49 protein-coding genes and 3 pseudogenes (2 of these 52 only partly in view) are annotated in these 56,133 nt (G+C 63.3%); 26 read left to right on the top strand and 26 right to left on the bottom strand.

Features of this window, described 5'->3' with window-relative positions; translation table 11 throughout:
* From tsaE to XANALMUS060_RS09475, 5 genes are all read left to right on the top strand, one after another.
* Positions 1-332: the 3' portion of a tRNA (adenosine(37)-N6)-threonylcarbamoyltransferase complex ATPase subunit type 1 TsaE gene (tsaE, locus tag XANALMUS060_RS09495; RefSeq protein WP_045738186.1), read on the top strand. 154 nt of this gene lie to the left of the window's left edge; only the last 332 of its 486 coding nucleotides appear in the window; the start codon falls outside the window, past its left edge; it ends in the stop codon at positions 330-332.
* Positions 333-413: 81 nt separating this feature from the next.
* Positions 414-2,003 carry an N-acetylmuramoyl-L-alanine amidase gene (locus tag XANALMUS060_RS09490; protein WP_045738185.1) on the top strand — a complete coding sequence of 530 codons (1,590 nt, stop codon included), beginning with the start codon at positions 414-416 and terminating at the stop codon, positions 2,001-2,003.
* 139 nt (positions 2,004-2,142) lie between these two features.
* Positions 2,143-4,011, top strand: a complete 1,869-nt coding sequence (gene mutL, locus XANALMUS060_RS09485; RefSeq protein WP_045738184.1) for a DNA mismatch repair endonuclease MutL — start codon at positions 2,143-2,145, stop codon at positions 4,009-4,011.
* Positions 4,011-4,940, top strand: coding sequence for a DUF1684 domain-containing protein (locus XANALMUS060_RS09480; RefSeq protein ID WP_045738183.1), 930 nt, complete (start codon positions 4,011-4,013; stop codon positions 4,938-4,940). The genes mutL and XANALMUS060_RS09480 overlap by 1 nt, the downstream gene beginning before the upstream one ends.
* A 13-nt stretch (positions 4,941-4,953) precedes the next feature.
* Positions 4,954-5,907 (top strand): TraB/GumN family protein, encoded by a 954-nt coding sequence (locus XANALMUS060_RS09475; protein ID WP_082064996.1) that lies wholly within the window; start codon positions 4,954-4,956, stop codon positions 5,905-5,907.
* Between the two features lie 208 nt (positions 5,908-6,115).
* Here the strand turns inward: XANALMUS060_RS09475 and phaR are convergent, their stop codons facing one another.
* From phaR to gluQRS, 3 genes are all read right to left on the bottom strand, one after another.
* Positions 6,116-6,631 carry a polyhydroxyalkanoate synthesis repressor PhaR gene (gene phaR, locus XANALMUS060_RS09470; RefSeq protein ID WP_045727242.1) on the bottom strand — a complete coding sequence of 172 codons (516 nt, stop codon included), beginning with the start codon at positions 6,629-6,631 and terminating at the stop codon, positions 6,116-6,118.
* A 202-nt stretch (positions 6,632-6,833) separates the two neighbouring features.
* Entirely contained in the window at positions 6,834-7,574 is a 741-nt protein-coding gene (locus XANALMUS060_RS09465) for a beta-ketoacyl-ACP reductase (protein WP_045738182.1), read from the bottom strand.
* A gap of 61 nt (positions 7,575-7,635) precedes the next feature.
* Entirely contained in the window at positions 7,636-8,550 is a 915-nt protein-coding gene (gluQRS, locus tag XANALMUS060_RS09460) for a tRNA glutamyl-Q(34) synthetase GluQRS (RefSeq protein WP_045738181.1), read from the bottom strand.
* Between the two features lie 104 nt (positions 8,551-8,654).
* On the opposite strand from gluQRS, the gene htpX reads away from it, so the two are divergent.
* A complete protein-coding gene (htpX, locus tag XANALMUS060_RS09455) occupies positions 8,655-9,539 on the top strand; it encodes a protease HtpX (RefSeq protein WP_045738180.1) in 885 nt (294 codons plus the stop codon).
* A 50-nt stretch (positions 9,540-9,589) separates the two neighbouring features.
* Here htpX and XANALMUS060_RS09450 read toward each other — a convergent pair whose 3' ends face one another.
* From XANALMUS060_RS09450 to XANALMUS060_RS09440, 3 genes are all read right to left on the bottom strand, one after another.
* Entirely contained in the window at positions 9,590-11,662 is a 2,073-nt protein-coding gene (locus tag XANALMUS060_RS09450) for an EAL domain-containing protein (RefSeq protein ID WP_045738179.1), read from the bottom strand.
* A gap of 493 nt (positions 11,663-12,155) precedes the next feature.
* A complete protein-coding gene (locus tag XANALMUS060_RS09445) occupies positions 12,156-13,352 on the bottom strand; it encodes an NAD(P)/FAD-dependent oxidoreductase (RefSeq protein WP_045738178.1) in 1,197 nt (398 codons plus the stop codon).
* Positions 13,349-13,894 (bottom strand): YaeQ family protein, encoded by a 546-nt coding sequence (locus tag XANALMUS060_RS09440; protein ID WP_045738177.1) that lies wholly within the window; start codon positions 13,892-13,894, stop codon positions 13,349-13,351. The genes XANALMUS060_RS09445 and XANALMUS060_RS09440 overlap by 4 nt, the downstream gene beginning before the upstream one ends.
* A 391-nt stretch (positions 13,895-14,285) precedes the next feature.
* Here XANALMUS060_RS09440 and XANALMUS060_RS09435 point away from each other — a divergent pair, with 391 nt between their 5' ends.
* Positions 14,286-14,522: a cold-shock protein gene (locus XANALMUS060_RS09435; RefSeq protein WP_045738176.1), complete on the top strand. Its 237-nt coding sequence runs from the start codon at positions 14,286-14,288 to the stop codon at positions 14,520-14,522.
* A gap of 191 nt (positions 14,523-14,713) precedes the next feature.
* A complete protein-coding gene (locus XANALMUS060_RS09430; protein ID WP_045738175.1) occupies positions 14,714-15,409 on the top strand; it encodes a glutathione S-transferase in 696 nt (231 codons plus the stop codon).
* A gap of 41 nt (positions 15,410-15,450) precedes the next feature.
* Here XANALMUS060_RS09430 and XANALMUS060_RS09425 read toward each other — a convergent pair whose 3' ends face one another.
* Complete coding sequence (locus tag XANALMUS060_RS09425) at positions 15,451-16,344, bottom strand: alpha/beta hydrolase (RefSeq protein WP_045738174.1); 894 nt, start codon at positions 16,342-16,344, stop codon at positions 15,451-15,453.
* A 295-nt stretch (positions 16,345-16,639) separates the two neighbouring features.
* Between XANALMUS060_RS09425 and XANALMUS060_RS09420 the strand changes: the two genes are divergently transcribed.
* Complete coding sequence (locus XANALMUS060_RS09420) at positions 16,640-18,211, top strand: YdiU family protein (protein WP_045738173.1); 1,572 nt, start codon at positions 16,640-16,642, stop codon at positions 18,209-18,211.
* Between the two features lie 121 nt (positions 18,212-18,332).
* Here XANALMUS060_RS09420 and dbpA read toward each other — a convergent pair whose 3' ends face one another.
* Positions 18,333-19,709 carry an ATP-dependent RNA helicase DbpA gene (dbpA, locus tag XANALMUS060_RS09415; RefSeq protein WP_045738172.1) on the bottom strand — a complete coding sequence of 459 codons (1,377 nt, stop codon included), beginning with the start codon at positions 19,707-19,709 and terminating at the stop codon, positions 18,333-18,335.
* A 276-nt stretch (positions 19,710-19,985) separates the two neighbouring features.
* Between dbpA and XANALMUS060_RS09410 the strand changes: the two genes are divergently transcribed.
* Positions 19,986-21,878, top strand: coding sequence for an ATP-binding cassette domain-containing protein (locus tag XANALMUS060_RS09410; protein ID WP_045738171.1), 1,893 nt, complete (start codon positions 19,986-19,988; stop codon positions 21,876-21,878).
* 160 nt (positions 21,879-22,038) lie between these two features.
* Here XANALMUS060_RS09410 and XANALMUS060_RS09405 read toward each other — a convergent pair whose 3' ends face one another.
* Entirely contained in the window at positions 22,039-22,461 is a 423-nt protein-coding gene (locus tag XANALMUS060_RS09405) for a barstar family protein (protein ID WP_045738170.1), read from the bottom strand.
* Entirely contained in the window at positions 22,458-22,928 is a 471-nt protein-coding gene (locus tag XANALMUS060_RS09400) for a ribonuclease domain-containing protein (RefSeq protein WP_045738169.1), read from the bottom strand. Before XANALMUS060_RS09400 ends, XANALMUS060_RS09405 begins: the two co-directional genes overlap by 4 nt.
* A gap of 373 nt (positions 22,929-23,301) precedes the next feature.
* On the opposite strand from XANALMUS060_RS09400, the gene XANALMUS060_RS09395 reads away from it, so the two are divergent.
* Positions 23,302-23,913 carry a superoxide dismutase gene (locus tag XANALMUS060_RS09395; protein WP_045738168.1) on the top strand — a complete coding sequence of 204 codons (612 nt, stop codon included), beginning with the start codon at positions 23,302-23,304 and terminating at the stop codon, positions 23,911-23,913.
* Between the two features lie 116 nt (positions 23,914-24,029).
* Here the strand turns inward: XANALMUS060_RS09395 and XANALMUS060_RS09390 are convergent, their stop codons facing one another.
* The 3 genes and pseudogenes from XANALMUS060_RS09390 to XANALMUS060_RS21955 all read right to left on the bottom strand — a co-directional run.
* Positions 24,030-24,911 carry an endonuclease/exonuclease/phosphatase family protein gene (locus tag XANALMUS060_RS09390; RefSeq protein WP_045738167.1) on the bottom strand — a complete coding sequence of 294 codons (882 nt, stop codon included), beginning with the start codon at positions 24,909-24,911 and terminating at the stop codon, positions 24,030-24,032.
* Positions 24,912-25,043: 132 nt separating this feature from the next.
* On the bottom strand, positions 25,044-27,212 hold the full coding sequence (locus tag XANALMUS060_RS09385; RefSeq protein WP_045738210.1) for a glycoside hydrolase family 3 C-terminal domain-containing protein: 2,169 nt from the start codon (positions 27,210-27,212) through the stop codon (positions 25,044-25,046).
* Positions 27,213-27,389: 177 nt separating this feature from the next.
* A pseudogene (locus XANALMUS060_RS21955) lies at positions 27,390-28,007 on the bottom strand (endonuclease/exonuclease/phosphatase family protein); the annotation flags it as partial.
* Positions 28,008-28,696: 689 nt separating this feature from the next.
* On the opposite strand from XANALMUS060_RS21955, the gene XANALMUS060_RS20540 reads away from it, so the two are divergent.
* Together XANALMUS060_RS20540 and XANALMUS060_RS09380 are read left to right on the top strand one after the other, a co-directional pair.
* Positions 28,697-28,861 carry a hypothetical protein gene (locus XANALMUS060_RS20540; RefSeq protein WP_161795399.1) on the top strand — a complete coding sequence of 55 codons (165 nt, stop codon included), beginning with the start codon at positions 28,697-28,699 and terminating at the stop codon, positions 28,859-28,861.
* Between the two features lie 8 nt (positions 28,862-28,869).
* Positions 28,870-29,505: a rhomboid family intramembrane serine protease gene (locus XANALMUS060_RS09380; protein ID WP_045727259.1), complete on the top strand. Its 636-nt coding sequence runs from the start codon at positions 28,870-28,872 to the stop codon at positions 29,503-29,505.
* A gap of 112 nt (positions 29,506-29,617) precedes the next feature.
* Here the strand turns inward: XANALMUS060_RS09380 and XANALMUS060_RS09375 are convergent, their stop codons facing one another.
* Positions 29,618-29,818, bottom strand: coding sequence for a hypothetical protein (locus XANALMUS060_RS09375; RefSeq protein WP_045738166.1), 201 nt, complete (start codon positions 29,816-29,818; stop codon positions 29,618-29,620).
* A 189-nt stretch (positions 29,819-30,007) separates the two neighbouring features.
* On the opposite strand from XANALMUS060_RS09375, the gene XANALMUS060_RS09370 reads away from it, so the two are divergent.
* The 5 genes from XANALMUS060_RS09370 to XANALMUS060_RS09350 all read left to right on the top strand — a co-directional run bounded on the left by XANALMUS060_RS09370 (position 30,008) and on the right by XANALMUS060_RS09350 (position 33,647).
* Positions 30,008-30,283 carry a GNAT family N-acetyltransferase gene (locus XANALMUS060_RS09370; RefSeq protein WP_045738165.1) on the top strand — a complete coding sequence of 92 codons (276 nt, stop codon included), beginning with the start codon at positions 30,008-30,010 and terminating at the stop codon, positions 30,281-30,283.
* A 206-nt stretch (positions 30,284-30,489) separates the two neighbouring features.
* Entirely contained in the window at positions 30,490-31,218 is a 729-nt protein-coding gene (locus XANALMUS060_RS09365) for a DUF3298 and DUF4163 domain-containing protein (protein WP_235430435.1), read from the top strand.
* 182 nt (positions 31,219-31,400) lie between these two features.
* Positions 31,401-31,907, top strand: a complete 507-nt coding sequence (locus XANALMUS060_RS09360) for a MarR family transcriptional regulator (protein WP_045738164.1) — start codon at positions 31,401-31,403, stop codon at positions 31,905-31,907.
* A gap of 415 nt (positions 31,908-32,322) precedes the next feature.
* Positions 32,323-32,916, top strand: coding sequence for a hypothetical protein (locus XANALMUS060_RS09355; protein WP_045738163.1), 594 nt, complete (start codon positions 32,323-32,325; stop codon positions 32,914-32,916).
* A gap of 239 nt (positions 32,917-33,155) precedes the next feature.
* On the top strand, positions 33,156-33,647 hold the full coding sequence (locus XANALMUS060_RS09350) for a glutathione peroxidase (RefSeq protein ID WP_045738162.1): 492 nt from the start codon (positions 33,156-33,158) through the stop codon (positions 33,645-33,647).
* Between the two features lie 58 nt (positions 33,648-33,705).
* On the opposite strand, the pseudogene XANALMUS060_RS09345 reads toward XANALMUS060_RS09350, so the two are convergent.
* The 4 genes and pseudogenes from XANALMUS060_RS09345 to XANALMUS060_RS09330 form a co-directional block, all read right to left on the bottom strand.
* Positions 33,706-34,293: pseudogene (locus XANALMUS060_RS09345) on the bottom strand (ferredoxin--NADP reductase); the annotation flags it as partial.
* Between the two features lie 73 nt (positions 34,294-34,366).
* Positions 34,367-35,146: a ferredoxin--NADP reductase gene (locus XANALMUS060_RS09340; RefSeq protein ID WP_045727265.1), complete on the bottom strand. Its 780-nt coding sequence runs from the start codon at positions 35,144-35,146 to the stop codon at positions 34,367-34,369.
* A 112-nt stretch (positions 35,147-35,258) separates the two neighbouring features.
* Complete coding sequence (locus XANALMUS060_RS21245; RefSeq protein WP_045738160.1) at positions 35,259-35,657, bottom strand: hypothetical protein; 399 nt, start codon at positions 35,655-35,657, stop codon at positions 35,259-35,261.
* 32 nt (positions 35,658-35,689) lie between these two features.
* The gene (locus XANALMUS060_RS09330; RefSeq protein ID WP_045738159.1) at positions 35,690-37,573 is read right to left on the bottom strand and encodes an ABC transporter ATP-binding protein; all 1,884 of its coding nucleotides are present in this window, start codon (positions 37,571-37,573) and stop codon (positions 35,690-35,692) included.
* Between the two features lie 154 nt (positions 37,574-37,727).
* On the opposite strand from XANALMUS060_RS09330, the gene XANALMUS060_RS09325 reads away from it, so the two are divergent.
* The gene (locus XANALMUS060_RS09325) at positions 37,728-39,251 is read left to right on the top strand and encodes a fumarate hydratase (protein ID WP_045738158.1); all 1,524 of its coding nucleotides are present in this window, start codon (positions 37,728-37,730) and stop codon (positions 39,249-39,251) included.
* Between the two features lie 39 nt (positions 39,252-39,290).
* Here the strand turns inward: XANALMUS060_RS09325 and XANALMUS060_RS09320 are convergent, their stop codons facing one another.
* Both XANALMUS060_RS09320 and XANALMUS060_RS09315 read right to left on the bottom strand, forming a co-directional pair.
* Positions 39,291-40,442 (bottom strand): phospholipase A, encoded by a 1,152-nt coding sequence (locus XANALMUS060_RS09320; RefSeq protein ID WP_045738157.1) that lies wholly within the window; start codon positions 40,440-40,442, stop codon positions 39,291-39,293.
* Positions 40,443-40,575: 133 nt separating this feature from the next.
* On the bottom strand, positions 40,576-41,061 hold the full coding sequence (locus tag XANALMUS060_RS09315; RefSeq protein ID WP_045738156.1) for a DUF456 domain-containing protein: 486 nt from the start codon (positions 41,059-41,061) through the stop codon (positions 40,576-40,578).
* 237 nt (positions 41,062-41,298) lie between these two features.
* On the opposite strand from XANALMUS060_RS09315, the gene XANALMUS060_RS09310 reads away from it, so the two are divergent.
* A complete protein-coding gene (locus XANALMUS060_RS09310; RefSeq protein WP_045727271.1) occupies positions 41,299-41,514 on the top strand; it encodes a cold-shock protein in 216 nt (71 codons plus the stop codon).
* An 87-nt stretch (positions 41,515-41,601) separates the two neighbouring features.
* On the opposite strand, the gene XANALMUS060_RS09305 is transcribed toward XANALMUS060_RS09310, so the two are convergent.
* Both XANALMUS060_RS09305 and XANALMUS060_RS09300 read right to left on the bottom strand, forming a co-directional pair.
* On the bottom strand, positions 41,602-42,069 hold the full coding sequence (locus tag XANALMUS060_RS09305) for a glycine zipper 2TM domain-containing protein (RefSeq protein ID WP_045727272.1): 468 nt from the start codon (positions 42,067-42,069) through the stop codon (positions 41,602-41,604).
* A gap of 134 nt (positions 42,070-42,203) precedes the next feature.
* Entirely contained in the window at positions 42,204-42,632 is a 429-nt protein-coding gene (locus XANALMUS060_RS09300) for a cytochrome c (protein WP_045738155.1), read from the bottom strand.
* Positions 42,633-42,732: 100 nt separating this feature from the next.
* On the opposite strand from XANALMUS060_RS09300, the gene XANALMUS060_RS09295 reads away from it, so the two are divergent.
* Entirely contained in the window at positions 42,733-43,590 is an 858-nt protein-coding gene (locus XANALMUS060_RS09295; RefSeq protein ID WP_045738154.1) for a tRNA threonylcarbamoyladenosine dehydratase, read from the top strand.
* On the opposite strand, the gene XANALMUS060_RS09290 is transcribed toward XANALMUS060_RS09295, so the two are convergent.
* Both XANALMUS060_RS09290 and XANALMUS060_RS09285 read right to left on the bottom strand, forming a co-directional pair.
* On the bottom strand, positions 43,556-45,115 hold the full coding sequence (locus XANALMUS060_RS09290) for an EAL domain-containing protein (RefSeq protein WP_235430433.1): 1,560 nt from the start codon (positions 45,113-45,115) through the stop codon (positions 43,556-43,558). The genes XANALMUS060_RS09295 and XANALMUS060_RS09290 overlap by 35 nt on opposite strands.
* Positions 45,116-45,604: 489 nt before the next feature.
* Complete coding sequence (locus XANALMUS060_RS09285) at positions 45,605-46,390, bottom strand: TatD family hydrolase (protein ID WP_045738153.1); 786 nt, start codon at positions 46,388-46,390, stop codon at positions 45,605-45,607.
* A 440-nt stretch (positions 46,391-46,830) separates the two neighbouring features.
* On the opposite strand from XANALMUS060_RS09285, the gene XANALMUS060_RS09280 reads away from it, so the two are divergent.
* The 5 genes and pseudogenes from XANALMUS060_RS09280 (at position 46,831) to XANALMUS060_RS09255 (ending at position 53,378) form a co-directional block, all read left to right on the top strand.
* Positions 46,831-47,649 carry a glycine zipper 2TM domain-containing protein gene (locus XANALMUS060_RS09280; protein WP_045727275.1) on the top strand — a complete coding sequence of 273 codons (819 nt, stop codon included), beginning with the start codon at positions 46,831-46,833 and terminating at the stop codon, positions 47,647-47,649.
* Between the two features lie 384 nt (positions 47,650-48,033).
* The gene (locus tag XANALMUS060_RS09270) at positions 48,034-49,452 is read left to right on the top strand and encodes a replicative DNA helicase (protein ID WP_045738151.1); all 1,419 of its coding nucleotides are present in this window, start codon (positions 48,034-48,036) and stop codon (positions 49,450-49,452) included.
* 160 nt (positions 49,453-49,612) lie between these two features.
* Positions 49,613-51,035: pseudogene (locus XANALMUS060_RS09265) on the top strand (deoxyribodipyrimidine photo-lyase).
* Between the two features lie 95 nt (positions 51,036-51,130).
* Complete coding sequence (locus XANALMUS060_RS09260) at positions 51,131-52,588, top strand: wax ester/triacylglycerol synthase family O-acyltransferase (protein WP_045738150.1); 1,458 nt, start codon at positions 51,131-51,133, stop codon at positions 52,586-52,588.
* A gap of 94 nt (positions 52,589-52,682) precedes the next feature.
* Positions 52,683-53,378 carry an OmpA family protein gene (locus XANALMUS060_RS09255; protein ID WP_045738149.1) on the top strand — a complete coding sequence of 232 codons (696 nt, stop codon included), beginning with the start codon at positions 52,683-52,685 and terminating at the stop codon, positions 53,376-53,378.
* 63 nt (positions 53,379-53,441) lie between these two features.
* Here XANALMUS060_RS09255 and XANALMUS060_RS09250 read toward each other — a convergent pair whose 3' ends face one another.
* Positions 53,442-54,419 carry a GGDEF domain-containing protein gene (locus tag XANALMUS060_RS09250; protein ID WP_235430431.1) on the bottom strand — a complete coding sequence of 326 codons (978 nt, stop codon included), beginning with the start codon at positions 54,417-54,419 and terminating at the stop codon, positions 53,442-53,444.
* Between the two features lie 543 nt (positions 54,420-54,962).
* Positions 54,963-56,133, bottom strand: partial view of a S10 family peptidase gene (locus XANALMUS060_RS09245; protein ID WP_235430439.1) — the 3' portion only. It continues 308 nt past the right edge of the window; the window shows 1,171 of its 1,479 coding nt (coding positions 309-1,479); the start codon falls outside the window, past its right edge — the gene reads right to left on this strand; it ends in the stop codon at positions 54,963-54,965.

The raw sequence follows: 56,133 nt of genomic DNA, 5'->3' as shown, positions 1-56,133 counted from the left end.
TGGGCGTCCAGGGTGCGATCCGCAGCCCCACCTACACCTTGTTGGAGCGTTATCCACTCGCCGACGGCGAGGCATGGCATCTGGATCTGTACCGTATAGGAACCTCTGGCGAGTTGGATTTTCTGGGCCTGGACGAAGCAAGCGCCAATCTGTGGCTGGTGGAATGGCCCGAGCGCGGCGGTGACGTGCTGGCCCCGGCGGATCTGCATGTCCTGCTGGCCTTGCACGATGGTGGGCGCATGGCGCAGGTGCGGGCCGGCACTGCGGCAGGGAAAGTGTGGCTGACCCGGATCGTCGAGCAAGGTGACTTGCGCCAACTTTTTCTGAGCTGACGCTAAAAAGTGGAAGCAGGTTATGGATTATTAAGGGAAAATTGCTTGCATTTGTGTCGTTACGATGCTTGAATCGATGGTATGCGCCAGGGGATCCGAGTTTTTGCCTGTTCCGCCATCGCCGCAGGCTGGTGCCTGGCGGCGCAGTTGGCGTTTGCGGGCGAGGTTCAGTCGGTATCGCTGGATAACGGCGCAACCGGCACCCGCGCAGAGATCCGTTTGCAGGGCAACGGCGGCTTCAGCACCATCTCCTTGGCTCACCCTGATCGGTTGGTGGTGGATTTTGCCGACTCTTCCGCCGTCAAGGGTTTGAAGCTACCCGCCGGCAGCGGTGTGGTCAGTGCCGTGCGCACGGGCCATCCGGTGCCGGGTACCTTGCGTATCGTGTTCGACCTCAGCAATTCGGTGGTCGCGTTCAAACCGCAGATGCAGACCATTGGCGGTAGTTCGGTGTTGGTGATCGAGTGGCCGGGCGATGCCGCGATGGGTAAGTCCGTTGCGGCTAGCGCCGCGCCGCCCTCGGTGTCCGCAGTACCTGTATTGCCGCCGCCTGTTGCCAAGCCTGTCCTGGATCCACGTGCGGAAGCGGCGCGCGCGACGGCCGCATTGACCGCCTCTGTCGTGCAGCATTCGACCCAGCCACAGCCGGTCGCCGTGGCGATCCCTCCGCCGGTAAGCGATAACGCCGCCGTCCCTGCGCCGACGGAATCGGCGCGCGTACCGCTTGCCAAGTCTGGCGCTGGCGTTGCCACGGTGACGCAGAAAAGCGCCAGTCAGCCCCAGATAGTGCCGCCGCAGGCCATCGAGCCGGCCAACAACGACCAAGACGAGATGGCCGTGGCCGCGGCGTCTGAAGCGCGGCCGGTGATGCCCAGTGCGCCGTCGCGGGTGCGAATGAGGCCGGGCATGCGCCCGTTGATCGTGGCCATCGACCCTGGTCATGGCGGTCAGGATCCCGGAGCCAGCGGCCCTACCGGCAAGCACGAGAAGGATGTGACTCTGGCGATCGGTCGCGAACTGGCCCGCCAGATCAACGCCACGCCTGGCATGAAGGCATACATGACGCGTAGCACCGACGTGTTCATTCCGTTGCCGATGCGCGCGCAGAAAGCCCGCGCCGCCAAGGCCGACATCTTCATCTCGATCCACGCCGATGCCGCAGAGAATCGCAGTGCAAGCGGTTCCTCGGTGTACGTACTATCGACCAAGGGTGCTTCGTCGCAGCGCGCGCGCTGGCTGGCGGACAAGGAGAATGCGGCTGATCTGGTCGGCGGCGTGCGTTTGCAGAGAACCGATAGCACCTTGGCGAGCGTGTTGCTCGACTTGGCCCAGAGCGGACACATGAAAGCGTCCGAGGATGCGGCCGAGCATGTATTGGGCGGGCTGAAGGAAATCGGCAACAACCACAAGCCAGAGATCGAGCGCGCCAATTTTGCCGTGCTGCGGACCTCCGACATGCCGGCGATGCTGGTCGAGACCGCTTATATTTCCAATCCGGAAGAAGAGCGTCGTTTGACCGAGCCCGCGTATCAGCGCCGTATCGCCAGCGCTGTGCTTGATGGTGTGAACACCTTCTTTACCCAGCAACCGCCTCCCGGCACGCTGTTCGCCGCGCGCGCGCAGGCAGAAGCGGATGCGGCGGCTGGGACGGTCGCTGGCGGCAACCGCTGACGCGCTCGGCTATCATGGCCGGCCAATCCTCGATGATGGCGTCCGCGCCGTGCGCCGTGCCGATGTTCGTTTTTTGCTGGTGTTCTTGCTCTACCGTTGAGATCAGCGCGCCGAGACGGGCGCGTGCTGCGAGGTCGGTATGAGCATCCGTCAATTGCCCGAGATCCTCATCAACCAGATCGCTGCGGGCGAAGTGGTGGAGCGTCCGGCTTCGGTGGTCAAGGAACTGGTGGAGAACGCGCTGGATGCGGGCGCGCACCGCGTGGACATCGACCTGGAAGAGGGCGGCGTGCGCCTCATTCGCATCCGCGACGATGGTGGTGGCATCCCCGCCGAAGAGTTGCCATTGGCGGTGTCGCGGCACGCAACCAGCAAAATCGCCTCGTTGGACGATTTGGAAACCGTCGGCACGCTTGGGTTTCGTGGCGAGGCCTTGCCCTCGATTGCGTCGGTCAGTCGCTTCACCCTGGCCTCGCGCCGCGCCGACGACGCGCATGGCGCCATGTTGCAGGTGGAAGGGGGCAAAGTCGGTACGGTGCAGCCGCACGCGCAGTCGCCGGGTACCACGGTGGAAGTGCGCGAACTGTTCTACAACGTGCCGGCGCGGCGCAAATTCCTGCGCGCCGAACGCACCGAATTGGGCCACATCGAGGAATGGCTGCGTTCGCTGGCGCTGGCGCGCCCGGATGTGGAACTACGGGTTTCTCACAACGGCAAACCGTCGCGGCGCTACAAGCCCGGCGATCTGTATTCGGATGCCCGCCTGGGCGAAACGCTGGGCGAGGATTTCGCCCGGCAGGCGTTGCGGGTGGATCACAGTGGCGCTGGCCTGCGCCTGCATGGCTGGATCGCACAACCGCATTATTCGCGTGCCAGTGCCGACCAGCAGTACCTGTACGTCAATGGCCGTTCGGTGCGCGACCGCAGTGTCGCCCACGCGGTGAAGATGGCCTATGGCGACGTGCTGTTTCATGGTCGTCAGCCGGCCTATGTGTTGTTCCTGGAGTTGGATCCGTCGCGTGTGGACGTCAATGTCCATCCGGCCAAGCACGAGGTGCGTTTCCGCGATGCGCGGCTGATCCACGATTTCGTTTACCGCACCTTGCAGGACGCGTTGGCGCAGACCCGTGCCGGTAGCCTGCCCGGCACGGCGGCCGACGCGCCCGTGCAGGCATTGCCGACGCATGGCTCCGGAGCGGGCGCATGGCCACCGTCACGCGCATCGGTAGCCGGTAGCGGGAAGGGAGATGGTGCGCAATGGCGGTCGGCGCAGTCGCCGCTCGGCTTGCGGGTGCAGGAGGCACCTGCGGCGTATGCGGCGTTGTACGCGGGGTCGGCCGATTCGGCAAGCGCGGCGACTCACCTGCCGCGCCAGGCACAGGACGCGGCAGGCGGGTTGCCGCCCACTGCGCCCGACAGCGGTGGGCCGCCGCTCGGCTACGCGATCGCGCAATTGCATGGCATCTATATCCTGGCCGAAAACGCAGAAGGTCTGATCGTGGTCGACATGCATGCCGCGCACGAGCGTATCGGCTACGAGCGGCTCAAGAGCGCGCACGATGGGATTGGCCTGCATACGCAACCACTGCTGGTGCCGATCACCCTGGCGGTTGGCGAGCGTGACGCCGATACCGCCGAGCGCGAAGCGCAGACATTGGCCGCGCTTGGATTCGAGATTACCCGCAGTGGACCGCAGTCCTTGCACGTGCGCAGCATCCCGGCCTTGCTGGCGCAGGCCGAACCGGAGGCTTTACTGCGCGATGTACTCACCGATTTGCGCGAGCATGGCCACAGCGGTCGTGTCGCTGGCGCGCGCGACGCGCTGCTTTCGACCATGGCCTGTCACGGCGCGGTGCGTGCCAACCGGCGTCTCACGTTGCCGGAAATGAATGCCTTGCTGCGTGATATGGAGGCGACCGAGCGCTCCGGACAATGCAACCATGGACGTCCGACCTGGGCACGCTTTACCTTGGCTGAAATCGATCGTTGGTTCTTACGAGGACGTTGATGCACAAGTGGACGAAGCCGCTGTCTCTGCTGCTGATACTGCTGGCCATGAGCGGGTGTGGTAGACAGGCATCGGCACCGATCGCGCCAAAGGCCATGGACGCGCATTTTCTCGCCGACGAACAGGCCTGGCGCGCGAAACGTCTGCGCGAACTGCAGGCGGCCGACGGCTGGACCAGCTTGGTCGGCCTGCACTGGCTGGAACTGAAAGAACACGACATCGGGAGCGGCCCAGGCAGTGGCATCCGGTTGGCGTTTGGTCCGCCGCGGATGGCACTGGTATCGCAGATGCAGGGACAGGTGTATCTGACCCCCGAGCCCGGTGCCGCGCTCCGCGTGGACGGCACGCCGCTGCAGGGGCGCATTCGTCTTTACAGCGACCACGATCCGCAGCCGACGGTGATCGATTTTGATGATGGCAAGGGCAAGCTCAGTCTGATCGAACGCGGTGGCCGCTATGCGCTGCGGGTCAAGCACGCCGATGCGCCGAGCAGGCTGGGTTTCGCTGGATTGCAGGATTGGCCGCTGAGCGAATCTTGGCGCGTGCGTGGGCGTTTCGTGCCCAATCCGCCGGGCACGACGCTGCAAATCGTGGACATCATCGGCGTCAGTACCGCATCGCCGAATGCCGGCGTGTTGGAGTTCGAGCGTGGTGGGAGACGCTTTCGGTTGCAGGCGATCGGTTCGCCTGGACAGCCATTGTTCGTGGTGTTCGCCGACCGCACCAGCGGGCGCGGCAGCTACCCGGCAGGGCGTTTCTTGGATGTGCCTGCACCGGCGGCCGACGGCAGCGTGGTGCTGGACTTCAACCGTGCCTACAACCCCCCATGTGCCTTCACCCCGTTTGCGACCTGTCCGCTGCCGCCGCCGGAAAATCGTCTCGATCTGGCAATCGATGCTGGCGAGAAGGTCTACGTCGCTCACCATTGAGGCAAGGCTTTCGATGAATCCATTACCGCGTTGGTTGCGCAGCGTGCTGCTGGGAATGTTGGTATCCCTGGCGCTGCCGCTTCTGGCAAGTCCAAGTCCTGCGTCATCGGCGCTTGCGCCGCCCACACCCTTGCTGTGGAAGGTCAGTGGCCCGCATGGCACGCTGTATCTGCTGGGTTCGTTTCATCTGCTCAAGCCGCAGGACTACCCACTTGCGCACGAAGTCGATGCCGCATACGCGGCATCGCCGCGACTGTTGTTCGAACTGGCCCCGCAGGATGTGGATTCGCCCCAGTTGGGCGCGCAGATGCTGCAGGCGGCGCAGCGCCACGACGGCAAGCGCTTGCAAGACGATCTGGATCCGGCGACGTGGCAACGCTTGCGCCGTTACGCGGCTGGGCACGGGTTGCCGCTCGCGCAGATGAGTGGCTTGGAACCGTGGTTCGTCGGTCTGAGCATCAGCATCGCCGACATGAAGACGCAGGGGCTGCAGGCCGATGCCGGTCTGGACCGGCATTTTATGGAGATGGCGCTGCAGGGCGGCAAGTCGGTGGAAGGATTGGAGAGCGCATCGGCACAGATCGCCTTGCTACAGGGCATGGACCCGGTGGAGCAGCGGCAGATGCTGACCGAGGCACTGGACGATGCCGAGCAGGGCGCGACCCAGACACTGCGCTTGCACGACGCCTGGCGTGGTGGCGACGAGCGCCAGTTATGGCAGGAGCTCGGCGTACAGATGAAACGCGACTATCCGCGTCTGTATCAGCGCATCGACGTGGAGCGTAACCGAGCTTGGTTGCCGCGACTGGAGCAACGCCTGCAGGATGGGCAGGGCGACACGTTGGTGGTGGTCGGCGCGCTGCATCTGCTTGGCCCGGACGGGGTGGTCGAGGGACTGCGCGCACGGGGTTACAAGGTCGAGCGGCTGTGTGCCGGTTGCCGTACAGCGCCAGCGCGACAACGCTAAGTGCCGTGCCATGCCTGGCACACTGGGCAATAGACAGCGCTGGATGCGGATTGCAACCGGCGTTCCTTGCCGGAGTTCCTTGAACGATAGTCCGACGTGGTGTTGGTAGGGCGTCGTCCTTTGGAGTGCCGCTGTCCCGGCTGTTCGGTCTACCCATGGGACGACACGCCACGCGCCTTGGCGCGTGCGCGTTCTTCCAGGTATGCGCTCAGCGTGGTCGCGACTTCGTCGACGTGGTGCCGGTTGGCGGTTCGCTGGGTTTGCTTGCACCAGCGGCGGGGCGGCCGAAACCGCTGCCGAGGTTGCGCTGGAACTCTTGCCACAACTCCAGGTTGCGCTCGGTCAGCTGGTTCATCATTGTCCATGGCGTTTGCCCCAGCAAGTTACCCATCTGTTGACGGAACTGTTGCTGCTGATCCAGGAACACCTGCATGCTGCGCTCCAAATAGTTGCCCATGAAGCCCTGCAGCGAGTCGCCGTAGAAACGGATGATCTGGCTGAGCAACTGGGTGGACAGCATCGGTTCGCCGTCCTGTTCCTGGTCAGCGATGATTTGCAACAGGACCGCGCGACTGAGGTCTTCACCGGTCTTGGCGTCGCGCACCTCGAACTCCTCGCCGTCGATGATCAACTGGCGGACGTCTTCGATGGTGATGTAACTGGAAATTTCGGTGTCGTAGAGGCGGCGATTGGGATACTTCTTGATGATGCGGATATCAGCCATGAAGCGATCGCTCTTTGACGGTAGGCGCGCAGCATGGCGCAGCGCACCAGTGCTTGCAACTGTCGCAGTGCCTGGGATGTTTTAGATCTCATCTGAAAAATGCTGCGCAGCATGCCAGGCACACGTTGCGCAGCATCGGTTGTGGGCAGCGCGCTGTGGCGTTATCGCGTTGCCACCGATCGCATGCCGGGTGGTTCGTGTATCACCAGCCCATGTGGTGGCCGCCGTTGATGTCCAGATTCGAGCCGGTGATCCAGGCCCCTTCTTCCGCCACCAGGAATGCCACCGCGTAGGCGATTTCCTCCGGTTTGCCGAGGCGTCCGGTGGGGATGTCGGCGATGATCTTGGCGCGAACTTCCTCCGGCACCGCCATGACCATGTCGGTGGCGACGTAGCCGGGCGAGACGGTGTTGACGGTGATGCCGTAGCTGGCATTCTCTCGTGCCAGGGAGATTGTGAATCCATGCATGCCGGCCTTGGCAGCGGCGTAATTGGCCTGGCCGTACTGGCCCTTGAGGCCGTTGATCGAACTGATCTGGATGACCCGGCCCCAGCGCTGCCGACGCATGCCTTCGATCACCGGGCGGGTGACGTTGAACACCGAATTGAGATTGGTGTTGATGACCTCGTGCCACTGCTCTGCGGTCATTTTGTGGAAAGTGGTGTCACGGGTGATGCCGGCGTTGTTGACCAGCACCTCGATCGGGCCGAGTTGGCGCTCGACCTCCTGCACCAGTGCCTGCGCATGCTCGGGCGAGGCGACGTCGCCGGCGATGATGGCAACATCGTGGCCGCGCTCGCGCATGCGTTGTTGCCAGGCCTGTGCCTTGGCCGCGTCGCGATAATTACTGGCGACGCGGTGGCCTTGCGCGGCCAGCCGTTCGCAGATCGCGGTTCCAATTCCGCCGGTACCGCCGGTCACCAGCGCAACGCGTGAAGTCATGAATTTTGCTCCGAAGCAATTGGGGGAAGGGGGCCGCAGCGCGACTGACCTGCGATTCTAGTCAGCCTTTGGGGCGCTGTGGATGCTTAAAGTACATCTGGCGCGTTAAAAACTCCTGCGTCGGCAACTGCGCTGGATCGAACGCGCGTTGCGCCGCCGTCAGCAGTGTCGATACCGAGCCGACGCCGGCCAGTGCCGCTGGGGTCTGCCCCAGCGCCGCCCAGACCAGGCGCAGCGCTGGCAGTGGGTCGGCATCGTCCAGCGGCAGTGCCGCGTCCGATTTGGACAGTTTGCGTCCGTCGGCCCCGAGCAGCAGCGGCAGGTGCAGATAGCGCGGCGTCGGTAGACCCAGTGCCCGTTGCAGCAGGATTTGCCGTGGAGTGGAATCGAGCAGGTCGGCGCCACGCACGACGTCGGTAATGCCTTGCGCGGCATCGTCGACCACCACGGCCAGTTGGTAGGCCCAGCAGCCGTCGGCGCGCAGCAGCACGACGTCGCCGACCTCGGCGTGGACGTCCTGAGTCAGGGTGCCGCGCAGGCCATCGTCGAACGCGACCACGCTGGCTGTGCCGGGTGCGACCCGTAGGCGCAGCGCTGGCTTCGGCCGTGTCTGCGTCGTGACGCAGCGATGATGTACTCCACCCTGCGCGGCCAGGTCGCTGCGACTGCAACTGCAGGCGAACGCTTGCCCGGATCGCAGCAGTTGCTGTAGTACGTCCTGGTAGGCCGCCTCGCGCTCGCTCTGGCGCAGGACCGGTCCGTCGGCTTCCAGCCCGCAGGCGCGCAGGCTGGCGAGCTGGCGCTCGGCGGCGCCGGGGATGCTGCGCGGCCGGTCCACGTCCTCGATGCGCACCAACCATTCGCCGCCGGCATGGCGTGCCAGCAGCCAACTGCCGAAAGCGGCCAGCAGCGAGCCTAGATGCAGCGGGCCGCTGGGCGAGGGCGCGAAACGGCCACGGTAGAGAGACGAGGACATGGATAAGCTGAATCGTCGTGCAGGTAGGTGCTTGAATTCAAGCGGCCCGCACCGCAGATTCGACTCAACGACCTTCACTCTCGCCTTGCGGAGCGCACGCGCACATGTTCAATCGCCTCGTCCTGTTCCTCATCACCAACTTGGCGGTGCTCGTGCTGGCCGGCATTGTCATGGCGGTGTTCGGCATCAACCCGAGCCGGATGGGGGGCTTGTTGGTGATGGCCGCGGTGTTCGGCTTCGGTGGGTCGCTGGTGTCGCTGTTGCTGTCCAAGTTCATGGCCAAGCGCGCCACCGGCGCGCAGGTGATTACTGAGCCACGCAACCAAACCGAGCGTTGGTTACTGCAGACGGTGCGGCGTCAGGCGCAGGCCGCTGGCATCGGCATGCCCGAGGTGGCAGTTTACGATGGCCCGGAAATCAACGCCTTTGCCACGGGCGCCAATCGCAACAATGCGCTGGTGGCGGTGTCCACCGGTTTGCTGCACAACATGACCGAAGACGAGGCCGAAGCGGTGATCGGCCACGAAATCAGCCACATCGCCAATGGCGACATGGTGACGATGGCCTTGCTGCAAGGCGTGCTCAACACCTTCGTGATCGTGCTGGCGCGGGTGGTCGGCGGTGTGCTGGACAGTTATCTCGGGGGTAACCGCGATGACCGTCGTGGTCTGGCGTACTACGCGATCGTGATGGTGCTGGAGTTGGTGTTCGGCCTGTTCGCGACGATGATCGCGATGTGGTTCTCGCGCTACCGCGAGTTTCGCGCCGATGCTGGTGGCGCCAGTCTCGCCGGTCGCGCCAAGATGATCGCGGCGCTGCAGCGGCTGGAGCTCAACCATGGGCAAAGCACGCTGCCGTCGCAGGTTCAGGCGTTCGGGATTGCCGGTGGGTTGGGTCAGGGATTGCGCCGATTGTTCATGAGCCATCCGCCGTTGAGCGAGCGCATCGCTGCTTTGCGCGCTTGGCAGGTCAATGCGACGGTGCGCTGATCGGGGCGTCTTGGCGTTTTCGCAGGCATCGCGTCCCAAGCGAAAGGGTGTCAGTTGAAGTCGAAGTTCATTTCCCCGGTTGCCAAGCCGACGAACTCGCCTTGCATGTAGTTCACGCCGGCATTGAACAGCAGGCTCATCGACGTGGCGTCTGAGACGAATTCGGCGATGGTGCCGATACCAGTCGATTGCGCACGTGCGGTGATCTCATGGATCTTGTCCTGGTGTTCGCGGGTCTGGGTCAGGTCTCTTGTGAATTCGCGGTCGAGTTTCAGGAATGCGGGCTGAAAATGTGCCAGCAACTGGAACGAGTCCAGGCCGGAGCCGAACTGTTCCAGGCCGACCTTGCACCCCAGCGCGGTGGCGTCGGCGAGAAACTGTTGCGCATTACGCAGGTGGGTGAACACTCTGGCCTCCGGTGTCTGCAGCCACAGCCGCTCGCCGGGTACGCCGTGTTTCGCCAGTTCGCGTTGAATCAGTTGCACCATCTGCGCGTCGGCGAATGAATCCGTGGTGATCTTGACCAGCACGCTGGTGGTATGGCCAGCGCGTTGACGCTCGCCGATCACAGTGATCGCGCGGGAGACCACCCAACGGTCGATCTCCGCCATCATGCCGTACTCTGCGGCGATGCCGAGGAAGGTGGCCGGGCTGATCAGTTCATTGTTGAGTTCCAGACGCAAATACGCCCCGTACAGTTCGTGCGGCTCGCCCTGTAGGTTCACCAATGGCTGGTAGTACAGCAGGAAGCCGCCATCGGCCAGTGCTGCGTGCAGATGCTGCACCCAGCGCTGGATGCGCTCTTCTTCCAGACGGTCGGCGGCGCCGGGGTCGAAGATCTTGCAAGCGTTGCCGCCCAGCTCGATGTTGGTTTGCACGTTTTCGCTGGCACGGGTCAGGACCTGGCCGACGCTGGCGATCTTCTCGCCGATCTGCACGCCGCCGATGCTGACCGTCACCGTCGCCGAGCGTTCGCCTACGCTAAGCACCTGACTGGCGTAGGTGTGCAGTAGACGTTGTGCCAGTGCCGATGTGCGCGCGTAGTCGCCTTTGAGCAGAAGTGCAAAATTGTGTTCGCCGAAACGCGCCGCCTGCACGTCGCTGTCGATTGCTGCGGCCAACTGCTTGGCCAGTGCGGCGATCAGGACGTCGGCCGAGTCCAGGCCGATATCGGTTACCAGCCGTTTGTAGTGATCCGGTTCGATGAGCAGAAAGCCGAATTGGCCATCGCCGCGGCCGACTTGGGCGACCGCGTTTTCCAGCGCCAGCATGAAGGTTGGCCGGTTGAGCAGGCCGGTGACCTGATCGCGCTGGCGCAGGCCCTCGACTTCACGCGCCAGTTCCGGGTCGAACTCCTCGCGGCGCCGGAACACCACCTGCACGCAGGCTTCGCCTTCGTAGCTGGCAGTGGCGAACTCCATCGTCGCCGGAAAGCTCTCGCCTTCCAGTGTGCGTGCGTCGACCTGATACTGTGCTGGAGGCGGCTCTCCCTTGCTTAGCGATTTGAGGAGTTGCTTGAAGTCCTCCACGTGCTGCGGAGCGAGCATGTCCAGCAGCGAGATGCCTTCGACCTCGTCGAAAGAGACGAACCCGAACATCTCCAGGTACGCGTCATTGGCACGGATATGCATGCCTTCGTGGATGTAGGCAATCGGATCGCGCGAGGACGCGATCAGTGCGTCGCAGCGCCGTTCGGTCTCGCGCATTTGCGCTTCGATCCGGCGCAACCCGCGGCGTGCCTGCAGATCGGCCCAGGTGGTCCGCACCACCGTCAGCAGTTGCTCCGGACGTTGCCGCAGTGCGATCGCGCGCGCGCCGCTGGAGAGTGCGTCGCTCCAGACGTTCTCGTCGATATGTTCGGTCAGCATGATGACGGGAATGTCCTTGCCGCTGGCTGCCACACGTTGCAGCACCTGTGTCAGCGGGATCGCCTGTGCGTGTGCGCTGAGTACCAGGTCGATCTGCTGTGCGGCGAGCATGGCGTCCAGTTCGTCGGCGTGTTGCGGTCGCGAGGGGCGCACGGCGATGCCGCTATTGCGCAGGCTGCTGACGATCGCCTCGGCATCTTCGCCGCTGTCGTCGACGATCATCAGGCGCAGGGTGGTGTCTTTGCCGTTGTGCATTCGGAACTCCAAGATTGGAATCTTAATACACGAGGGCCGCCGTGGCGTCCATGCGTCAGCTCAGAGAATCTGCATCTCGCCCGGCCGGTACGCTAGCGTTGTCGCCGACGTGCCGATTGAGTCGGTGAGCACATATTCGAGCGGAGTGGCTAAACCGATTCACACATAGCACCTGGGACATCACGCGCAGCCTGAATTGCAGGCGATGCGCCTGCATGAAGGCGTATGTTGTCTTTACTCCTTGGTAAAGTAATCGGTGGCCTTTCACTGCGCCACGCAAGTTGAATCGGCGACCAGGTTGCATGGTGGGCCGCTTTTATCTTGAATTCGTCCTTATCTCGTTTGTGGCGCATGTCAGCCTTCGAGCTTTCCATGCTCCATGGCTGCCAGGTGCCTGGAAAACACTGGACGATTCATGGCTTGCGTCGTGTGTGCCATCGCGTGCACCTGCGTGTGGGCAGTGTGCGCCGGCATCTCCTCCAGCAGGACCGATTCAGACCGCGCTACCGGCGGCGTGGCCCGAGGCCCAGGCCCATTGGAAGTTGTAGCCGCCCAGCCAGCCGCTGACGTCCAGTACCTCGCCGACGAAGTACAGACCGGGAATCTTGCGCGATTCCATCGTTGTCGAGGACACCTCATCGGTATTCACCCCACCCAGGGTGACCTCGGCGGTGCGATAGCCCTCGGTGCCGCTGGCCACTAGCGGCCAAGCGCCGAGTAGTGCGGCCGCGGCGCGCAGTTGCGGTTCGTCCAGTTGGCGGACTGGTTTGTCCGCCAGCCACACCTCGCACAGGCGCTGCGCGAAGCGTCGCGGCAGGGCGTCGCCCAGCACCGTGCGCAGCTCGGCGCCGCCGCGCAGGCGCTTTTGCTCACGCAGCCAGATGGCCGCATCCTGGCCGGGCAGCAGGTTCAGACGCAGGTCGTCGCCCGGCTGCCAGTACGATGAGATCTGCAGAATCGCCGGGCCGCTGATGCCGCGGTGGGTGATCAGCATGAAGTTGCGGAAGCTGGCACCGTTGCAACTGGCCTCCACTGGCAGCGCCAGCCCGGATAGATCGTGCAGGCGTTCGTGGTGCTTGCCGCTGAGGGTGAGGGGTACCAGTCCGGCGCGAGTTGGCAGTACGGCGTGACCGAACTGGCGGGCCAGCGCATAACCGAAGCCGCTGGCGCCCAGGCTGGGGATGGAGAGACCGCCGCTAGCCACGACCAGCGCGGCGGCATGCACCGGGCCATCGTCGGTGTCGAGGTGGAATCCGTCGCTGCCGCGCTCCACCCGGTGCACGCTGCATTGGGTGCGCAGGTTCACCCCGGCCGCGTCGCATTCCTCCACCAACATGCGCACGATTTGCTTGGAGGAGATATCGCAGAACAGCTGGCCCAGTTCCTTCTCGTGGTAGGCGATGCCGTGGCGCTCGACCATCTCGACGAAATCGGCCGGACGATACCGCGCCAGCGCCGACTTGCAGAAATGCGGATTGGCGGAGAGGAAGTTGCCCGGGCCGGTGCCTGTGTTGGTGAAGTTGCAGCGTCCGCCACCGGACATCAGGATCTTCTTGCCGACCTTGTTGGCGTGCTCGATCACCCGCACCCGGCGGCCACGCTGGCCTGCGGTGAGCGCACACATCAGTCCGGCGGCGCCGGCACCGATCACCGCGACATCGATGCGGTTCGGCGCAGGTCGCGCGTTCATGCTGCGGCTTTGCGCACCGTCGGGGTGAACGTGACACTGCCACTGTCGCCCAGCAACTGCACCTCCCCGTCCTGGATGACCACATCGAAGCGCATGCTGCGCTCGATCAGCGCGGCGGCGGCGGCAATTGCATCGGCGGGCAGGTCGATCACCTGCACCGGCTTGAGTTTGAGCAACGCACTGGCGTTCTTGTCCCACCAGATATCCGCTGCGCGACCGCCGTAGTTGACCACGATCACCGCGCGGGCGCGGCCGCATGCCTTACGCAGCCGCGACTCGTCGGGTTGGCCGACCTCGATCCATTGCTCGATCGCGCCGGTGTAGTCCATCCGCCACAGATCCGGCTCGTCGTCGCTGCTCAGGCCCTTGCCGAACAGCAGGCGTTCTTCGGCGTACAGTGTGAAGGCGAGCAACCGTGCCATCAGGCGCTGGTCGGTCTCGGATGGGTGCTGGGCCAGAGTCAGGGAGTGCGCGGCGTAGTAGGCGCGGTCCATGTCGGAGATTTGCAGTTCCGCTTTGCGGAGTGTGGCGGTGAGAGCCATGCGGCGACCGGTGGCGAAGGGCGTCTATGATACTGCGTGGCCGTCGCCGATCCGACGTTTGGTCGCGTTGCAATGCGCTGGGCGCGGCAGTGCGATTTTTTCTGCACATGCTGGCAAGAAGATCGGCTGCTGCATGCCTAACTTTAGAGTTCCGTACAGTTATTACTGTGATTTCTGGCACTTTGTCTACATAAAATTGTCGCTTTTTGACTGCTACCCGCGTACAGTGACCTCACTGTGTTTGCTAGAGTCACCGTGAATCGTGGCTTGGTGCAGTAGATCCGTCAGATCCGCTTCATCGTTCCGCATTACCAACGCCTGCAACTCAGTCTCGGCCCCGATATCCGGTGGCTGCGATTTCTTAATTTATCAATAGTTTCAGGAGTTTGTAATGAACACGCATAATAATACGGGCGTCCGTTGCTTTGGCACGGTGAAGTGGTTCAACGATGCTAAGGGTTTCGGCTTCATCACCCCGGAAGCCGGCAGCCAGTTGAGCGACCTGTTCGTTCACTTCCGCGCGATCCAGGGCACCGGCTTCAAGTCGCTGCAGGAAGGCCAGAAGGTGAGCTTCGTCGCCGTTCAGGGTCAGAAGGGCATGCAGGCCGATCAGGTGCAGGTCGTCTAAGGACGTCCGCTACCGCAAGGTCGCCCAACGCCGGGAGCGCAAGCTTCCGGCGTTTTCGTTTGTGCGTCCGTGCCGTACGCCGCGCAAGCCCGCGGTGGCGGCGCTGGTGACGCGGTGCCCGCGCATGTGGCGCCGGCAACCATGCCGCGCTGGGCTACGATGGCGGTCCGCGTGTTGTCGGAGCCGTTGCCATGATCGCCGTGCATCACCTCAATCAGTCCCGATCACAGCGTGTGTTGTGGTTGTTGGAGGAGCTGGCGCTGCCCTACCGGGTGGTCAAGTACCAGCGCGACCCTCGGACCATGTTGGCCCCGCCCGAACTGCGCGCGATCCATCCGCTGGGCAAGTCGCCGGTGCTGGTGGATGATGGTCATGTGCTCGCCGAATCCGGCGCGATCCTTGACTATCTGGTGGAGCGCTATGACAGCGAGCGCAGACTGTCGCCGCCGCCGCAGCCGCTGGATTCGCCCGAGCGGCTGCGCTACCGCTACTGGATGCACTACGCCGAGGGCTCGGCGATGCCGCCGTTGCTGATGAGCCTGGTGTTCGGGCGGATCCGTTCGGCGAAGATGCCGTTCTTCGCGCGCCCGATCGCCAAGGCGATCGTCGACAAGGCCATGGCTGGATTCGTCGGGCCGCAGTTGAGCCTGCACCTGGATTGGATGGAGCGGGAACTGGCGGGGACCGGCTGGTTCGTCGGTGAGCGCTTCACCGCCGTGGATGTGCAGATGAGTTTCCCGATTCAGGCGGCGGCGGCGCGCATCGGCCTGCACGCGCATCCGAACTTGGCCGGATTCGTGCAGCGGATCGAGCAGCGCCCGGCCTATCAGCGCGCGCTGCAGCAGGGTGGCCCATTCGCCTTGCTCGATGCGGGGGCGGATGGCTGAGCTTGAGTGGGGGGCGCGATCTGCGCCTGAGTCATGCCCGTTCAGGGCTGCGCAGGGCGGGCCGGACAGCGGCGCACGAAGGCGATGCTGTCGGTCATCACCGGCAGCACTGGATCGTCCTTGCGTAGCGCCAGCAACAGGCCCATGTGGCTGACCGCGCTGTAGGTCTTGAGTTCTGCCGGCACGCCAACGCCCTGCAACGCCGCTTGTAGCGACTTGCTGTTGCGAGTTAGTACGGTTTTGTCGGCGTCGCCGTGCAGCAGCAGTGCCGGTGGCTCGTCGCCGTCGACGAACGCCACTGGCTGTGAGCGCCGCTGCTGCGCGGGATCGCGGCCGAAGATCGCGATCAGGTCGGGATCGGTCAGCGGCAGGAAATCGTAGGGGCCAGCGAGCCCGACCAAACCGCACAGTTGCCGTGGCGACAGGCCCTGCGACTGTAGCCAGTGGCTGTCGGTCGCGAGCAGCGCGGCCATCTGCGCGCCGGCGGAGTGGCCCATCACGACCAGTCGTCGTGGATCACCGCCGTACTCGGCGGCATGGCGCTGGCTCCATGCCACCGCAGTGGCGGCGTCGTGCATGAAGCCGTCGAGGCTCACCTGCGGATACTTGCGATAGTCGGGCACGATGGCGACCACGCCTTGCCGCGCCAGGGCTTCTCCTGCCCAGCGGTACTGCTGACGGGTTCCGTGCTTCCAGGTGCCGCCGTGGAAGAACACCACGACTGGCGCGTTCTGTGCCGCTACCGGCCGGTAAACGTCCAACGCCAGGCCGTTGGCGGGGTCGTACACGATTCCGCGCCGCTCGTTCAATCCATGACGCGAGGAGCCTGCATTGAGGCCGGCGAAGAACACGCTGCTGCAGGCCGAGACGAGCAGCGTGGACACTGCGATCAGCAGGTGGCGTGGCCAGCGTAGCTGCAGCGGATGGTTTGACATGGAATGGAGGCCTGAAAAAGACTTTAAGGATGCGTCAGTGGCATGTCATCGCGGAGTGTAAAGCGCCATGAGCGCGCTGCTGTGGTGTAGCCAGAGCATCTCGGCATGCGATTTGAGCTGCGGCTTTCACGCTAGAGCGGGGTTGGCCGTTATTGCGCTGCGCGCTCGACGTTGCCGATCGCGCGTGTTGGTGCGTGGCCTGCGCCCTCGCATCGCGTGTGTGTGTCGTTCGCAACGAACCGGTGTCGCAAGATGCCGGTTTGGCGCTGGCGCTCACTGCCTCTAAGCTGGTGGCATGCCTCCTTTACGCTTTGACAATCGATTCACCGCCGAGCTGCCGGGTGACCCGGACACCAGCCCGCGCCGCCGCGAGGTGCTGAGCGCGTTGTGGTCGCAAGTCGCACCGACGCCAGTGTCGGCGCCGCATCTGTTGGCGTACTCGCGCGAAGTCGCGGCCATGCTCGGCTTGTCGGAGCAGGAGGTGCTGGCACCGCACTTCGCCGCAGTATTTGCCGGCAATGCCTGCGATGCGGGCATGCGACCGTATGCGGCGAATTACGGCGGACACCAGTTCGGGCACTGGGCCGGGCAACTGGGCGATGGCCGTGCGATCGCCCTGGGTGAGGCATTGGGCGAAGACGGACGGCGTTGGGAACTGCAACTCAAGGGCGCTGGGCCAACCCCGTATTCGCGTGGCGCCGACGGACGGGCGGTCCTACGTTCGTCGATCCGCGAATTCCTGTGCAGCGAGGCGATGCATCACCTGGGTGTGCCCACCACGCGCGCGCTGAGCTTGGTCGGCACCGGCGAGACGGTGGTGCGCGACATGTTCTACGACGGCCATCCGCGCCCCGAGCCGGGGGCGGTGGTCTGCCGGGTGGCGCCGTCGTTCGTGCGCTTCGGCAGTTTCGAGCTGCCTGCCGCGCGCGGTGACACACGCTTGCTACGGCGCCTGGCTGACTTTGTCATTGCGCGGGATTTTCCGCACCTGCAGGCCGGCGGCGACCACGGTTATGCCGACTGGTTCGCCGACATCTGCGCGCGCACGGCTCGTATGGTCGCGCACTGGATGCGGGTGGGGTTCGTGCACGGGGTGATGAATACCGACAACATGTCGATTCTGGGGCTGACCCTGGATTATGGTCCCTACGGCTGGATCGACGATTACGACCCGGACTGGACCCCTAACACCACCGATGCAAAGGGACGTCGCTATCGCTTCGGTACCCAGCCGCAGGTGGCGTACTGGAACCTGGGGCGGTTGGCGCAGGCGCTGGTGCCGCTGTTTGACGAGGTGACGCCGTTGCAGGAAGGGCTGGCGCGCTTTAGTGCTGAATACGCGCAAGCCGAGCGCGATACCGTTGCGGCCAAGCTCGGTCTGGCGGAGTGCGAGGACGAGGACTTGACGCTGATGCGCGATTTGCAGGTATTGCTGCGGCAGGCCGAGGTCGATATGACGTTGTGGTTTCGCGGTTTGAGCGCGCAGCCGCTGCAGGCGCGGACACCTGCACAGGCATTGGCGGCGCTGGCCGACGCGTTCTACGACCCGGCACAGTTGGCTGCGCAGGCGCCGATGTTCGAGTCGTGGTTGCAGCGTTACGCGCAACGCCTCGGGCGGGACTCACTGTCGGCATCGACGCGCGCGGCAAAGATGCGTGCAGCCAACCCGCGCTACGTGCTGCGCAACTATCTGGCGCAGCAGGCGATTGATCGTGCGGAGCAGGGGGATATTGCCGGTATCGCCGAACTGCTGGAGGTGATGCGTCATCCATACGAGGACCAGCCTGGACGCGAGGCATTCGCGGCGCGGCGTCCGGATTGGGCGCGGACCCGCGCCGGCTGTTCGATGCTCTCGTGCAGTTCCTGAGTGCGGCTGCGGGCATCGCGGTTTGTCGCAGCAGCATCAGGCAACGAATCGAGGCCGCCAACCGGCGTTAGCGCAGTGACATTGTGGCGTCATCGCCTCGCATGTGCCGGCCCGGCGGACGTCAGAGTGGACTCACCCGGAATCGACGGCCTTTGATCTTGCCTGCTTGCAGTTTGGTCAACGCCTTGCTGGCGTGGGCGCGGGCGATGGCGACATAGGAACGGGTGGGGTGGATCGCGATTTTGCCGATGGCCGCGCCGGACAGGCCAGCGTCGCCGGTCAATGCGCCGAGAATATCGCCCGGCCGCAGCTTATCGGTCTTACCGCCATCGATGCGCAGCGTGACCATCGCCGCTTGCGGTAATTGCGCCGGGCGCGCGGTGGCCAGCGGTGCGCGCGACCAGCGCAGTGGCTGACCCTGTTCGGTTTCCAGTGCCTGCGCGCGCGGCAGTTCGCGCGGTGCCACCAGACTCAGGGCCAGGCCATGCTTGCCGGCGCGCGCGGTGCGGCCGATACGATGGCGGTAGGTCTCGGCGTCGGTCGGCAGTTCGTAGTTGAGCACCGCAGCCAGATCCTCCACGTCCAGCCCGCGCGCAGCCACATCGCTGGCGACCAGCACATTGCAACTGCGGTTGACGAAGCGCACCAACACCTCGTCGCGATCACGTTGCTCCATGTCGCCATGCAGCGCCAACGCCGAGAAGCCGAACTGTTGCAGCGAGCTGGCGACTTCGTCGACTTCCTTGCGGGTATTGCAAAACACCACGCTCGACTCTGGTTCGAAACGCAGCAACAAGCCGGCCACGGCCTTCTGTCGGTAGCTGGGATCGACCTCGAAGAACTGCTGATCGATTTCCGGTGCGCTCTCGGCGCCAGCGACGGTGATCTCCGCCGGATTGCGCAGCAATTCGCGCGCCAGCGCGCGGATTGTCTCGGGGAACGTGGCCGAGAACAGCAGGCTTTGGCGATGTTTGTCGCAGCGGCCAGCGATTTCGCGGATCGGTTCTTCGAAGCCCATGTCGAGCATGCGGTCGGCTTCGTCCAGCACCAGCGTGCGTACCCCGCCCAGGTGCAAGACGCGCTTGCGTGCCAGTTCTTGGATGCGACCGGGTGTGCCCACCACCACTTGCGGATCGTGTGCTTCCAGCGAGGCCAGTTGCGGTGCCAACGGCATGCCGCCGGTCAGTACCACCAGTTTCATGTTGGGAATGCCGGTGGCCAGCTTGCGCACCTGCTTGCCGACCTGGTCGGCCAGTTCGCGGGTCGGACACAGGACCAGCGCCTGCGCGCGGACCAGGGCTGGATCGAGTTTGTGCAGTAGACCCAGGCCGAAGGCCGCCGTCTTGCCGCTACCGGTGGGCGCCTGCACGATGACGTCGTGGCCGGCGAGGATCGGTGGCAGGCTCTGCGCCTGCACCGGCGTCATCGTGGTGTAGCCCAATGCGTCGATGCCGGGCGCCAGCGCGGGTGAGAGGGACAAGATGTCGAAATCGGTCATACGCCATTTTAAGCGCAATGCAGGCAAAACACCGGGATGCGACAACGTGCGCGCATCGCGGCCCTGGCGGATCGATCTCTGGAACCTGTGTGCGATGGCTTGCTTATGGGGTGCAGGTACGGTTCGCAGCAGGTGTGGCACTGCTGTCTCGATGCGCCGGACCGTCATCCGCGGTGCTGCGCGCGGGGCTCGCAGAGACAGGGCCAGATCGTTGCTCGTCGATGCGCGCAGCTTGCTGCGTATTCGGTGCGGGACACCTCGAAGTACAATGGCGCAATGCCTCTTATCACTCTGCAAAACCTCGACTACAGCGTCGGCGGCCCACTGTTGCTGGAAAAGACCGCCCTGACGATCGAGCCGGGCGAGCGCATCGCCCTGATCGGCCGCAACGGCGCCGGCAAATCCACCTTGATGAAGCTGATCGCCGGGGAGTTGAAGCCTGACGACGGCGAGATCCGCGTGCAGCAGGGTGTGCGCATCGCGCGGCTGGAGCAGGAGGTGCCGCATGGCGCAGCCGGCAGTGTGTTCGACGTGGTGGCCGATGGTCTGGGCGAATTGGGCCACTGGCTCGCCGAGTTTCACCGCCTGAGTCATGCGCAGGACTTCGACGGTGAGGCGCTGGGTGCGGTGCAATCCAAGATCGACGGCGCCAATGGCTGGGCGCTGGATCGGCGCGTCGAGGAAACCCTGACCCGGCTGGAACTGGACGGCGAGGCCGCGTTCGCGCGCCTGTCCGGAGGCATGAAGCGGCGCGTGCTGCTGGCGCGTGCGCTGGTGTCGGCGCCGGATCTGTTGCTGCTTGACGAGCCGACCAACCATCTCGACATCGAGGCCATCGACTGGCTGGAAGGTTTCCTGAAAAGCTGGAGTGGCAGCGTGGTGTTCGTCACCCACGACCGGCGCTTTCTGCGTGCGCTGGCCACGCGCATCGTCGAGATCGACCGTGGTCAGGTCAGCAGTTGGCCCGGTGATTGGGCCAACTACATGCGCCGTCGCGAGGAGCGACTCAACGCGCAGGCGCAGGAGAACGCGCGTTTCGACAAGCTGCTGGCGCAGGAAGAAGTGTGGATCCGGCAGGGCATCAAGGCCCGCCGGACCCGTGACGAAGGCCGCGTGCGCCGGTTGGAGGCGATGCGCCGCGAGCGCACTCAGCGTCGTGAACTGGGCGGCAATGTGCGCATGGAGGCCGCGCAGGGCGACTCATCCGGCAAGAAGGTGATCGAGGCCAAGGCACTGCACTTCGCCTTCGGCGCGCGCGGCATGGTGCGCGATTTTTCCACGACGATTCTGCGTGGCGACCGGATCGGCCTGATCGGCCCCAACGGCAGCGGCAAGACCACGCTACTGAAGCTGCTGCTGGGCGAGCTGACACCGGACAGCGGCGAGGTGTGTGCCGGGACCAATCTGCAGGTGGCCTATTTCGATCAGTACCGCGCGACCTTGCGCGAGGACTGGACTGCGATCGAGAACGTGGCCGAGGGGCGCGACTTCATCGAGATCAACGGCAAGCGCAAGCATGTGCACGGTTATTTGCAGGATTTCCTGTTCACCCCGGAACGCGCACGCGCGCCGATCACTCGCCTCTCCGGTGGCGAGCGTAACCGATTGTTGCTGGCACGGCTGTTCGCGCAACCCTCCAATTTGCTGGTGATGGACGAACCGACCAACGATCTGGACGTGGAAACGCTGGAGTTGCTGGAAGAGTTGCTCGGTGAATACACCGGAACGTTGTTGTTGGTCAGCCACGACCGCGACTTCATCGACAACGTCGTGACCTCCACCATGGTCATGGAAGGCGATGGGCACATTGGCGAGTACGTCGGCGGCTACAGCGATTGGGTGCGCCAGCGTGCCGCGCCGCCGGCCAGCGCGATGGCGGTTGCCAAGGCCTCGGCCACTGCGGTGGCCACTGCCGCTGTGCCTGCCGCGACAGTGGTGGCCGCTCCTGCCAAGCGCAAGCTCAGTTACAAGGATGCGCGCGAACTGGAACAACTGCCGGCGCGGATCGAAGCATTGGAACAGCAGGTCGCCACACTGACCGAGGCGATGACCGATCCCGCGTTCTACCAGTGTGATGCCGCTGCAGTGACCGCCCACACCCAACTGTTGGCGCAGGCACAGGCGGAACTTGATGCGGCGTATGGGCGGTGGAGCGCGTTGGATGGGTAAAGCCCGGATCGACGCTGATAGCTTGAACCGGGAAGGGCAATCGCAACGGTGTGGTGTTGCCCTGCGCCCATGCCCATCGTCGCATCGGATGCGACGTTCGCGCTGCTGGAAAGCAACCATGACGCTGGGTCTTGTCCTTGCCGATCACCGGTCTTGCGTCCTATGGAGCCTGCGTATCCCCCAAGAAGGCAACGAAACTGACGCCCTGCCGCGCCCATTCTTTGGCCGCCTCGTCGAGTGTCTCAAGTAGCACGCCGAATTCTTCGTGAGCCAGCGACTGCAGCGTGCCAGCATCTTCCAGCAGTAGCGCGTAGCCGACCGTCGCCGGCAGCCAGGAGAGGTCGCGCAGGCCTTTTTTCATTGCATCCCAGTTGCGCCCGAAGCCATTGGGAAAGTCCAGCTGCGCGGCGATCCGCATCAGCAGCATCGCCTTGCCGGTGCAGCCGTGCAGGTCGATCCTGCACAGTCGTAGGCCAGCGCCACGGGCGAGCGCGGCGACGCTGTCCAGGTCGCGGTTGCCGACGCGGTAGACGCCGGAACTGGCCGGCTCGGCCAGGTTCAATGCGAAAGGCAGGCCAGTCATTGCGTTTGCCCGCTCACAGGTACCTGAACGTTGCGAAAGCTGGCGTTGTGGTCATCGCTGTAATACCAGGTTTCCGGTGGATCGCCGCCGGTGACGATCCAGCGTGTGCCACGGTCCGATGGGTTCGCAGTGTCAACCGTGTACGCGCGGTAATAACCGGGTGGGCGCGCTGGCAGCCGCTTGTCGCGGTTACCGAACACGCTGCCATCCTGGCGGTGCGCAAATGGCCCGCCGTGCTGGATTAGCGCGATGGTGGCGCGGGCTTCCGCTGGCAGAAATGCCGGCCAGGCCGGCGTGGCCGCAGGCGTTGTGCTGGGCAGACTGCCTGGGGCGGCATACGGCGTTTGCGCCGCAGCGCCGAGCGCAGGCGCGAACTGCGGATGCGGCGGTTGCTGCACTGCGCGGATACCCCACAGTCCGCCGATCAGCAACACGAGTGCGGCAATCAACAGCACGGGTTTGCGCATGGGGACTCCTGCAGGAACGGCGATTGCGCCGCGCGACCGAGGCGATTGGCACAGTATGGGAGACGCTGCCTGTTCGGCCTCTAAACGTTGCCATTTGCATTGGTCCTGCGCGCGTTTCACGCCCGTGAGGACGCGGCCAAGACCAACGCCGCAAGCCAGCAAACAACCCAGCAGGTTGCGATCCACATGCCCGAGGCGTCAGTGGCTGGGGCATGGTGGCCGTCGCTGCGCACGGCAGACGGACTGGCAGTATGGCGCGTCGTCGGCAGGAAAGGGTGTTGCTCTCCTCGCAGTCTTGGTAAGGTCGTCAGCTGTCCTTACCATTGTTCACGCAACGCTTGTCTTTTCGACAGCGAACGTTTAGGAGAATCGCATGGCCTACACCCTTCCCAAGCTGCCCTACGCCTACGACGCGCTGGAGCCGCATATCGATGCGCAGACGATGGAGATCCATCACTCCAAGCATCACAACACCTACATCGTCAATGCCAACGCCGCGTTGGAGGGTACCGAGTACGCCGACCTTCCGGTGGAGGTGTTGCTGTCCAAGTTCAAATCGTTACCGGAGAATCTGCAGGGGCCGGTGCGCAACAACTGTGGTGGCCATGCCAACCACTCGCTGTTCTGGACGGTGATGGCGCCCAATGCGGGCGGTACCCCGATCGGTGACGTCGCCAAGGCCATCGAGCGCGAGCTTGGCGGTTTCGAGAAGTTCAAAGAAGCCTTCATCAAGGCGGCGCTGACCCGTTTCGGCAGTGGTTGGGCTTGGCTGAGCGTCACCCCGAACAAGACGCTGGTGGTCGAGAGCACCGCCAACCAGGACAGCCCACTGTTCGAGGGCAATACGCCGATCCTGGGGCTGGACGTGTGGGAACACGCGTATTACCTGAATTATCAGAATCGTCGTGCGGATTACATCGGCGCGTTCTTCAATGTCATCGACTGGAAAGAAGTGGAACGTCGTTACCACGCCGCAATCGGCTGATCGCGCGCTATCAGCGCTAAGCGAAGAGCGAGGCCGGGTTTTCCCGGCCTTTCTTTTTTAGGGGATCTACTGCTGCTGCCCGGGCCAGGCAGAGGCACTGGCGGCGCGATTGGCATTCACGGCAGTTGCGGCAGTGATTGCATTGGCTCTGGCATCTGATCCAGTGGTTGCAGTGCTATCAGCAGGCCGCCAGGAGCGGTCCCGTGCGCAATAGCGGGCTGACCCGCAAACAGGCGTGCGCTGCGTAATGGCAGGAAATGGCCGCGTTCGAAGAACACATGGTCGGCCACTGCCGCACTGCCGAGCACGCGCGGTGGCAGGCTGTTGCGCGGGACCGCATTGCGAGCGCACGTGGCGCCATCGTCGAAGCGGGTGGCCAGTGGCGTCAGTTCCGGTGCGCGCGCGGTGGCAAAGAACCCGCCGGCGAGCAACGAGGGGATGCCCTCGGCGGTCGCTTGGATCCAAGCCATCAGGTCGTCTGCCTGTTCGCGGCGATTGGCGCTGCCGTTGCGCGTGGCATGCAAACGGGTGAAATACAGGTTCACCGCTTGTCCATGCAGTTTCACCCGCACCAGTCCAGCCACGCTGTAGTCCTCGGATGGATACAGTAAGGTCTGTGCTTCTTCCAATACCGGCAGGCGGGTCAGTAGTGCATTGCCGCGACGCTGCGACCTGCTTGGCGGGTCGGGGCTGATGAAGTGGCAGTGGTAGCCCAGTCGCGCCGCCAGCCACTGTGCCTGGTTCGGCATGTCGGGGGTTTGCAATACTTCCTGCAAGGCGATGGCATCGGGATGCAGGCGCTGTAGCGCTTCGACGAGGCGCTCGCCGTGGGCAGGCCAAGCGCCGCGTTCCTGCGCAAGATTGAGCGTGACAATCGTGAGTGCAGCCCCCGCTGCGCCAGGCATCGCCGGTGCCGCCGATGGGAGCGCCCGCGCATGCATCGCCACGGCCAGTAGCAGCCAGCCGGCGCGATGCCATGGAGAAACGAGTCTGCTCATTGGCTCCATGTTAGGACGCGTGTCTTCAGCGTTGCGTGTAGGGCGCCAGACGATGCCGCCTCTAGCGATGCGAGCCGCACGCCATCATCGTGCCCGCCCCTGACACAGGTGCTGCCGGAATTTCCGGGTCTGTCAGGGGGGCAGTCCTCTTTCTTGCAACCGCAGTGACGCGCTGGCCTCGGCCTGTGTCGCCGAACGTCCCAGCATGAATTCGTAAGTGCCGGCGGCGATGTGCCAGTGGCGTTTCGCCGGGTCGTAGTCGGCCAGGGTCTTGGGCTCGGCGACGATGCTGATGTGGCGGCTTTCGCCTGGCTTGAGCATGACCTTTTCCCAGCCGATCAGGCGAATCGGCGTAGGGTGCCCTGGCGGCAGGCGTAGATACAGTTGGGCGACATCGGCGCCTTCGCGCGTGCCGGTATTGCGCACCTCGACGCTGGCGACGACATTGGCCCCGTTCATCCGCACGCTGAAGCCGGTATAGGCGAATTGCGTGTAAGACAGGCCGTAGCCAAACGGATACAGCGGTTCCAGGCCGCGCGCGGCGAACCAGCGATAGCCGACGTTGGCGCCTTCGATGCTGTAATCGACGTTGCGGCCGGCCGGTTGCGCCGGCGTGAGGCCCAGCCCGGGAATCGAGGGGCGTGGCAGTTGTGCCACGTCGCGTAGCCAGGTGACCGGCAGGCGGCCGGACGGATTGACCTCGCCCAGCAGCAGGCGCGCCAGTCCTTCGCCGCCGCGGATGCCGGGGTACCAGGCTTGAAGTACCGCGGGTACCTGTTGCAGCCACGGCATTGCCACTGGGCCGTTGGTCTCCAGGACCACGATTGTGCGCGGATTGGCCTTGGCCATCGCGGCGATCAGCGCATCCTGTTGGCCGGGCAGGTGGATGTCGGGCAGGTCTACCGATTCCGCCGCCCACTGCGTGGCGAATACGATCACCGCCTGGGCACTGTGCGCGAGCTTGGCCGCAGCGGTCGGATCATCGCCGCTGGCGTAGTCGATCTGCGCCTTTGGTAGTGCCTTGCGCAGCGCCTGCAGCGGCGAGGAGGGGTGGAACATCACCGGGCCGGGCCATGTGGTCGGGGCGATACCCGGTACCGCATTGCCGCCGTTGACGGTGAAGCCGACCATCGATGAACCGCCACCGCCGATCACGCCCTTGTCGGCATGTCCGCCGATCACCGCGATGCGGCGCACGGTACGTGGTAGCGGCAGCGTCTGCTGCTCGTTGCGCAGCAGCACCGTGCCTTCCTCGATCAGGCGTTGCGCGGCCAGCCCGCCAGCGGCATCGTCGATCGGTTGGTGTTGCGGCGGGTGGTCGTAGCTGCCGGTGGCGATGAAGGCGCGCAGGATCCGCCGCACCATGTCGTCCAGGCGTGTCTGCGGCACGCTGCCGGCGGTCACGGCCATGCGCAGCGGTTGGTCGAAGAACACTTGTTTGTCGAACGCTTCTCCAGCCGACTCTTGATCCAGGCCGGCCAGCGCCGCCTTGGCGCCGCTATGCACAGCGCCCCAATCGGACATCACGTAGCCGGGGAATTTCCATTCCTGTTTCAGTACATTGTTGAGCAGATAGTCGTGCTCGCAGGCGTACACGCCGTTGATGCGGTTGTACGCACACATCACCGCCTGTGGCGCGCCGATCTTCAGCGCCAGCTCGAAGGCCAGTAGATCCGATTCGTGCATGGCCTGTTCGCCGATATCGGCGCTGTGGCTATCGCGCCCGGTTTCCAGGTCGTTGAGCGCGAAATGCTTCATGGTCGAGACCACATGCTGGCTTTGCACGCCGCGGATCAATTCGCCGACCATGACGCCGGCCAATAACGGATCTTCGCCGGCGTACTCGAAGTTGCGACCGTTGCGTGGATCGCGCTGTAGGTTGACGCTGCCGGCCAGCAGCACGTTGAAGCCTTGCTGCCAGGCTTCGCGTCCCATGGTGACGCCGCCGGCGTGGGCCAGTTCGCGATTCCAGGTGGAGGTCGTGGCGAGCGTGGAGGGCAATGCCGTGGCATGGTCGCCAGGGCGGATGTTGCCCGGGTTGGTCACGCCGACGCCGGCATCGGCCAGTTGCTGCGCATGGATGCCCAGACGCTCAATCGCCGGTACGTAGCCGGCCGAGCCGATCGCGCCAGCGGGAGGCTTACTGCCGTCCTTGCTCAGGCCGAAGTAGCTGCGCACCATCTGGAATTTTTCGTCCTGGGTCATGGCCTGCACCAGCAGCGCGGCGCGACGGTCTGGTGCCAGGCTGCGGTCGGTCCACGGATGCTGTGCATCGACGTTGGTGTTCGGGAGCAGGCGCAATGTGTTGAGCTGCGCGAGGTCGTCCGAAGTCCAGGCGCCATGACGGTCGGCTGTCTGCAGCAAACTGCGGCTGGCGACCGGGGCAAAGCGCTCGCGCTGGAACAATAGCCTGGAGACGGACTTGGACCGTGAGAGTTTTGAATTCAGCGCGTTGCCGGGACGGCGATTGTCGCGCCCGTCAAGGCCGGCGTCGTTGTCGTCGAAATCGCGGAGAAGCGTGGTCAGTTCCGCTGCGTCGGCGTTGGTATTTAAATCGCCGGCCAGCAGTGATGGTGCGCCGTCGGCGCTGCGCGCGATCCAGGCAAGCACATTTTGTAACTGGTGTTGGGCATGGGGGCCGTCAGCGTGGTTTGAGTGGTAGAGATTCACTACACGAGTGCCCACTTCCAGACGCAGGCGCGTGGCGTTGCTGTCGTCATCGCGTGGGTTCAGGCGAATCTGTTCGCGCGACAGGACTGGGTGTCGGGTCAGTAGCACATGACCGTGGCGCCGGGTTGCACTGGGCGAATCGATGCTGGCGATGTCCCACGGCTCGCCGAGTTGCGCGGCGAGCCACTGTGCTTGATTCGACAGGGCCTCGTCCTGCGGCTGGTCTTCCAGAACGATGGCGTCCGGCCGCAGCGTGCGCAGCGTATCGGCGATTTGGTCGCGGTGCTGCAGCCAATCTTGTTGATGCTCAGACAGGTTCAGCGTGACCACGCGCAGCGTCGGGGTATCCGTGGCTGCGGTTGGTATTTGTGCGGCAAGGACCGGCCAGGCGAGTGCGAGGCAAAGCAATGCGACGGATGCTTTCATAGCGGGTCTGCAGCCTTTCTCTGGTAGGTCGAGGAATGTAGCATTGGTGTCATCTCACGGTCTTGGGACTGGGGGCGGTGTTGCTCGGGCGGCGCATCCTCGCCAATCATGATCGGAGATAGCCGAAAACGCTTGTACGGGGAACTGTGGCAACGATAGAAAATTGCAGCCGAGCCTGCGTCTGCCTGGCGAAGGAGGTGTCGTGCCCAAGCGTTGCCCTAAACCCCGTTTTTAGCACCGGGTTCTGGGCGAACATCTATCGCGCCATGTCCTGCCGCAGAATCGTTTTCTATGTATTTGGTGTGCTCGAACGTGCGGTTGAACTCACCCGATTGTAATGAAGAGTCCGCCGCTTGCAGTTCCAGTCGCGCTATCAGGAGCAGCGTCTTGGGCTCGGCGATTGGCAGGGACTGCCCGCCAGTGCCGACGATGCACGTTCGTATGCCTGGCGAAGCTGGCGTCGTCGGCGCGGAATGTCTCTGCGGGCAATGTCGTCCAATGCGCAGGGGACGCAAGCCGATGCCGTGTTGGCGCAGTTTGGTTTCGACCAGGGGGGCTTGCGATCTCGCCGGCCTGGTTGTGCTGCATGACCGCATCGCCGGTGGTGATGCGGTCAGTCAGTGGCGGATGATCTTGGCGCCTTGTCGACATTGGCCCCATCATGCGTGTCTCTAATTCCGGGACGGGTGGTGCTGATGCTGCTGTTCAATGCGTGGGTCCTCGCGCATATCGGCCGCTGCGGGCTTGGCGAGACTGCCTTCCTGATGTTATTGGTCGTCACGTTGGCTGCCGCCTGCCTGTTCGGGCTATCCCTGCGCCACGAGCGCATGGTTGATCATTACTTTCCCATCTGAGATTTCGCATGTCCTCCATTCCCCCCATCAATCTGATTCTCATCGTCCTCACCGTGCTGGTGTCATGGGGGGCGTTCAACAATCGCAGGCTGCTCGATAGGCTGATCCTGTGGCCGCCAGCGATCGACCGTCACAAGCAATACGATCGATTGGTGACCTATGGCTTCATCCACGCCGATTTCCCGCACTTGCTGTTCAACATGGTCACGCTGTACTTCTTCGGCGGTCCTGTTGAAGTGCTGATGGAACGTCTGACCGGCAACACGCTGGTGTACCCGCTGTTTTACCTTGGAGCGCTGCTGGTCTCGATTCTGCCGAGTTACCTGAAGAATCGGAAAAATCCGAACTTCATGAGCCTGGGAGCTTCCGGCGCGGTGTCTGCAGTGCTGTTCGCTTTCATCCTGATAGCGCCGTGGACAGGGATCTTCTTTTTCTTCATCCCGATCCCGATCCCGGCGATCATCTACGCGGTGTTCTACGTCGCCTATAGCATCTGGATGGATCGCCGCGGCGGCGATAATGTCAATCACAGCGCGCATCTGGCCGGCGCGGGGTTCGGTGTGATGTTTTTGGTGATTATGCAGCCAGCGGTGCTGCAGCATTTTCTACGTGAGTTGGCAAGCCCGCGCTTTGGTCCCGGCTGAGTTCCACCAGCCGCAGCGCGTGCTGCGGCTGCTCAGGGTACAGTGGGGTTGTTTCGTTGTGCCCGCGACGAGGCAAGATTGGCTGACCACGCACGCTGGGCATGCTTGAAGTTCAAGCGATTTGCTGGCCGCGTAGCTGCGCCTTGGCGCTACCGACGGAAGCATTTTCGTAGGTGCACCGCAGGCGCTCGTAGATCTCGTCGCTGAGTTGCTTGAACCTTCCGCCTTGCATGTCGCTATTGAGTGCGAGTTGGAACATCTCTTCTAACAGGGCGGCATCTGGGTTGCCTTGCTGGTATCTGTTCTCGCTCATGACGCCTTGCCCTTGTTGGATCGTATCGTAATGGGATAAGCAACTCCCATGCCAGGACTTTGCCTTTCCTGAAGATAGCGGCGAGCGATGGCGCGACTTGAGTGCGTTTTAGCGCACGATTTGCTTCACATCACAGTGGCGAGTGGATGTGGACACTGTGCTCCCACAGCACTTCCCCCTTCGATCTTCATGGCTGCTTCCATCGCGCACGAGCCGCAACAGCGCCGATTCATTCTGCAACTAGACGGTCACAATGCCGAACTCGACTACGTGCTGGAGAGTGGGCGCATGGTGATCGTCCACACCTGCGTGCCGAACGCGATCGGTGGCCGTGGCCTCGGCGCACAGTTGGTGGCGGCGGCCTTGGAATATGCAAAGTCGCAAGGAATGAAGGTCGTGCCGTCCTGTTCGTATGCTGCGGTTTTCATTCAACGCCACCCGCAATATGCCGTGCTGCTCAGCTGAGCGCGCAAGGCGCTGCAACCGCACGATATGCGTCATCGCACAGACACACAGCAGAACACGGGAAGGTCGACGTGAGACAGGGCATGCAAATCAGACGTAACCGGCAAGTGGCATGTGCAGTGTTCGCACTGGCAGCGACATTGTCAGCGCCCGGGTGTAAGCGCGAGCAGACGACTGTCGTGCCCAGCGTGACGCCAACGCTCTCAGTGAGCCAGGCCGATGTGCCGGCTGCACCAACCCATGCCGCACCGTTGGAGTTGAAGGACATCGTCGAGCACAACCCAAACTATGTGATTGGGATGACTTTCCCTGCGGCAATCAACCACTATCCGGGTCTGGCCGAGGCAGCCAATCGCTATGCGCAGCGTGCACGCGGCGAGTTGATGCAGGCGGTCGAAGGCATCGGTCACGACCGTGCGCGGACACCTTACGAATTATCCCTGCAGTTCGATGTGCTACTGGAACGGCCTGATCTGGTCGCCTTGGCGGCCGATGGTAGTCGCTATACCGGTGGCCCGCATGGCGAGCCACTGCTTGCGCGGTTTGTATGGTTGCCGCAGCGGCAGCGCATGTTGACCGCCGAGGAATTGATCCCAGATGCCGATCATTGGAAGGATGTAGCGACTTACGTTGCCGCGCACCTGCGCCATGCGATGCGCGCGCGCGGCCATGCCGCGCAGTTGACGCCAGACGATCGCGACCAGCAGGTGCTCAATGCCGACAAGATGATCGCCGAGGGTACCACGCCGCAGGCCCGCAACTTCAGTCAGTTCCAGCCGCTGGTCGATGCGAGAGGGAAAATCACCGCGGTGCGCTTTGTGTTTCCTTCGTACCAGGTGGGGGCGTATTCAGATGGCACGCAAATAGTCGACGTGCCGGCCAGTGTGTTGCGCGCTCTGGTTGCGCCCCAATATGCGGGCTTGTTTGTTGCCTAGCCTCCCTTGCAAGGCGAATCGGCAGCCTGTGGCGGGTTCCTGTGTGCGCCGCCTTGCCTTGTGGCAGGAGGGCGTAACGTGTAACCGCGCATGGCGACGTTTCCACTTTACTCTGCATCAGTCACACTGAGCAGCATTGTTGTCTTCGCCTCCCCCATTCTTCACCTGCGATCCCCTTCCCTATGAGCAGTTTCGAGCAGATCGAGCGATGTGTGGTCTACACATGTGAGCGCTACCATGGATTTCCACGCTCTCCGGCGGTGCTGATCCGGTTGGTCAAGCATCTGTACAAGCGCGTCCACACCAACGCATCCGTGGCGCTTAAGGATTACGGCATCAGTCCGCCGGAGTACGAAATCCTGATGATGCTGTACGGTACCCCCGGGCACTGCATGACTCCCACCGAGGTCGCCGAGGCCGTCAGTGAGAAACCGGCCAACATCACCCGCCTGACCGATAGCCTGTGTAGCAAGGGTTTGCTGTTGCGCATGGCCAGTCATGAAGACCGCCGCAAGGTCGCAATGACCATGCAGCCGGCCGGTATCGCCTTGATCGAAAGGCTGTTGCCGGATGTATGCGAGTTTCTATACGCCGAAACCGAAGGGTTGAATGTCGACGAACAGCAGCAACTGGAGCATTTGCTGAAAAAGATGTTGAGCGGTGTCGACTCTCACGCTAAGGTCATCTAGCGGCAGCCGCGCGTGCGGTTCACTATGACAGAGCTTGGCCTGCACTCACCGGGTACCCACAGTTTCCGCATTTGCACCAGGGCCTTGTGCTCTGTCGTCAAACCTTGGTATCGACCAGTGCGGGCGTCGCCGTGTTGCATCGCGGTGCCGCTGCGCGTCTGATCGGCTTCAGGTGCTGATGCTGTTTGGCGTGCGTTTTCATTCGTCAAGATGCGTGTTGGCATGCCTGCATCGAGCATTGCGGCGAGGCATGCCTGTAGTTGCAAGCTCTGGCGTGTGATGAGGCGGCGTGGCGCATGCCGGGCGGGTGAATACGGCCTGTCTGCATCTATATTGCTGTTGATGTGGCGTTGCTTTTGATTCGTATATAAGGGATCACGCCACTGATCCCCTGTGGCGGAACGAGGAGAACACAATGAACGGCAAGACCAAGACTCTGATGACGAGCGCGGTGCTGGTGGCGATGGTGGCGATGGCGCCGACTGCTGGTGCGCAGGCACTGGGTGGCGCCGGCGGCTTGGGCGGTGCGGTGAACGGCACGCTGGGCGGTCAGGCAGCGGGGAATCTGGGCGCTAACGCGACAGGTGCAGGCCGACTGGATGCGGGTGCTCCGCTGGAGCATGCGCGTGACGGCATCGAACAAACCTCGCGGCATGTACGGGCGGGCGCGGCGCACGGTGCGGCGGCGGCACGCAAGACGACAAGCGGTGCGATGAACGAGGCCGAGGGCGCGCTTGATACTGCTGCCGGCGCAGCCAAGTCCAGTGCGGCCAAGTCCGGTGCGGCGCTGTCTGCCGCAGGCGACGCTGCTGGAGGTGTAGAGGGCGCAGCGGCCGCGAGCGGTAACACACACGGTCATGCTAAGGGGAGTGCGTCGCATCGCGGGACCATGGGCGCTGCAGCCGGTGGTGCCGTGTCGGCTTCGGGTCAGGCGGGCGCGGAGGGCGGGCAGGCGAGTGGCTCGGCTTCACTCGGCGCCGATGCCGGTGCCTCGGCCGATGGCAAGTAAGCTGATCGGTGCGTCTTGGCATCGTCCTTTGCGGCGTGCCTGAGGTAAATCGGTTGGTCACGACGCCCGGCTGGTCCGGGCGTCGTGCTGTCCGTGCGAGCGTTTTGCTTGTCCCGATCCTGTTGCAGTGAGTTTGCCCCGTGCAAGTGAATATGCCGCTCGCTGGTCTGCGCGTGGCCGGGCACGGCGGCGGCGCGATGTCAGGCTCGGTCTCGCGCCATTGCCGAGAAGCGAGGTTCATGGAGATGCAGACCACTGCTTATGCCTTCACTGCGACGACCCTGGACGGCCGTGTGCAGTCGCTGGTCGATTACGCAGGCAAGGTGCTGCTGATCGTCAATGTCGCATCCAAATGCGGCTTCACTCCGCAATATGCTGGTTTGCAGGCGCTGTGGGAGCGATATCGTGAGCGTGGCCTGGTGGTGCTCGGTTTTCCGTGCGACCAGTTTGGTCATCAAGAACCTGGTGACGCCGAGCAGATCGGGCAATTCTGTTCGCTGAATTATGGCGTGGATTTCCCGATGTTCGCCAAGGTGCAGGTCAACGGCGAGAAAGCGCATCCGTTATGGTGTTGGCTCAAGCAGCAACAGCCGGGGGCGTTCGGGATCGCGGCGATCAAATGGAATTTCAGCAAGTTTCTGCTTGATCGCAACGGTCAGGTGCTGGCGCGCTATGCGCCCACCACCAAGCCCGAAGCGCTGGCCGTACAGATCGAGCGCGCGTTGGGTTGAGCGCGGCGATGCCTGCTTTGGTCGTGCGTCCTGATGACGGATAAAGCTCCCGGCCGCACTATTTTTCGACGAAAGCGCGCTCGAACACGTAATGGCCAAGTGCGCCGATGCGCGGGGAAGCGACGAAGCCGCGCGCATCCAGGCTTTGGCGTAGATCCGCCAGCATTTGTGGGCTGCCGCAAATCATCGCGCGGTCATGCTCCGGATCCAGCGGTGGCAGACCCAGCGTGCGCTGCATCGCGCCGTTGACGATCAACTCGGTGAGGCGGCCATGATTGCAGAACGCCTCGCGGGTCACCGCCGGGTAGTACAGCAGTTTCTCGCGGATGGTTTCGCCGAGGAATTCGTGCTGCGGCAGTTCCTTCTCGACATAGTCGCGATAAGCCAGATCCTTCTCCAAGCGCACGCCGTGAGCGAGGATCACTTTGTCGAAGCGCTCGTAGGTTTCCGGATCCTTGATCACCGACAGCCATGGCGCCAAGCCGGTACCGGTGCCCAGTAGGTACAGATGCCGGCCTGGGTGCAGGTCGCTGATCAGCAGCGTGCCGGTGGGTTTCTTGCCGACCAGCACCGAATCGCCGGGCTTGATGTGTTGCAGGCGCGAGGTCAGTGGGCCGTTCGGCACCTTGATGCTGAAGAACTCGAGCGCGCGTTGGGTTGAGCGCGGCGATGCCTGCTTTGGTCGTGCGTCCTGATGACGGATAAAGCTCCCGGCCGCACTATTTTTCGACGAAAGCGCGCTCGAACACGTAATGGCCAAGTGCGCCGATGCGCGGGGAAGCGACGAAGCCGCGCGCATCCAGGCTTTGGCGTAGATCCGCCAGCATTTGTGGGCTGCCGCAAATCATCGCGCGGTCATGCTCCGGATCCAGCGGTGGCAGACCCAGCGTGCGCTGCATCGCGCCGTTGACGATCAACTCGGTGAGGCGGCCATGATTGCAGAACGCCTCGCGGGTCACCGCCGGGTAGTACAGCAGTTTCTCGCGGATGGTTTCGCCGAGGAATTCGTGCTGCGGCAGTTCCTTCTCGACATAGTCGCGATAAGCCAGATCCTTCTCCAAGCGCACGCCGTGAGCGAGGATCACTTTGTCGAAGCGCTCGTAGGTTTCCGGATCCTTGATCACCGACAGCCATGGCGCCAAGCCGGTACCGGTGCCCAGTAGGTACAGATGCCGGCCTGGGTGCAGGTCGCTGATCAGCAGCGTGCCGGTGGGTTTCTTGCCGACCAGCACCGAATCGCCGGGCTTGATGTGTTGCAGGCGCGAGGTCAGTGGGCCGTTCGGCACCTTGATGCTGAAGAACTCCAGCTGCTCCTCCCAGTTGGCGCTGGCGATGGAGTAGGCGCGTAGCAGCGGCCGTGTCTCCGTCTCCAGTCCGATCATCACGAACTGGCCGTTTTCGAAACGAAAGCCGTCGTTGCGGGTGGTGGTGAAGCTGAAGTAGTCGTCGGTCCAGTGACGGACATCGAGCACCGTTTCGGGGCCAAAAGCGGAGGACATGCCGTTGATCGTAATGGGGAAGGAGCGGAGATTATTCTATCCCATGGTTGTTCAACTGATATCCGATCTCATTTGTGGGCGTCCGGGTACCTTGTTCCTGCGTCGGCTTGCTTCACTTCTCGAACGAAACTTCATACGACAGGTACAGCGGTGCCCGCGGCGGCGCCAGCAGCGGGCGTTGGCGCAGAAAGCGCTCCAGGCACTGTGCCAGTGGCGTGGTGCCATTGCGCCAGCTCGCCCCGACACTCCCGTCGGATTGCAACTGGACCACGATGACGAAGGCGGAGGTGTCCGGGCGTGGCGTGGCGCAATTGGTCACGCCTTCCTCCAGCGCGGCACGTTGCAGCGTGTGCAAACGTTCGCTCAGCGACGTCGGCAGCATCGCCTCGTCGTGGTCGGCGAGGGTCTTGGCGGCGCTGTAGTCTTGCGGCGTTGGCGTGGTGGCAGTGGGAGCGGCAGACGCAGACGCGGCAGGCAAGGCGGCAAGCAGGCAGTACAGAAAGCGGCGCATCGTGGCTGGTGTCCGATTGGGCGGTATCAGGCTCAACGATACCCAGCGGCCTGCAGTTCGAACAGTTCCGCGTAGCGTCCGCCTTGTGCCATCAGTTCGTCATGGGTGCCATTGGCTTCGATGCGACCATCGGCCAGTACCAGGATGCGGTCGGCCATGCGCACGCTGGAGAAACGGTGCGAGATCAGCACGGCGGTGCGGTCTGCGGACAGCTCCTTGAAACGCTGGAACACCTCGAATTCGCTGCGTGCGTCCAGCGCCGCGGTCGGTTCGTCGAGGATCATCACCTGCGCCTGGCGCATGTAGGCGCGGGCGATGGCGATCTTCTGCCACTGCCCGCCGGACAGGTCCACGCCAGTCTTGAAGCGGCGTCCGATCACCTGCGCGTACCCTTGTGGCAGGCTCTCGATCAACTCGGCAGCCATCGCGCGCTGCGCTGCGTGGCGGATGCGTTGCGCGTCGTGCAGTGCTGCGATCTGGCCAACGCCGATGTTCTCGCCAGCGCTGAAGTGGTAGCGCACGAAGTCCTGGAAGATCACCCCGAGGTTGCTGCGCAGGTCGTCCAGGTCGTAATCACGCAGGTCGCGGCCATCGAGCAGGATGCGGCCTTCGTCGGGGTCGTACAGCCGCGCCAGCAGTTTGACCAGTGTGGTTTTGCCGGTGCCGTTCTCGCCAACCAGCGCCAGCACTTCGCCGGCGCGCAGTTCGAAATTCAGTTCGCGTACCGCCCATCGTTGAGCATCGGGATAGCGGAAGCCGACATTCTCGAACACGATGCCGTGCGCGATCGGGCGCGGTATCGGCAAGGCGTCGGGCCGCGAGCGAATTTCCGGCACGATGCGAAAGAACGCGTACAGGTCGTCCAGATACAGCGCTTGCCCGGCCACCTGCGAGAAGCCAATCAGCAAGCCTTCGAACAATTGGCGCAGGCGCAGGAAACTGCCGGCCAGGAAGGTCAGGTCGCCGATGCTGAAATCGCCGCGCACGGTACGCCAGGCGATGTAGCCATAGGCGGCGTAGTAGCCCAGCGTGCCCAGGGCGGCCAGCAGTGTGCCCCAGAGCATGCGCTTGCGTGCCAGCGTGCGGTTGGCCTGGAAGAAGCGCTCGGCCAGCGTGCGGTAGCGTGTGATCAGAAACGTGTGCAGGTTGAAGATCTTCACTTCCTTGGCGGTCTCGACGCTGGCGCCGAGCTGGCGCAGGTAGTCGAGCTGGCGGCGCTCGGCGGTCCATTGAAAGTTGAGCGCATAACCCAGCGCATTGAAATGCGCTTCGCCGATGAACGCCGGGAGCAATGCCAGCGCCAGTAGTGCGATCAGCCAGGGTGCATAGACCAACAGACCGATCGCGAAACTGATGACGGTGATCGCATCCTGCACTTGGCCGAACAGCTGGCTCATCAGGTTCATTCGGCCCATGGTCTGACGCCGCGCGCGGTCGAGCCGGTCCTGCTGTTCCGGGTTCTCGAAATCCTCCAGGTCCAACTGTGCGGCATGCTCCATCAATTGCACGCTGGAGCTGTTGTTGAACAGTTCCGAGAGCAGCGTGTCGGCATAGCTGATCAATCGCCCGAGCAGGTCCGAGCCGATCGCCAAGGTCAGTTCCAGCGTCAGCAGTTCCAGTAGGCGGTTCAGCCGGCCGCTGCCCAGCGCCTGGCCGAAGGAGACGATGTCTTGGGATTGCCCGACCAGGTGGATGGTCTCGTCGATCAATAATTTGCCGACGTACAGCGCGGCCACCGGCAACAGTGCGCGGACGATGCGCAGGCCGATGCTGCTGAGGGTCAGCCAGCGGCTGCTCTGCCAGATCTGGCGTAGGAACGGCGGCAGGTTGCGCATTGCCTCGAAGCGTTCGCGCAGGCTGGGGCCGGTGCGTGATGCGGCGCGTGGGGCGCCATGAGACGGGGAGGGAGGGGTCATCGGCGCAGTGTGCCGGCGCTGGTGTGGTCGGGGAGTGTGTGGCGCCCAGCCCCGTGCGCAAGCACGCAACAGGGTGTCTCGGTGCGAACGCACGGCGCTCAGGCCACTTTAGCCTAAAATAGTGCTGTTTCCTCCGTCAGCCGCAGAGCCAGCCGTGACCTCGATCAAGCAGGAAGACCTCATCCAGTCCGTCGCCGACGCGCTGCAATACATCAGCTACTACCACCCGGTCGATTACATCAAGAACCTGTCGGCGGCCTACGCGCGCGAGCAGTCGCCGGCGGCCAAAGACGCCATTGCGCAGATTCTGATCAACTCGCGCATGTGCGCCGAGGGCCACCGGCCGATCTGTCAGGACACCGGCATCGTGACCGTGTTCCTCGAGATCGGCATGCAGGTGCGCTGGGACGACGCCACGATGGGCGTGGAGGACATGGTCAACGAAGGTGTGCGGCGGGCCTACAACTATCCAGATAACAAACTGCGCGCCTCGGTGTTGGCCGACCCGGCGGGCAAGCGCCAGAATACCAAGGACAACACGCCTGCGGTCGTCAACGTCAAGGTCGTTCCGGGCGATTGTGTGGACGTGATCGTTGCCGCGAAGGGCGGCGGCTCGGAGGCCAAGAGCAAGTTCGCCATGCTCAACCCTTCCGATTCCATCGTCGATTGGGTGCTCAAGACCGTGCCGACCATGGGCGCCGGCTGGTGCCCGCCGGGCATGCTCGGCATCGGCATCGGTGGCACCGCCGAGAAGGCCATGCTGCTGGCCAAGGAGGCGCTGATGGAACCGATCGACATCGTCGACCTGCAGGCCCGTGGTGCTTCCAACCGTGCCGAGGAGTTGCGCTTGGAACTCTATGAAAAGGTCAACGCGTTGGGCATCGGCGCGCAGGGCTTGGGCGGCCTGACCACCGTGCTGGATATCAAGGTCAAGGACTACCCGACCCACGCCGCCAACCTGCCGGTGGCGATGATTCCCAATTGCGCGGCGACCCGGCATGCGCACTTCACCCTGGATGGCAGTGGTCCGGTGATGTTGGATCCGCCGTCGTTGGAAGACTGGCCCACGCTGACCTACAACCCGACCAACGCGCGCCGGGTCGATCTGGACACCATCACCCGCGAGGAGGTTGCCAGCTTCAAGCCCGGCGAGGTGATTCTGCTCAATGGCAAATTGCTCACCGGTCGCGATGCCGCGCACAAGCGCATGATCGACATGCTCAACCGTGGCGAAACCTTGCCGGTGGATTTCACCAACCGCTTCATCTACTACGTCGGCCCGGTCGATCCGGTACGCGACGAGGTCGTGGGGCCTGCCGGTCCGACCACCGCCACGCGGATGGATAAATTCACCCGGCAGATGCTGGAACAGACCGGTTTGCTGGGCATGGTCGGCAAGTCTGAGCGCGGCGACGCGGCGATTGCCGCGATCCGCGACAACAAGGCGGTGTATCTGATGGCGGTCGGCGGCTCGGCCTACCTGGTGTCCAAGGCGATCAAGGCCAGCAAGGTGCTGGCGTTCGAGGACCTGGGCATGGAGGCGATCTACGAATTCGAGGTCAAGGACATGCCGGTGACCGTGGCGGTCGATGCCAGTGGCGAGTCGGTGCACAAGACCGGCCCGCGCGAGTGGCAGGCACGTATCGGCAAGATCCCGGTGGTGGTCGAATCTGTTTGAGTCTGTAATGGTCGGCGGCGTCAGCCATGCGGCGCCGCTTTAGAACCATTCCAGTAGCGAAATGCCCAGGCCGAGGTAAGTAGCGCGATGGTTGTAGTCGATCAGGCTTTCGCCGTAGCCGTCGAATACCTGCACATGGCCGCGTAGCAGGCTGCTGATCGGAAAGCCCCAGTCCAGTTGCACCGCACCGTGCGAGCGATCGCCGCCGCGCAGCGAATGCCGGGCCATCAGCGCCACTTCCTGACCGTCATGGCTGTAGATCAAGGTCGCATCACCCCGGCCCATGTAGTTTTCGATGTCGGGGTTGTCGTTCTGCTTGCGGTTTTCCGGGAGGCGGTACCACGGGCGCAGGATCAGCGCCCAGTTGTCGCGGTCCAGGCCGATGTTGAGGATCAACCGGTTCCAACTGCGCGACAACGGATCGCTTTGACCATTGGACTGGTGGGTCAACTGGAGCGCACTCATCCTGCCCTTCCAGCCGAACAGGCTGTAGTCGTTGCGGAACGCCAGGATCAGTTCCGGCTCGTAGTTGGTTTCGCGGAATGGCCGCGATTGCGCGCCGTTGTAGGACTGCAAGTGCGAGCTCTGGGTGTAAGTCCCCCACAGGTCGCCGTTGTCGCCGAATATGTTCTCCAATATCTTGGTTTTGAAGCTGATCTGGAACTTCAATTCCAAGCTGTCCAACTGCTCCGCTTTGGTCACTGTGTTGAGCGGATTCGGCGAGAAGGGCATCGTGTTCTTCTTGCTGGTCCAGAACGCCGGTAGCACATAGACCGGCTTGTAGCCGCGGAGTTGGAAAGTGCCTAGCTTGGAGCCCTGCGCCAGCTCCCAGCGGCTGTCCAGCAGCGAGCCATCGCCGGTCTTGGCGATGGTGCTGTCGTAACGATCCTGTTTGAACAGTGGATTTTTGTCTGGGCTGTTACGCTTTGCGACTCTGGTACTTTCCGGCAAGGTGGTGTTGAGTGGCTGTTTATTGTGCTTGCCTGGGGGGCGAGTGGCCGCGTCGGGTGCTGGCGGGCCGGCGACTTGACGCGACAACGCTTGATCGTAACAAGACAGGCGCGCGGCATCGCTGGAAATGGCGACGCAGGCCTCCGGTGATGCGGGGGTGGGCATGAATTCTTGCGCGTGTGCCACAGGCACGGCTGCGATCGACAGGAACAACAGGTGGTGAGTCTTGTGGTGGTGCATCTTTTTTCGTTCTAGTTGCAGCGGCCAGCGTGGGTGTGTGTTGCGCTGCTGGAGTGAATGACCGGCGAGGAAGATACAGCAAGCCACGACAATCCTGTCATTACCTGCTCATCGTGCGGCGTCGATATCACCCTCAGAACAGCCACGCTGCGATGAACAGACCGATCATGCTCAGTGCCAGGGCGAGCTTGGCCGCCATGCCGAGGACGATGCCCATCCACGTCCCCATCCCCACTCTGGCGGCTTGTCGCAACTGACGGCCGTGCCAATATTCCCCGACCAACGCGCCGACGAAGGGGCCAACGAATAGACCGATTGGCATGCAAAGCAGGCCTGCGATGCTGCCCAACATGGCGCCCCACATCGCTTTGCGACTGGCGCCGACGCGTCTGGCGCCGAACGCGGTGGCGAGCAGGTCGACCAAAAGCGAGACTGCGGTAATCAGGGCCAGCACCGTCAGCGTGGACCAACCAACGTGCTCGAAGTGATCGGCCCACGCCGCCAGCAGCATGCCGGCCAATATCAGCGGCGTGCCGGGCAGCGCTGGTAGCACGACGCCGGCCAGTCCGATCACCACCAGCATGCTGGCACACAGGTAGTAAATGAACTCAGGGTTCATGTGGCTTGTTCCGTGGGTGATTTTGGGGTTGACATCGGGTTTTTTTTTGTTGATTGCATTTTCATTTTGACCGGGGTAAGTTGCAGCCGCTGCGCTTGCAAAGGTCACCCTGAATCGTGCCCTGATGCGGTAGATCTACCGATCCGCTACATCGTTGTACCTCGCTTCCTCCTTGCAACCAGCCGCCGCAACCCACGGCGTAACCCCCTGAGACGTGTTCCAAGGAGAAAGTCAATCATGAGTGACAATGTTCGAGAGGAAGGCTTCGTCAAATGGTTCAATGATCCCAAAGGTTTTGGGTTCATCAGCCGCACGAACGGCGAGGATGTGTTCGTGCACTTCCGCGCAATCCAGACCCAGGGCTTCAAGAGCCTCAAGGAAGGTCAGAAGGTGAGTTTCATCGTGGTCCAGGGCCAGAAGGGCCTGCAGGCCGACGCGGTTCAGCCGATCTGAATCCCCGCCGCGGGCGTCCTGGCCCGCACTGCAAAAAGGCCCGCATTGCGGGCCTTTTTGTGTTGGAAAGACCTGATGGGAGCGTGATCAGCGTGGCACGACGCGGCCGTTCACCACACGGACGTAGGTGTTCTCGCCAATGCCGGCCAAGTCACGCTGGTTGACGACGAGTACCCGGCCGTCGTCCATCTGCACGTGGATATCGTATGTGTCGCTTGTCACGTTCTTCTGGATTTGGTTGCCGGCCAGCGCGCCGGCGGCCGCGCCAGCCACTGCGGACACGTTTTGGTTGCCCTTGCTGCCGCCAGTGTGATCGGAAATTTCATGACCGGCGATCGCGCCGACGATGCCCCCAAGGATCGCGCCGGTAGCCGACGGCGCGGTGCGCCCGGACGAGACGGTGTCGATGCGGGTCACAATGCCGCAGTCTAAGCAACGCGTTTGGGTGTAGCTGCGCTCTGGCTGGCGGTAGCCGCCGCCGTAGCCGGGTGAGGTGGCGCAGCCCGCCAGAGCCAGGGTGGCTATGGCGCCGGTGACAAGTAGATGGGTCTTCATGCGTACTTTCCTCGACAGGCGGTGATGGGGTGCGGCATGCCGCGCTCCAGATGAATCGTGTCGGCTACAGCGTGAATAAAACACCAATCTCCGTGCTGATGTTCAGCATGAGCGGCTACGGTGTCAGGCGTAATTCAGCGGAAATCGCGATGGCAGGCGTCGCACCGCCCCTCGATGGCCTGACGCGCTTGCGCGAGCGCGGTGCAGTCGGCTGGCGGTGTTGCAAGCGTCGTCTCTACCTGCGTGCGCAACGCATTGGCGTGTTCACGGAAACGGCTATCGTCGTTTAGCTCGGGGAAGGCCGTGTCCAGCTCGCCACTGAGCAGGCGCAGCGTGTGCAGCCGCGCCTGCGTATCTGGAGTGTTGCAGTGACGCAGCGCGCGCGCGCGTTCGAGCAGCGCCAATTGTTTGCTCATGACCTGCATCAGACTGCGCGGAAACGGATCTTGCCGCGCTTGCACCACGCGCAAGCCCACGACTGTGACGGTCAAGCCGATCAGGATGCCGGCGATCAATACCAAGAGATAACGCGAAGCGGCAGTGTGCGGTGGCGACGTCGTCATGGGTCCACGGTTGGGAGCAGTGAACATAGATGGTACGACTTAAGTGTGTAGTGTGGCGGAGGATGCGGGAGGCATAGCATCGATGGCATAAAATGGCCGCATGAACGAACAATTGCACGAGCGCTTTGCCGGCATCGACCGACTGTACGGGCGCGGCACCATCGAACGGCTGGCGTGCTGCCGGGTGGCGGTGGTGGGGATGGGCGGGGTCGGTTCGTGGGTGGTGGAGGCGCTGGCGCGTTCGGCGCTCGGCCATCTGACCTTGATCGATGCCGACGACATTTGCGTCTCCAACACCAACCGGCAACTGCCGGCGCTGGCAGGACAGTACGGGCGCAACAAGGCGGTGGCGATGCGCGAACGTTGCGTGGCGATCAATCCGATGATCGAGGCGGTTGCGGTCGAGGCGTTTCTGACCCCGTCCAACATCGCCGAGTTGCTTGGTACCGGTTTCGATTTGGTGATCGATGCGTGCGACAGTTTCCGGGTCAAGGTCGAGACGATTGCTTGGTGTCGGCGGCGCAAACTGCCGCTGCTGACCGTGGGTTCGGCCGGTGGACGTACCGATCCGACCCTGGTGCGGGTGCGCGATGTTTCGCGCACCGAGCACGACGCCATGCTGGCATTGATCCGCAAGAAGCTGCGTAGCGAGTTCCACTTCCCGAAGAATCCGCAACGCTATTTCGGCGTGCCTGCGGTGTATTCGCTGGAGAACGTGCGCTATCCGCAGGCCGATGGCAGCGTCTGCGGTCTGCGGCCTGCATTGGGCGCGGATGCGGCCTTGAAACTGGATTGCGGTGCCGGTTTGGGCGCGGCGACGCACATCACGGGCGCGTTTGCGTTTGCCGCTGTCGGCAAGGCGCTGGAGCTGCTGCTGAAGCGTTCTGCCGATCGTGCCGAGGGCGGGCGTTCGGCGCGCGTTTCTAGTGCGCCTGCTGCATGTTCGCTTGCGCAGTGACCAACTGTTCCAGATCGTGTGGCGATTGTGGCCGCCCGAACAAGAATCCTTGGAACCGCCGACAGCCCATCGCCGACAACATATCGCACTGTGCGGGCTCTTCGATGCCTTCGGCCAGTGCGACCATGCCCATGACTTCCGAGATCTCGACGATCTTCGCCAGCAATCGGCGTGCAGAGTCCTCACTCATCGCATCGTTGACGAATTGCCGGTCGATTTTGAGTTTGGTGACGGGCAGAGTCCGTAACATCGACAGCGACGAGAAGCCCGTGCCGAAGTCGTCCAGCGCCCAGCCGATGCCGAATGCTTTCAACTCGTGCATCTTGTTGCGGACGGCCTCGATATCCACGCACAAAGCCGATTCGGTCAGTTCGAGTTCCAGCAAGCTGGGGTTTACGCCTGCGGCGACGATCACCTCCATCACCGATGTCACGAAGGTCTGATCCAGAAGTTGCACCGGGCTGACATTCACCGCCACGACCATATCGCATAGTTCTGGTTCCTGGGACCACTTGCGCAGCGTTGCGCACACCTGGCGTAGTACCTCCATGCCGATATCGCGGATCAAGGCATTTTCTTCGGCCATTGGAATGAATTTGTCCGGAGTCAGCAGCGTTCCGCTGGGATGTTGCCACCGTACCAGCGCCTCGGCTCCCAGTACCTTGCCGGTCTCGCTGACCTGTGGCTGGTAGAGCACCTTGATTTCCTGGTTTCTGACCGCGCGCACCAGTTCGCGTTCAAGTGAAAGACGCGCATCGACATCGCTGCGATAGATGTACAGGATTGCCGCGAGCAGCATGGTGGCGAGCGCGATGTTGGAGGTTGCGCCGAGCATGCGCAGTTGCGGCGGTGGCGATGCGAACAATGGGGTGAAATCCAGCGCGCCCACCCCGAATGCGATGAACATCGCCATGCACGTCAGCGGGAAGACGTTGGCGCTGTAGCGATGGCGTTGGTCGAACGCGAGCAGCATGCCGGCCGCGAGGGGAAGGAAGAACAGATGCGTGGATCTGGAGACCTGGGCGATTGGCGTATCGGTTAGCGAAATCACCAGTACCACGACGAAGATGCCGTGCGCCACCAGGGACAGAGCAGTCGCGTTGCTGCGCCGGAACCCGCGGATCGCCAGCAGGCCGACGGCGGTCAGTCCGACGAACGTGACCGCCAGTCCCGGCAGGTTGTACAGCAGGCAGCATGCCGTCCATGCCAGGCCCATGATGGTGCAGCAAGCCCCTGCCAGTCCGAGCGTGATGCGCACCTTGCGATTTCGGTTGGCGTTGCGAAATTTCAGATTGACCCAGCTCTCGCCATGAGAGGATGGTTTTTCCAAGCCAGTGGATCCCTCGATTACTGGTGTTTGCGTGCCTTCTCCTGCTTGTACGGTGTTGGTGTTGGTGATAGGCACGCGCGCGTCATGTGCTGTGCGGCCTGCCAGTCCGAGCGTGATGCGCACCTTGCGATTTCGGTTGGCGTTGCGAAATTTCAGATTGACCCAGCTCTCGCCATGAGAGGATGGTTTTTCCAAGCCAGTGGATCCCTCGATTACTGGTGTTTGCGTGCCTTCTCCTGCTTGTACGGTGTTGGTGTTGGTGATAGGCACGCGCGCGTCATGTGCTGTGCGGCGGCTTTCTGCATGGTGTGCCGTTGAAGAATCATTGCGCTGTGCAACTGGCTGGGTGTCGGCAGCGGCTACGTTGTCGCGCATGGACATATGGTTTTCCTAGAGCGTGCGCCATCTACGGCACGCGCGTTGCGTGCCGGCTGGCGACATCTCTTCCCCGTTGATTTCCTGATTGAAAAATTCACCGGTTGTGGCACGCCAAACGCATGCCAGGATACCGGCCCCGAATATGTTGCTCGAAAGGCTAGACCGAACTTCCACCTCAGTCCGCGATGTACACGAACTCCGGTCCCACTCCCCTTGTATTCACATTAACTGAAATCGATGATGTGCAAACCTATCGATCACGGTGCCCAGTTCACAGTTTCGTTCTAAATATATGAAAATGAGCGATCAGAACGGTTCGGTGAGCGTTGTTTGCAGTCCGAATAACTGCCGTGCATTGCGTGTGGTCTGCGCGGCGATGGCGGTGGCTGGCTCGCCACGCAGCGTGGCAATGGTGTCCAGCACCGTGCGCAACCGTGCCGGTTCGTTACGTTGGCCGCGGATCGATGCGTCGGGTTGGTCGGGTGCATCTGTTTCCAGTAGTAACTGTTGCAGTGGCAGTTCGGCAGCCAGGCGCCGTAGTCGTTGTGCACGCGGGTAAGTGACTGGACCACCGAGGCCGATCAGAAAATCCAGCTCGCGCAATTGCCGGGCTTGCTCGATGCTGCCAGCGAAACTGTGCACGACGCCACGCAGGCGTCCCACCTTGCGGATTGCCAGAATCACCGCGTCCACCGAGCGCCGCGCATGCACGATCACGGGTAGGTCGAACGTGCGTGCCAGATGCAGTTGTGCGACGAAGTAGCGTTGCTGCTCGGCGGGGTCAAGTCCGCTGACGAAGAAGTCCAGCCCGCATTCGCCGATTGCGCAGGGGCGCTCGCGGGCGATCCAGTCGGGGAGTGTTTCCAGATGCGCGGGCCGATGTTGTGCCAGGAACAGCGGATGCAACCCATAGGCAGGATGCAGCCCTGGCGTTGTCGCGCACACCGCACGCAATGTGGGCCAGCAGGCCGCTGTCACCGCCGGCACGATCTGTGCGACGACGCCAGCGTCCTGTGCGCGGGCGATCACTGCGGCGCGGTCGTGATCGAAGGCGTCCGCGTCCAGATGACAGTGGCTGTCGATCAATTCCATCGGCGCTCAATCGTGCAGAGGAGGCGTGCTGGAGAGCGGTGATCCAGGTGCGCTGTCGCCTCACGCGACGTGGGTCCCCCGGTTGGCGAGGGGAGCAGGGTCCAGCGCGAGCACGCGCGCTTTGCTGAACGGTGCCGGCCCAGGCGGTGACTACCGGACGCGAGTCCGTCGGTGGCCATTCGCACCCCCCTCCGGTCGCGCAATTTCTCGGCCCGGCGCGGCAGCGCCAGCATGATCGAATGGGGCATGGAGGGTTCTCCGACCAGTGGGTGGAAACGCTAACACGCCCGTCATGGCGGCGTTTTTATCGTGCTCGCCGACGACGGCAGAGTCGATTGCTGAATATCGCTGAATAGGGAGCGGATTGGTTCAGCTTCAGCATGGTAATCACAGCACCGTAGACAACGCGGCCAGCCCGCAAAACAGACAGGAGAGAGACGATGAAGACCACGACGACAACCATTCTGGTCGCGGCTGGCGCATTGCTGGTCGGTGGTGCCGCGACGGCGGCGTTCATGAACAACCACAACAGGTCTGACGATTACTCCGGCAGCGCCGATGTGCGTCCGTCGCTGGACGGCAGCCGCGGCGATAGTGCGCTCGGCAACGGTGTCGGCGGCAGGCTGGAGTACGCCGATGTGGTGCGGGTGGATCCGATCACCCAGCAGCAGCCGCACTATGCCGATGTGATTGGCGTCCAGCCGCTGCGCGAGATCGCCACCACCGACGTGCCGCGCCAGGTCTGTCACGACGTGGTGGTGCAGGAGCGCCTGCCGCGGCGCGACGTCAACAACATCGGCGGTACCGTGCTCGGCGCGGTGGTCGGCGGTTTGGTGGGTAATCAGATTGGTCATGGCGGCGGGCGCAGGGTCGCGACGGCGGCCGGCGCGGTTGCTGGTGGCTACATCGGCAATCGCATCGAGGAGAATCATGTCGGTGGCCGCGTGGTGGATCGTGATGTGCGCCGTTGCCACACCGAGAATGGCCTCGCCGAGTCTTCCCGCATCACCGGCTACGACGTGACCTATCGCAACGACGACGGCACCACCGGCACGATGCGCATGGACACCCGGCCGGGCAGCCGCATTGAGTTGGGTAGCCAGGACGTGGTCAAGGGCTACGACGTGACTTACCGCTACGACGGTCTGGAAAAGACCGTGCGCATGGACCAAAAGCCCAATAGCGATCGCCTGCCGGTGCTCGATGGGCGGTTGGTGACACAGACGGCCTCGGCTGTTGACACCATCAGCCAGCGCTGATTCGGCGGCGGAGGTTCCCGACGAAGGCCGGCGCATGCGCCGGCCTTCGCGTGTGTGGGCCTGCATGGTGGAGGTGCGCATCGACGATGCGCGGCCCGCGTGTTCCTGCATGGGTTTGGTGGACACTTGCAGCGTCTGTATCCACGCATTGCGCACGCGCGCGTCGCCGAAAGCGCGGATGAGGGCCGCAAGGCCATTTGCCCGCTCGGCCTGGGCCGGCTCGAATGGGGAAACCGTTGCCGCGCAACGGTTCTTGCAGGTTCTCAACGGGTTGTCCACAGATTTGTCCCTGGCTGGTTGCGACACCGTCGATTAGCATCTGCGGTCGGGCTGCGGTGAGAGGCTGCGCCCGCCGACCGCGTCCCCAGAGAGAACCTCCTGCCCATGTCAGCACGTCCCGGCTACCGCGGCGATCGCAAAAGCGAGCGTGGCGAACGCAGCGAGCCGCGTCTGGATCAACTGCGCGTGCCGCCGCATTCGATCGAGGCCGAGCAGGCCGTGCTCGGTGGCCTGATGCTCGCGCCGGAGGCCTACGATCGGATCAACGACCAGCTCACCGACAAGGATTTCTACCGGCGTGACCACCAGTTGATTTACCGCGCGATCCGCGAACTCGCCGAAAAGGACCGTCCGTTCGACGCGGTCACCCTGGGCGAGTGGTTCGAGTCGCAGGGCAAGCTGGAGACGGTCGGCGATGGCGCTTACCTGATCGAGTTGGCCAGCACCACGCCTTCGGCCGCCAACATCGGTGCCTACGCCGAAATCGTGCGCGACAAGGCGGTGCTGCGGCAATTGATCGAGGTCGGCACGGCCATCGTCAACGACGGTTTTCAGCCGGAGGGCCGCGAGAGCGCGGAGCTGCTGGCGTCGGCGGAGAAGGCGGTGTTCCAGATCGCCGAGGCCGGTGCACGCGGGCGTCGCGATTTCGTCGCCATGCCCGGCGCGTTGAAAGACGCGTTCGAGGAATTGCGCAGCCGCTTTGAGAGCGGCGGTAACATCACCGGCCTGCCGACTGGTTATAGCGATTTCGACGCGATGACCGCTGGCCTGCAGCCGACCGACTTGATCATCCTCGCTGCGCGTCCGGCGATGGGCAAGACCACCTTGGCGTTGAACATCGCCGAGTACGCGGCGATCAAGTCGAAGAAAGCGGTGGCGGTGTTTTCGATGGAAATGTCCGCCTCGCAGCTGGCGATGCGCTTGATCTCCTCCAATGGCCGGATCAACGCCCAGCGTCTGCGCACCGGCCAGCTTGAGGACGAGGACTGGGCCCGCGTCACCGGCGCGATCAAAATGCTCAAGGAAACCAAGATCTTCATCGACGATACCCCAGGTGTGTCGCCGGAGGTGTTGCGTTCCAAGGCGCGCCGACTCAAGCGCGAGCATGATCTTGGCCTGATCGTGATCGATTATCTGCAGTTGATGTCGGTTCCTGGCAACAGCGAGAACCGCGCCACCGAGATTTCGGAAATCTCGCGTTCGCTCAAGGGCCTGGCCAAGGAATTGGGCGTGCCGGTGATCGCGTTGTCGCAGCTCAATCGTTCGTTGGAGACGCGCACCGACAAGCGCCCGGTGATGGCGGACCTGCGCGAATCCGGCGCCATCGAGCAGGACGCGGACATGATCGTGTTCATCTACCGCGACGACTACTACAACAAGGAAAACTCCCCGGACAAGGGCTTGGCCGAGATCATCATCGGCAAGCATCGTGGTGGCCCGACCGGGTCGTGCAAGCTCAAGTTCTTCGGCGAATACACCCGCTTCGACAATCTCGCGCACGATTCGATCGGCACCTTCGAGTAGGTGCGCGCCGCGCGAGGCCGCATCTGCGCCATTGCCGATACGGCAGGCGTTGCCTTGCCAGAGAGTCGTGCTTGAGTGCCGATGTGGTTCTGCCGGCACTCACCTGGCCGATGCGATCAATCCGTATCATGGCGCCTCTTTCGCTGCCGACTGCATGCGCATGAGTTACGCCATCGTCTGGTTCCGGCGCGATCTGCGCCTGCACGATCAGCCTGCGCTGCAGGCCGCCCTCGCGGCGGGTCATCTCCCCGTGCCGGTATACCTGCACAGTCCCGAGGACGAAGGCGAGTGGGCGGCCGGGGCCGCGTCGTGTGCTTGGCTACAGCGCTCGCTGGCCGCGTTGGACGCGCAATTGCGTGCCCGCGGTTCGCGCCTGATCCTGCGCCAGGGGCCGGCCGAGCATGCGCTGCGCCAGTTGATCGCCGAATGCGGGGCGGTCGCGGTGTATTGGAATCGTCGTTACGAGCCGGCCACGCAGCCGCGCGATGCCCGGCTCAAGCATGACCTGCGTGCGCTTTGGATTGGAGGTGCATAGCCACAATGGCGCGTTGTTGTTCGAGCCGTGGCAGTTGGCGACCCAGCAAGGTGGCCCGTACAAGGTGTTCACCCCGTTCTGGCGCAGTGCGCTGAGTCGCTTGCAAGTGCCGGCGCCGATGCCCGCGCCGGCCACGTTGCCGGCACCGCCGCAGGCACTGCACAGCGTGGCGCTGGATGCGCTCGGCTTGACCCCTGCGCACGATTGGGATCGTGGGTTCTGGGAGTGCTGGCAGCCGGGCGAACAGGGGGCGCACGAGGCCCTGGACGCATTCGTCGATGGCGCACTACGCGATTACCTCGCCGGTCGCGATCGGCCCGATCAGGTCGGCACGTCGCGTTTGTCGCCGCACCTGCATTTCGGTGAAATCGCCCCGTGGCGGATCGTCGCCGCTCTGCAGCAGCAACGTCGCGCCGCCACCGCCGCGGCCATCGATGGTTATATCCGTCAACTTGGCTGGCGCGATTTCGCCTATCACTTGCTGCATCATTTTCCGCATACGCCCGAGCGCAACCTCAATCCGCGCTTCGAGCGTTTCCGCTGGGCGACCCCGGATCCGGCGCAGTTGCAGGCATGGCAACGCGGATGCAGCGGCGTGCCGATTGTCGATGCCGGCCTGCGTGAGTTGTGGCACACCGGCTGGATGCACAATCGCGTGCGCATGATTGTCGCCAGTTATCTGTGCAAGCACCTGCGCGTGCACTGGTCCGAGGGCGCGCGCTGGTTCTGGGACACGCTGGTCGATGCCGATCTGGCCAGCAACACGTTGGGCTGGCAATGGGTGGCGGGGACAGGTGCCGATGCCGCGCCGTATTTCCGCGTGTTCAATCCGGTGACGCAGGCGCAGAAATTCGATCCGCAGGGGACGTACATCGCGCGCTGGGTGCCGGAGTTGGCAGGACTGTCGCCGGCCGATCGCTTCGCGCCGTGGTTGGCGCCGCAGCGTTTGGCTCATGTTGCGCCGCACTATCCGCGTCAGCCGATTGTCGATCTGGCCGCTGGCCGCGATGCGGCATTGGCCGCCTACCGTGAAACCGTCGCTGGCTGAGCAGCCAGCGCAGCCAAGCTGCACGCGATCGGCACGAACGCGATTGACGCCCTTTAGCGGGCCATGATTCACTCCGACTCCGCATAGGAGCCCGCATGGCCACCAGCAGATCAGCTCGCCGTAAGTCGCAGCGCGAACCGATGTCGCGCGTGGATACCGCCTGGTTGCGGATGGATCGGCCAACCAATCCGATGATGATCACCGGCGTGCTGATGTTGGACGAGCCATTGACGTTAGACCGGCTCAAACAACTGGTGCGCAAACGTTTCCTGGCGTTTGCGCGTTTTATGCAAAAGCCTGTGGAGACCACCACCGGCGCCTATTGGCAACGCGACGACGATTTCGACCTGGACTGGCATGTGCGTCTGTCGGCATTGCCGGGGCGTGGGCAGAAGAAAGCGCTGGAGCGCTTTGCCGGGCAGATGGCGTCTACGCCCTTGGACAAAACCAAGCCGCTGTGGCAGTTCCATTTGATCGAACGTTACGAAGGCGGTTCGGCGCTGGTGGTGCGTATCCACCACTGCTATGCCGACGGCATTGCGTTGGTGCAGGTACTGTTGTCGTTGACCGATACGCAGCGTGTGCCGGAGCCATCGGCGCAGCTTGGTCGTGCCTGGCTCAAAGACGACGGCAAGGATGTCGTGCGCCGGGTCGGTGCGATGGATCGTTATCTCAGGCTCGGCGGGCGCATGCTCGATAAAGGCCGTGCAATGGCGCAGGATCCCAAGCTGCCGACCATACTGGCGCGCGAAGGCGGGTTGATCGGCCGCGAACTGGTCAACGCGCTGCTGTTGTCCGACGATCCGCCTACGTTGCTGCGGGGTCGCCTGGGCGTGAGCAAGCGTGTGGCCTGGGCCGCGCCGTTGGACCTGAGCGAAGTGAAGGCGGTGGGCCGCGCTTGCGATTGCACGGTCAACGACGTGCTGATGGCGACCATGGCCGGTGCGTTGCGCGACTATATGCTCGAACGCGGCGAGCGCTTGGAGGGCATGACACTACGCGCCACGGTGCCGGTCAATCTGCGTCCGCTGGAACACGCGCGCAAACTCGGCAACCATTTCGGCCTGGTGTTTTTGGATTTGCCGGTGGGCCAAGCCAATCCGGTGCGGCGACTGCAGTGCGTCGCCGCGTCGATGCAACAACTCAAGCAGTCGCGGCAAGCGATGGTGGTGTTCGGATTGTTGGCCGCAGTGGGCATGGCACCATCGGGGTTGCAGTCGGCGGCGCTGGACTTGTTCAGTCGCAAAGCGACCACGGTGGCAACCAACGTGCCGGGACCGCAGCAACCGCTCTATCTGGCGGGGAGTCGGGTGCGCGAGATGATGTTCTGGGTGCCGCAGACCGGCTCGATTGGTGTTGGCGTGTCGATCATGAGCTACAACCATCGCGTGCATTTCGGCCTGATCGGTGATGCGCGGCTGATTCCCGATCCGGATGCGGTGATGCGGCGTGTGGCGGTCGAGTTCGAAAAACTGCTGTACTTGGCGCTGATGGGTAACTGGGAGCATCCCTTGCGTGCAGTGGATGCGGAAGGCTTGCTGCCGCTTCCCTGAACCGTGCGCATTCCATGCATGACCCTGTTCATCCGCATCGTGTACAGGACTGTTTAAGCTGATCCCCCTCCATCAAGGTTCGGTAGAAATCACGATGAAAGCGATTGCCCTTGCAAGTTTGTCCGTTGCGCTGATCGGTGCGTTGCTGCTGTCTTCCTGCGCCACGGGTGGATCGTATGTGCAACGCGATCAAAATGGTCAACCCACCGAGCAAGAGAACCGTACCGGACGCGGTGCGTTGATCGGAACCGCAGTGGGGGTGGTCGCCGGTCTGCTCAGTGGCAGTAGTGCCACCGAACGTCGCCAGCACGCGATGATTGGCGCCGGTATCGGTGCGCTGAGCGGCGCGGCGATCGGCAATTATCAGGATCGTCAGGAGCGCGCGCTACGCGAACGCACCGCCAACACCGGCATCGACGTGCATCGCGACGGCGACAACATCACGTTGAACCTTCCCGATGGCATCACGTTCGATTTCAATCAGTCCACGCTCAAGCCGCAGTTTTATTCCGCGCTCAACGGTGTGGCGAAGACGCTGAGCGAGTACAACCAGACCATGATCGAAGTGGTTGGTCATACCGACAGCATCGGCAGCGATGTGGTCAATCAACGTCTGTCCGAACAGCGTGCGTCCTCGGTGGCGGCCTACCTGAGCGCGCAGGGTGTGCAGCCCGAGCGTATTCAGACGTTGGGGGCCGGCAAGAAGTATCCGATCGCCGACAACAGCACCGAGGCCGGGCGTGCGCAGAATCGTCGTGTGGAGATTCGTGTGGTGCCGCTGCGTTCTTGATGCATCGGAACCGATGCGGAGTGCGGACAATGCCCGCATCGCGGGCGGAGTCGGTCGCCGGGTTCAGTTCTGTGTGACGTCCTCGGCCACCACGTAGGTATCGCGACCGTTGTTCTTGGCCTGATAGAGCGCGGCGTCCGCGCGCGAGAACCAGTCCTGCCAATGCTGCTCGTCGCAGAGCATGGCCGCGCCCAGAGACACGGTGATAGCGCCACTGGGGCTGTGCAGGACGCTGCGCGTTGCCTCGTACAGGCGCTTGGTGAACGCTGTCAGTTCGTGTATCGATTGCAGCCTGGCCACGATCACGAATTCCTCGCCGCCGAAGCGGAATACCTCGTCCGGCGCATGCACTTGCAGTCGCAGTAATGCCGCCAGTTCGGCCAGGGTGCGGTCGCCTTCGGCGTGCCCGTGCAGGTCGTTGATTTTTTTGAAGTGATCGATGTCCAGCACGATCAGCCCATGTCGCCGCACCGTCCGGCGCGGGTCGGCCACACGTTGCGACAGGCTGCGTTCCAGCGTGCGTCGGTTCGGTAAACCGGTCAGTGCGTCGTGCGAGGCCAGTTGCTCCAGTTGCACGCGATCATCTTCCAGGCGCAGCGACAGCATATAGCCCAGTCCTGTGATCAGTAGCGAAACCGTCAGCAGCGAAAACATATGTTCCGGGCCGAGCAGGGTGCCAGGGGTGATGACCAGTAGCATCACGATCAGCGTGGTGTTGCAGGCCACTCCCACCTTGCGTGTGACCACGAAGAAGTTGCTCATCATCACCAGGTAAAGCCATGGCGCCGCCGCATGGTGCAGCGTATGACACACCAGGGCGCAACCCAGTAGCCAACTCAGCGATAGCAAGGGGCCTATGCGTCCGTCGTCGTGGTGCAACGAGAGCCAGGTTGCCAGCGCCGCCAGATTCGCCAATGCCAGGCTGGCGACCGCCGTCCAGGGTTGGTCCAGCGATGCCTGGTAGGCACCGAACAACAGCAGCAGTGCCGAGGTGGACGGCCCGAGGATCTTGATGATGCCGAGCCGGAATTGTCGGCGCATGGACATAGTCATGATGCCGCGCTCGCAAGACCATGCGGGCTTGTGCGGTATGTAGGGGCGATGCGATAAACGATAAGCATAAAGCGGCGCGGTTAGATAAAGGCGTCCGTATTTGAGAGGCAAGTTCCATGCCTGATTGTGCTTGACGGGATCGTTTCGCGCATTTCGTATACAGGCGAAGAAGTCATTGTGCTGCGTATTATTGTCGGTGAACGACTGCTGTCACAGTGCTGGTGTGCGCAGTGGAAAGGAGAGCGTTCTTTGCCTTTGGTTGCCGCCGCATCGGGTGGGGGAGTCCACGTTGGGTGTCGTCTGTAGCGTGCTGGACGACATCATTTCGCAACGCTTTCAGGACGCCGTCGTAACAGTGCTGCGCGCATGCTCGAGTCACCAGCTGTGCGGCCCAAGGTGACGCTCAGGGCTGCTTCAAGGATGCAGGCATCCGCGGCTGGACCAATTCACTTTCGCGCACCGGCCGGCTCTTGCGGCTGCCGGTGCGCGTGGCATGTCGGTCCATGGTGCGGCATTTGCCGATCTTCGGGTTCAATTGGCCCGATACATCGCCATGACGTCCTGTCGCAGTGCGCGCTGGCTATCGGCGCGGTTGTAGAACATGTGGCCGCCTGGGTAATTCTTGACCTGGACCCGGCTCGGGTCGTTGCCCATCACCGGCATCTGGTCCACGATCAACACCGAGCCCATGAAGGGGCAGGAGAGGTCGTTCCAGCCGTGCACGATCAGCACGCGCAGTTTGGGGTCGATCGCTACCGCTTGGCGCAGTTCGGTCACCGAGCCCTTGTGTGGGTCGTCGTTCCAATCCCACAGCGCGTTCACGTCGTAATTCAGCGCCTGGTAGCGCGCATCCACTTTCCAGCCGACAACGCGGGTCACGAAGTCGACCATCGCGGTGGTGGTGGGGGCAATGATGCTGTCCAGGATTGGATCGTTGGCACGCTGTTCGGGTGCGTTCGGGAACGGGTCGAAGGCGGTGACGTTGGAATCGTAGCGGCTACCGAGTTCGCCTTTGTCGCGGAACACCTCGCGTAGATAGGCCTGGGTCTCCAGGCGGCCGCCGGCGCGGCGCACGTAAACCGGATCCAGTCCGGTCATTGCGGTCACCTGCTCGATCATGCGTGTGCTGCCCGCAGGGTCCGAACGTCCGTGCAGCAGCGCAGTGACATAGTCGCCGCGGGTGTATTCGATCACCTGGCGCATCGCCTCGGGCGTGAGGCGCCCCTCGCGCTCCAGGTGCGCGGCGGTGATCGAGGGCAGGGTCAGCATCCATGGCAGCGGCGAGACGTCGCCGTTGTCGTCTTGGATCGGGTTCAGATAGGGCGAGACCAGCACCACGCCATTCATGCCCACCCCGAGCCGGGTCTGCAGATAATGGGTGATGCGTGGGCCGCGGAAGCCGCCATAGCTCTCGCCGACCAGATACTTACGCGATTGCAGGCGCTGGTGTTTCAGCAGCCAGTCGTAGATGGTGCGCGACAGATATTCGACGTCGGCCCTGGGGCTGTAGAGGTACTTCTTGGCCTGCTCCTCGCCGATGCGGGAGCGACTGAAGCCGGTGCCGACCGGATCGATGAACACCAGGTCGGTGAAATCCAGCCAGGTACCGGGGTTGTCGTGCAGGCGTGCCGGTGCCGAGCTGCTGTCGCCCTCGCTGCCGAACGTGACCACCTTCGGGCCGATCGCGCCCAGATTCAGATAA

This window comes from Xanthomonas sp. MUS 060 (assembly GCF_000963215.1).
GTDB lineage: Bacteria > Pseudomonadota > Gammaproteobacteria > Xanthomonadales > Xanthomonadaceae > Xanthomonas_A.
Note: the sequence above shows the minus strand (reverse complement) of the source record. Positions and strands in the feature narration are given on the sequence as shown.

Excerpts from the sequence above, each read along its gene's own strand:
- XANALMUS060_RS09490 (WP_045738185.1), top strand. The coding sequence starts at position 414 with ATGCGCCAGGGGATCCGAGTTTTTGCCTGTTCCGCCATCGCCGCAGGC.
- mutL (WP_045738184.1), top strand. The coding sequence starts at position 2,143 with ATGAGCATCCGTCAATTGCCCGAGATCCTCATCAACCAGATCGCTGCG.
- XANALMUS060_RS09480 (WP_045738183.1), top strand. The coding sequence starts at position 4,011 with ATGCACAAGTGGACGAAGCCGCTGTCTCTGCTGCTGATACTGCTGGCC.
- XANALMUS060_RS09475 (WP_082064996.1), top strand. The coding sequence starts at position 4,954 with ATGAATCCATTACCGCGTTGGTTGCGCAGCGTGCTGCTGGGAATGTTG.
- phaR (WP_045727242.1), bottom strand. The coding sequence starts at position 6,631 with ATGGCTGATATCCGCATCATCAAGAAGTATCCCAATCGCCGCCTCTAC.
- XANALMUS060_RS09465 (WP_045738182.1), bottom strand. The coding sequence starts at position 7,574 with ATGACTTCACGCGTTGCGCTGGTGACCGGCGGTACCGGCGGAATTGGA.
- gluQRS (WP_045738181.1), bottom strand. The coding sequence starts at position 8,550 with ATGTCCTCGTCTCTCTACCGTGGCCGTTTCGCGCCCTCGCCCAGCGGC.
- htpX (WP_045738180.1), top strand. The coding sequence starts at position 8,655 with ATGTTCAATCGCCTCGTCCTGTTCCTCATCACCAACTTGGCGGTGCTC.
- XANALMUS060_RS09450 (WP_045738179.1), bottom strand. The coding sequence starts at position 11,662 with ATGCACAACGGCAAAGACACCACCCTGCGCCTGATGATCGTCGACGAC.
- XANALMUS060_RS09445 (WP_045738178.1), bottom strand. The coding sequence starts at position 13,352 with ATGAACGCGCGACCTGCGCCGAACCGCATCGATGTCGCGGTGATCGGT.
- XANALMUS060_RS09440 (WP_045738177.1), bottom strand. The coding sequence starts at position 13,894 with ATGGCTCTCACCGCCACACTCCGCAAAGCGGAACTGCAAATCTCCGAC.
- XANALMUS060_RS09435 (WP_045738176.1), top strand. The coding sequence starts at position 14,286 with ATGAACACGCATAATAATACGGGCGTCCGTTGCTTTGGCACGGTGAAG.
- XANALMUS060_RS09430 (WP_045738175.1), top strand. The coding sequence starts at position 14,714 with ATGATCGCCGTGCATCACCTCAATCAGTCCCGATCACAGCGTGTGTTG.
- XANALMUS060_RS09425 (WP_045738174.1), bottom strand. The coding sequence starts at position 16,344 with ATGTCAAACCATCCGCTGCAGCTACGCTGGCCACGCCACCTGCTGATC.
- XANALMUS060_RS09420 (WP_045738173.1), top strand. The coding sequence starts at position 16,640 with ATGCCTCCTTTACGCTTTGACAATCGATTCACCGCCGAGCTGCCGGGT.
- dbpA (WP_045738172.1), bottom strand. The coding sequence starts at position 19,709 with ATGACCGATTTCGACATCTTGTCCCTCTCACCCGCGCTGGCGCCCGGC.
- XANALMUS060_RS09410 (WP_045738171.1), top strand. The coding sequence starts at position 19,986 with ATGCCTCTTATCACTCTGCAAAACCTCGACTACAGCGTCGGCGGCCCA.
- XANALMUS060_RS09405 (WP_045738170.1), bottom strand. The coding sequence starts at position 22,461 with ATGACTGGCCTGCCTTTCGCATTGAACCTGGCCGAGCCGGCCAGTTCC.
- XANALMUS060_RS09400 (WP_045738169.1), bottom strand. The coding sequence starts at position 22,928 with ATGCGCAAACCCGTGCTGTTGATTGCCGCACTCGTGTTGCTGATCGGC.
- XANALMUS060_RS09395 (WP_045738168.1), top strand. The coding sequence starts at position 23,302 with ATGGCCTACACCCTTCCCAAGCTGCCCTACGCCTACGACGCGCTGGAG.
- XANALMUS060_RS09390 (WP_045738167.1), bottom strand. The coding sequence starts at position 24,911 with ATGAGCAGACTCGTTTCTCCATGGCATCGCGCCGGCTGGCTGCTACTG.
- XANALMUS060_RS09380 (WP_045727259.1), top strand. The coding sequence starts at position 28,870 with ATGTCCTCCATTCCCCCCATCAATCTGATTCTCATCGTCCTCACCGTG.
- XANALMUS060_RS09375 (WP_045738166.1), bottom strand. The coding sequence starts at position 29,818 with ATGAGCGAGAACAGATACCAGCAAGGCAACCCAGATGCCGCCCTGTTA.
- XANALMUS060_RS09370 (WP_045738165.1), top strand. The coding sequence starts at position 30,008 with ATGGCTGCTTCCATCGCGCACGAGCCGCAACAGCGCCGATTCATTCTG.
- XANALMUS060_RS09360 (WP_045738164.1), top strand. The coding sequence starts at position 31,401 with ATGAGCAGTTTCGAGCAGATCGAGCGATGTGTGGTCTACACATGTGAG.
- XANALMUS060_RS09355 (WP_045738163.1), top strand. The coding sequence starts at position 32,323 with ATGAACGGCAAGACCAAGACTCTGATGACGAGCGCGGTGCTGGTGGCG.
- XANALMUS060_RS09350 (WP_045738162.1), top strand. The coding sequence starts at position 33,156 with ATGGAGATGCAGACCACTGCTTATGCCTTCACTGCGACGACCCTGGAC.
- XANALMUS060_RS09340 (WP_045727265.1), bottom strand. The coding sequence starts at position 35,146 with ATGTCCTCCGCTTTTGGCCCCGAAACGGTGCTCGATGTCCGTCACTGG.
- XANALMUS060_RS21245 (WP_045738160.1), bottom strand. The coding sequence starts at position 35,657 with ATGCGCCGCTTTCTGTACTGCCTGCTTGCCGCCTTGCCTGCCGCGTCT.
- XANALMUS060_RS09330 (WP_045738159.1), bottom strand. The coding sequence starts at position 37,573 with ATGACCCCTCCCTCCCCGTCTCATGGCGCCCCACGCGCCGCATCACGC.
- XANALMUS060_RS09320 (WP_045738157.1), bottom strand. The coding sequence starts at position 40,442 with ATGCACCACCACAAGACTCACCACCTGTTGTTCCTGTCGATCGCAGCC.
- XANALMUS060_RS09315 (WP_045738156.1), bottom strand. The coding sequence starts at position 41,061 with ATGAACCCTGAGTTCATTTACTACCTGTGTGCCAGCATGCTGGTGGTG.
- XANALMUS060_RS09310 (WP_045727271.1), top strand. The coding sequence starts at position 41,299 with ATGAGTGACAATGTTCGAGAGGAAGGCTTCGTCAAATGGTTCAATGAT.
- XANALMUS060_RS09305 (WP_045727272.1), bottom strand. The coding sequence starts at position 42,069 with ATGAAGACCCATCTACTTGTCACCGGCGCCATAGCCACCCTGGCTCTG.
- XANALMUS060_RS09300 (WP_045738155.1), bottom strand. The coding sequence starts at position 42,632 with ATGACGACGTCGCCACCGCACACTGCCGCTTCGCGTTATCTCTTGGTA.
- XANALMUS060_RS09295 (WP_045738154.1), top strand. The coding sequence starts at position 42,733 with ATGAACGAACAATTGCACGAGCGCTTTGCCGGCATCGACCGACTGTAC.
- XANALMUS060_RS09285 (WP_045738153.1), bottom strand. The coding sequence starts at position 46,390 with ATGGAATTGATCGACAGCCACTGTCATCTGGACGCGGACGCCTTCGAT.
- XANALMUS060_RS09280 (WP_045727275.1), top strand. The coding sequence starts at position 46,831 with ATGAAGACCACGACGACAACCATTCTGGTCGCGGCTGGCGCATTGCTG.
- XANALMUS060_RS09270 (WP_045738151.1), top strand. The coding sequence starts at position 48,034 with ATGTCAGCACGTCCCGGCTACCGCGGCGATCGCAAAAGCGAGCGTGGC.
- XANALMUS060_RS09260 (WP_045738150.1), top strand. The coding sequence starts at position 51,131 with ATGGCCACCAGCAGATCAGCTCGCCGTAAGTCGCAGCGCGAACCGATG.
- XANALMUS060_RS09255 (WP_045738149.1), top strand. The coding sequence starts at position 52,683 with ATGAAAGCGATTGCCCTTGCAAGTTTGTCCGTTGCGCTGATCGGTGCG.
- XANALMUS060_RS09250 (WP_235430431.1), bottom strand. The coding sequence starts at position 54,419 with ATGCGCCGACAATTCCGGCTCGGCATCATCAAGATCCTCGGGCCGTCC.